53 protein-coding genes, 1 tRNA gene and 4 pseudogenes (1 of these 58 only partly in view) are annotated in these 56,310 nt (G+C 69.1%); 21 read left to right on the top strand and 37 right to left on the bottom strand.

Annotation, left to right across the window (positions count from 1 at the left end; translation table 11 throughout):
* Positions 1-182: 182 nt before the first annotated feature.
* On the bottom strand, positions 183-1,766 hold the full coding sequence (locus tag ABD269_RS33565; protein WP_344124168.1) for an ISL3 family transposase: 1,584 nt from the start codon (positions 1,764-1,766) through the stop codon (positions 183-185).
* A gap of 447 nt (positions 1,767-2,213) precedes the next feature.
* Between ABD269_RS33565 and ABD269_RS33570 the strand changes: the two genes are divergently transcribed.
* From ABD269_RS33570 to ABD269_RS33580, 3 genes are all read left to right on the top strand, one after another.
* A complete protein-coding gene (locus ABD269_RS33570) occupies positions 2,214-2,942 on the top strand; it encodes an aspartate/glutamate racemase family protein (protein ID WP_344124170.1) in 729 nt (242 codons plus the stop codon).
* An 841-nt stretch (positions 2,943-3,783) separates the two neighbouring features.
* Entirely contained in the window at positions 3,784-4,122 is a 339-nt protein-coding gene (locus ABD269_RS33575; protein ID WP_344124172.1) for a thioredoxin family protein, read from the top strand.
* A 162-nt stretch (positions 4,123-4,284) separates the two neighbouring features.
* Positions 4,285-4,587, top strand: coding sequence for a hypothetical protein (locus ABD269_RS33580; protein ID WP_344124174.1), 303 nt, complete (start codon positions 4,285-4,287; stop codon positions 4,585-4,587).
* A gap of 215 nt (positions 4,588-4,802) precedes the next feature.
* Here the strand turns inward: ABD269_RS33580 and ABD269_RS33585 are convergent, their stop codons facing one another.
* From ABD269_RS33585 to ABD269_RS33595, 3 genes are all read right to left on the bottom strand, one after another.
* Entirely contained in the window at positions 4,803-5,018 is a 216-nt protein-coding gene (locus ABD269_RS33585) for a DUF6243 family protein (protein WP_344124176.1), read from the bottom strand.
* A 73-nt stretch (positions 5,019-5,091) separates the two neighbouring features.
* A complete protein-coding gene (locus tag ABD269_RS33590; protein ID WP_344124178.1) occupies positions 5,092-5,463 on the bottom strand; it encodes a recombinase family protein in 372 nt (123 codons plus the stop codon).
* A gap of 349 nt (positions 5,464-5,812) precedes the next feature.
* Entirely contained in the window at positions 5,813-5,968 is a 156-nt protein-coding gene (locus ABD269_RS33595) for a ribosomal protein L7/L12 (protein ID WP_344124180.1), read from the bottom strand.
* Here ABD269_RS33595 and ABD269_RS33600 point away from each other — a divergent pair.
* The 4 genes and pseudogenes from ABD269_RS33600 to ABD269_RS35485 all read left to right on the top strand — a co-directional run.
* Positions 5,935-6,681, top strand: coding sequence for an IS630 family transposase (locus tag ABD269_RS33600; protein ID WP_344124182.1), 747 nt, complete (start codon positions 5,935-5,937; stop codon positions 6,679-6,681). The genes ABD269_RS33595 and ABD269_RS33600 overlap by 34 nt on opposite strands.
* Before the next feature lie 129 nt (positions 6,682-6,810).
* Positions 6,811-7,074 (top strand): annotated as a pseudogene (locus tag ABD269_RS33605) (PDDEXK family nuclease); the annotation flags it as partial.
* 4 nt (positions 7,075-7,078) lie between these two features.
* On the top strand, positions 7,079-7,267 hold the full coding sequence (locus ABD269_RS33610; RefSeq protein ID WP_344124451.1) for a hypothetical protein: 189 nt from the start codon (positions 7,079-7,081) through the stop codon (positions 7,265-7,267).
* 996 nt (positions 7,268-8,263) lie between these two features.
* Positions 8,264-8,413, top strand: a pseudogene (locus ABD269_RS35485) (helix-turn-helix domain-containing protein); the annotation flags it as partial.
* 40 nt (positions 8,414-8,453) lie between these two features.
* Here ABD269_RS35485 and ABD269_RS33615 read toward each other — a convergent pair.
* From ABD269_RS33615 to ABD269_RS33645, 7 genes are all read right to left on the bottom strand, one after another.
* On the bottom strand, positions 8,454-8,681 hold the full coding sequence (locus ABD269_RS33615; RefSeq protein ID WP_344124184.1) for a hypothetical protein: 228 nt from the start codon (positions 8,679-8,681) through the stop codon (positions 8,454-8,456).
* The gene (locus ABD269_RS33620) at positions 8,678-8,845 is read right to left on the bottom strand and encodes a hypothetical protein (protein WP_344124186.1); all 168 of its coding nucleotides are present in this window, start codon (positions 8,843-8,845) and stop codon (positions 8,678-8,680) included. The genes ABD269_RS33615 and ABD269_RS33620 overlap by 4 nt, the downstream gene beginning before the upstream one ends.
* Before the next feature lie 129 nt (positions 8,846-8,974).
* Complete coding sequence (locus ABD269_RS33625) at positions 8,975-9,385, bottom strand: hypothetical protein (RefSeq protein WP_344124188.1); 411 nt, start codon at positions 9,383-9,385, stop codon at positions 8,975-8,977.
* A 706-nt stretch (positions 9,386-10,091) separates the two neighbouring features.
* Entirely contained in the window at positions 10,092-10,760 is a 669-nt protein-coding gene (locus ABD269_RS33630) for a TMEM175 family protein (protein ID WP_344124191.1), read from the bottom strand.
* A 484-nt stretch (positions 10,761-11,244) separates the two neighbouring features.
* Positions 11,245-12,078: a PIG-L family deacetylase gene (locus ABD269_RS33635; protein ID WP_344124193.1), complete on the bottom strand. Its 834-nt coding sequence runs from the start codon at positions 12,076-12,078 to the stop codon at positions 11,245-11,247.
* 541 nt (positions 12,079-12,619) lie between these two features.
* Entirely contained in the window at positions 12,620-13,261 is a 642-nt protein-coding gene (locus ABD269_RS33640; RefSeq protein WP_344124195.1) for a hypothetical protein, read from the bottom strand.
* 351 nt (positions 13,262-13,612) lie between these two features.
* Entirely contained in the window at positions 13,613-14,224 is a 612-nt protein-coding gene (locus tag ABD269_RS33645; protein WP_344124197.1) for a pentapeptide repeat-containing protein, read from the bottom strand.
* A gap of 81 nt (positions 14,225-14,305) precedes the next feature.
* On the opposite strand from ABD269_RS33645, the gene ABD269_RS33650 reads away from it, so the two are divergent.
* Together ABD269_RS33650 and ABD269_RS33655 are read left to right on the top strand one after the other, a co-directional pair.
* A complete protein-coding gene (locus tag ABD269_RS33650) occupies positions 14,306-14,896 on the top strand; it encodes a TetR/AcrR family transcriptional regulator (RefSeq protein WP_344124199.1) in 591 nt (196 codons plus the stop codon).
* A 197-nt stretch (positions 14,897-15,093) separates the two neighbouring features.
* The gene (locus tag ABD269_RS33655; protein WP_344124201.1) at positions 15,094-15,858 is read left to right on the top strand and encodes a class I SAM-dependent methyltransferase; all 765 of its coding nucleotides are present in this window, start codon (positions 15,094-15,096) and stop codon (positions 15,856-15,858) included.
* Positions 15,859-15,998: 140 nt separating this feature from the next.
* Here the strand turns inward: ABD269_RS33655 and ABD269_RS33660 are convergent, their stop codons facing one another.
* Positions 15,999-16,880 (bottom strand): geranyl diphosphate 2-C-methyltransferase, encoded by an 882-nt coding sequence (locus ABD269_RS33660; protein ID WP_344124203.1) that lies wholly within the window; start codon positions 16,878-16,880, stop codon positions 15,999-16,001.
* Positions 16,881-16,895: 15 nt separating this feature from the next.
* Positions 16,896-18,176: a family 2 encapsulin nanocompartment cargo protein terpene cyclase gene (locus ABD269_RS33665; protein WP_344124205.1), complete on the bottom strand. Its 1,281-nt coding sequence runs from the start codon at positions 18,174-18,176 to the stop codon at positions 16,896-16,898.
* A 698-nt stretch (positions 18,177-18,874) separates the two neighbouring features.
* On the opposite strand from ABD269_RS33665, the gene ABD269_RS33670 reads away from it, so the two are divergent.
* The 6 genes and pseudogenes from ABD269_RS33670 (at position 18,875) to ABD269_RS33690 (ending at position 24,979) form a co-directional block, all read left to right on the top strand.
* Positions 18,875-19,819, top strand: a complete 945-nt coding sequence (locus ABD269_RS33670; protein ID WP_344124207.1) for an esterase/lipase family protein — start codon at positions 18,875-18,877, stop codon at positions 19,817-19,819.
* Between the two features lie 317 nt (positions 19,820-20,136).
* A pseudogene (locus ABD269_RS33675) lies at positions 20,137-20,460 on the top strand (Crp/Fnr family transcriptional regulator); the annotation flags it as partial.
* Positions 20,450-20,884 carry a hypothetical protein gene (locus ABD269_RS35490; protein WP_425573042.1) on the top strand — a complete coding sequence of 145 codons (435 nt, stop codon included), beginning with the start codon at positions 20,450-20,452 and terminating at the stop codon, positions 20,882-20,884. The pseudogene ABD269_RS33675 and the gene ABD269_RS35490, both read left to right, overlap by 11 nt.
* On the top strand, positions 20,769-22,043 hold the full coding sequence (locus ABD269_RS33680) for a terpene synthase family protein (RefSeq protein ID WP_344124210.1): 1,275 nt from the start codon (positions 20,769-20,771) through the stop codon (positions 22,041-22,043). The genes ABD269_RS35490 and ABD269_RS33680 overlap by 116 nt, the downstream gene beginning before the upstream one ends.
* Before the next feature lie 186 nt (positions 22,044-22,229).
* Positions 22,230-23,675 (top strand): amidase, encoded by a 1,446-nt coding sequence (locus ABD269_RS33685; protein ID WP_344124443.1) that lies wholly within the window; start codon positions 22,230-22,232, stop codon positions 23,673-23,675.
* A gap of 215 nt (positions 23,676-23,890) precedes the next feature.
* The gene (locus ABD269_RS33690) at positions 23,891-24,979 is read left to right on the top strand and encodes an amidohydrolase family protein (RefSeq protein WP_344124212.1); all 1,089 of its coding nucleotides are present in this window, start codon (positions 23,891-23,893) and stop codon (positions 24,977-24,979) included.
* 128 nt (positions 24,980-25,107) lie between these two features.
* On the opposite strand, the gene ABD269_RS33695 is transcribed toward ABD269_RS33690, so the two are convergent.
* The 8 genes from ABD269_RS33695 to ABD269_RS33730 form a co-directional block, all read right to left on the bottom strand.
* A tRNA-Met gene (locus ABD269_RS33695) sits at positions 25,108-25,181 on the bottom strand.
* A 66-nt stretch (positions 25,182-25,247) separates the two neighbouring features.
* Positions 25,248-25,823 (bottom strand): transcriptional regulator, encoded by a 576-nt coding sequence (locus tag ABD269_RS33700; protein WP_344124214.1) that lies wholly within the window; start codon positions 25,821-25,823, stop codon positions 25,248-25,250.
* Positions 25,823-27,346, bottom strand: a complete 1,524-nt coding sequence (locus tag ABD269_RS33705; protein WP_344124216.1) for a helix-turn-helix domain-containing protein — start codon at positions 27,344-27,346, stop codon at positions 25,823-25,825. The genes ABD269_RS33700 and ABD269_RS33705 overlap by 1 nt, the downstream gene beginning before the upstream one ends.
* Entirely contained in the window at positions 27,343-27,627 is a 285-nt protein-coding gene (locus ABD269_RS33710; RefSeq protein WP_344124217.1) for a helix-turn-helix domain-containing protein, read from the bottom strand. Before ABD269_RS33710 ends, ABD269_RS33705 begins: the two co-directional genes overlap by 4 nt.
* A 120-nt stretch (positions 27,628-27,747) precedes the next feature.
* A complete protein-coding gene (locus ABD269_RS33715) occupies positions 27,748-29,865 on the bottom strand; it encodes an FG-GAP repeat domain-containing protein (protein WP_344124219.1) in 2,118 nt (705 codons plus the stop codon).
* Positions 29,866-29,992: 127 nt separating this feature from the next.
* Positions 29,993-31,345 carry an FG-GAP repeat domain-containing protein gene (locus ABD269_RS33720; RefSeq protein WP_344124221.1) on the bottom strand — a complete coding sequence of 451 codons (1,353 nt, stop codon included), beginning with the start codon at positions 31,343-31,345 and terminating at the stop codon, positions 29,993-29,995.
* Positions 31,346-31,447: 102 nt separating this feature from the next.
* Positions 31,448-32,647: an FG-GAP-like repeat-containing protein gene (locus ABD269_RS33725; protein WP_344124223.1), complete on the bottom strand. Its 1,200-nt coding sequence runs from the start codon at positions 32,645-32,647 to the stop codon at positions 31,448-31,450.
* A 402-nt stretch (positions 32,648-33,049) separates the two neighbouring features.
* On the bottom strand, positions 33,050-33,463 hold the full coding sequence (locus ABD269_RS33730; RefSeq protein ID WP_344124226.1) for a hypothetical protein: 414 nt from the start codon (positions 33,461-33,463) through the stop codon (positions 33,050-33,052).
* Between the two features lie 183 nt (positions 33,464-33,646).
* Here ABD269_RS33730 and ABD269_RS33735 point away from each other — a divergent pair, with 183 nt between their 5' ends.
* The 3 genes and pseudogenes from ABD269_RS33735 (at position 33,647) to ABD269_RS33745 (ending at position 36,125) form a co-directional block, all read left to right on the top strand.
* Positions 33,647-34,645: a LuxR C-terminal-related transcriptional regulator gene (locus ABD269_RS33735; protein ID WP_344124228.1), complete on the top strand. Its 999-nt coding sequence runs from the start codon at positions 33,647-33,649 to the stop codon at positions 34,643-34,645.
* Positions 34,646-34,659: 14 nt separating this feature from the next.
* Positions 34,660-34,854: pseudogene (locus tag ABD269_RS33740) on the top strand (histidine phosphatase family protein); the annotation flags it as partial.
* A gap of 149 nt (positions 34,855-35,003) precedes the next feature.
* Positions 35,004-36,125 carry a serine hydrolase domain-containing protein gene (locus ABD269_RS33745; RefSeq protein ID WP_344124230.1) on the top strand — a complete coding sequence of 374 codons (1,122 nt, stop codon included), beginning with the start codon at positions 35,004-35,006 and terminating at the stop codon, positions 36,123-36,125.
* A 70-nt stretch (positions 36,126-36,195) separates the two neighbouring features.
* Here the strand turns inward: ABD269_RS33745 and ABD269_RS33750 are convergent, their stop codons facing one another.
* The 13 genes from ABD269_RS33750 to ABD269_RS33810 form a co-directional block, all read right to left on the bottom strand.
* On the bottom strand, positions 36,196-37,056 hold the full coding sequence (locus ABD269_RS33750) for a LuxR C-terminal-related transcriptional regulator (protein WP_344124232.1): 861 nt from the start codon (positions 37,054-37,056) through the stop codon (positions 36,196-36,198).
* Positions 37,057-37,291: 235 nt separating this feature from the next.
* A complete protein-coding gene (locus ABD269_RS33755; protein ID WP_344124234.1) occupies positions 37,292-38,572 on the bottom strand; it encodes an MFS transporter in 1,281 nt (426 codons plus the stop codon).
* The gene (locus tag ABD269_RS33760; RefSeq protein ID WP_344124236.1) at positions 38,569-40,392 is read right to left on the bottom strand and encodes a phenylacetate--CoA ligase family protein; all 1,824 of its coding nucleotides are present in this window, start codon (positions 40,390-40,392) and stop codon (positions 38,569-38,571) included. The genes ABD269_RS33755 and ABD269_RS33760 overlap by 4 nt, the downstream gene beginning before the upstream one ends.
* 74 nt (positions 40,393-40,466) lie before the next feature.
* Positions 40,467-41,624 (bottom strand): aminotransferase-like domain-containing protein, encoded by a 1,158-nt coding sequence (locus ABD269_RS33765; RefSeq protein ID WP_344124238.1) that lies wholly within the window; start codon positions 41,622-41,624, stop codon positions 40,467-40,469.
* Between the two features lie 96 nt (positions 41,625-41,720).
* The gene (locus ABD269_RS33770; RefSeq protein ID WP_344124240.1) at positions 41,721-42,218 is read right to left on the bottom strand and encodes a hypothetical protein; all 498 of its coding nucleotides are present in this window, start codon (positions 42,216-42,218) and stop codon (positions 41,721-41,723) included.
* Positions 42,215-43,342 carry a zinc-binding dehydrogenase gene (locus tag ABD269_RS33775; RefSeq protein WP_344124242.1) on the bottom strand — a complete coding sequence of 376 codons (1,128 nt, stop codon included), beginning with the start codon at positions 43,340-43,342 and terminating at the stop codon, positions 42,215-42,217. Before ABD269_RS33775 ends, ABD269_RS33770 begins: the two co-directional genes overlap by 4 nt.
* Positions 43,339-44,550, bottom strand: a complete 1,212-nt coding sequence (locus tag ABD269_RS33780) for an ATP-grasp domain-containing protein (protein ID WP_344124244.1) — start codon at positions 44,548-44,550, stop codon at positions 43,339-43,341. The genes ABD269_RS33775 and ABD269_RS33780 overlap by 4 nt, the downstream gene beginning before the upstream one ends.
* Positions 44,547-45,506: a 3-oxoacyl-ACP synthase III family protein gene (locus ABD269_RS33785; RefSeq protein ID WP_344124246.1), complete on the bottom strand. Its 960-nt coding sequence runs from the start codon at positions 45,504-45,506 to the stop codon at positions 44,547-44,549. The genes ABD269_RS33780 and ABD269_RS33785 overlap by 4 nt, the downstream gene beginning before the upstream one ends.
* Entirely contained in the window at positions 45,494-46,348 is an 855-nt protein-coding gene (locus ABD269_RS33790) for a TauD/TfdA dioxygenase family protein (protein ID WP_344124248.1), read from the bottom strand. The genes ABD269_RS33785 and ABD269_RS33790 overlap by 13 nt, the downstream gene beginning before the upstream one ends.
* Before the next feature lie 26 nt (positions 46,349-46,374).
* Entirely contained in the window at positions 46,375-47,589 is a 1,215-nt protein-coding gene (gene hemA / locus ABD269_RS33795; RefSeq protein WP_344124250.1) for a 5-aminolevulinate synthase, read from the bottom strand.
* A 54-nt stretch (positions 47,590-47,643) separates the two neighbouring features.
* On the bottom strand, positions 47,644-47,811 hold the full coding sequence (locus ABD269_RS33800) for a hypothetical protein (RefSeq protein WP_344124252.1): 168 nt from the start codon (positions 47,809-47,811) through the stop codon (positions 47,644-47,646).
* Positions 47,812-48,161: 350 nt separating this feature from the next.
* The gene (locus tag ABD269_RS33805) at positions 48,162-48,728 is read right to left on the bottom strand and encodes a hypothetical protein (RefSeq protein WP_344124254.1); all 567 of its coding nucleotides are present in this window, start codon (positions 48,726-48,728) and stop codon (positions 48,162-48,164) included.
* Complete coding sequence (locus ABD269_RS33810; protein ID WP_344124256.1) at positions 48,725-50,005, bottom strand: MFS transporter; 1,281 nt, start codon at positions 50,003-50,005, stop codon at positions 48,725-48,727. Before ABD269_RS33810 ends, ABD269_RS33805 begins: the two co-directional genes overlap by 4 nt.
* A gap of 188 nt (positions 50,006-50,193) precedes the next feature.
* On the opposite strand from ABD269_RS33810, the gene ABD269_RS33815 reads away from it, so the two are divergent.
* From ABD269_RS33815 to ABD269_RS33825, 3 genes are all read left to right on the top strand, one after another.
* Positions 50,194-51,234 (top strand): 3-oxoacyl-ACP synthase III family protein, encoded by a 1,041-nt coding sequence (locus tag ABD269_RS33815; protein ID WP_344124258.1) that lies wholly within the window; start codon positions 50,194-50,196, stop codon positions 51,232-51,234.
* Positions 51,235-51,344: 110 nt separating this feature from the next.
* On the top strand, positions 51,345-52,160 hold the full coding sequence (locus ABD269_RS33820; RefSeq protein ID WP_344124260.1) for an AfsA-related hotdog domain-containing protein: 816 nt from the start codon (positions 51,345-51,347) through the stop codon (positions 52,158-52,160).
* Positions 52,157-54,028, top strand: coding sequence for an acyl-CoA dehydrogenase family protein (locus tag ABD269_RS33825; RefSeq protein WP_344124262.1), 1,872 nt, complete (start codon positions 52,157-52,159; stop codon positions 54,026-54,028). The genes ABD269_RS33820 and ABD269_RS33825 overlap by 4 nt, the downstream gene beginning before the upstream one ends.
* Before the next feature lie 51 nt (positions 54,029-54,079).
* On the opposite strand, the gene ABD269_RS33830 is transcribed toward ABD269_RS33825, so the two are convergent.
* The 3 genes from ABD269_RS33830 to ABD269_RS33840 all read right to left on the bottom strand — a co-directional run.
* Positions 54,080-54,859, bottom strand: a complete 780-nt coding sequence (locus ABD269_RS33830) for a HalD/BesD family halogenase (RefSeq protein ID WP_344124264.1) — start codon at positions 54,857-54,859, stop codon at positions 54,080-54,082.
* 67 nt (positions 54,860-54,926) lie between these two features.
* Entirely contained in the window at positions 54,927-56,132 is a 1,206-nt protein-coding gene (locus ABD269_RS33835; protein ID WP_344124266.1) for an MFS transporter, read from the bottom strand.
* A gap of 43 nt (positions 56,133-56,175) precedes the next feature.
* Positions 56,176-56,310, bottom strand: partial view of an ATP-grasp domain-containing protein gene (locus ABD269_RS33840; RefSeq protein ID WP_344124268.1) — the end only. It continues 1,113 nt past the right edge of the window; only the last 135 of its 1,248 coding nucleotides appear in the window; its start codon lies beyond the right edge, outside the window; its stop codon occupies positions 56,176-56,178.

Below are 56,310 nucleotides of genomic sequence, written 5' to 3' on the forward strand. Positions count from 1 at the left end.
GGCCGCCCTCCTTCGCGGAGGGCGGCCGGAGCCTGCTGCAGAACGGGCCGGCACCAAAGGTTCTGGCGGGCGGGTGCTGTGCCGCATATGGCGGAGCCTCCGGCACAGCGGTGTCCGGCCAGTGGCAGCGGCCAAGATCATTGGCTCTGATCAACATCTCGGGATGACCGAGCGTGACCGGCTCAGGGCGTCAGCAGGATGCGGCGTCGGAGGAGGTCGAAGTTGGCGCGTCCATAGCCTTGGCGTTTGAGGTATTTGATCCGGTTCACGTGTCCCTCGACCATGCCGCTGGAGTAGGGCAGGGTGAGGCCGGCGGTTACGGCGTCGAAGTCCTTGCGGAGGTTGCGGGCGAAGCCGCACAGGGGTGGCAGCTCACTGCCTTCGACTGCCTTGATCCAGCGGGGCAGGAGGTGGCCGTGCAGGTTCTTCATCATCTCGGCGAAGCCTTTGATGTGCCTGCGGAGGTCGGCGAGTTCGGGGCAGTTCGTCACCACGCGCTTGAGACGAAGTTGCTGGCCGGAGGTGAGGTTGTCGGGGTGGCGGGTGAGCCAGCTGGTGACCTGCCGGACGGTGGGCGCCTCGGACCGCTTGGGCGTCGGGGACTCCGCCGTGCGCAGGGGTTCGAGCCAGCGCCTCACGCTGCGGCTGCTGCCGCGATAGCCGCGCTGCTGGATCTCGCGGAACAGCCGGCCGCTGTCGGTGCAGCCCTCACGCCAGCGCATGTTGAGGTATTCGGCCCACGACTGCAGTTTCGAGCGGCGTTGCCGTGACGGGGACATGAGCTCTTCGACGGTGGTCGCGTGGGCGTACTTGCGGACCATCTTACGGTCCATCCGCAGTGTCTCGGAGATCACTTGGATCGCGACGCCCTTGTCATACATCTCGTGCACCGCCGCGAAGTGACGCCGGATGTTCGCCGCCCTCTTGCCCTCGATCGCCGATGGTTCGGGCGAAGACTCCACCACCCCGGCCTGATCTTCCTCCCCAGGCGGGATGAGACAGCGGCGGTGGGCGACGACGCACTTCTCGACCGTCTTGCACAGGTTCAGCCATAAATGAAAGCGGTCCGCGATCTGGACCGCTTCCGGTGCCGCGGTGCGGACGGCTTCGGCGTAGGCGCTGGCCCGGTCACGGCAGACGATCTCGGTGCCAGGGTGCTGCTGGAGCCAGGCGGTGAAGGTCTCTGCGGTCCGGTCGGGGAGCACGTCGACGACGCTGCCGGTCTCGATGTCGGTGAGGACGGTCGCGTAGACGTGGCCGCGTTTGAGGGCGAAGTCGTCCACACCCAGGATGCGGGGACTCTTCTCCGGTGGCTCGGCCGGCAGGGCTCGGACGCGGTGGAGCAGGGTGTTCGGGCTGGCCGCGCAGTGCAGCATGCCCGCGAGCCGGACACCGGCCCGCCCGGCCAGGAAGCGGCCGATCGCCACCAGCATCACCTGCTGGAGCCAGCTTCGCCGCCCGTACCGGAAGGTCAGCCCCTCAACCTGCTCGACGAAGGTCCGGCGCGTGCAGGACGGTACCTCGCACCGGAACCTGCGGACTGTCAGACATATCGTCACCGGCCGCCCACCAGCCGGGACGTCGGCAAGCCGCCGACGGTAACGATCGTGTACACGGCGCGAGTTGGCCCCGCAGTCCGGGCATCGGGCGGCTTCGGCAGTCGCCGAGGCCACGATTTGCACCCTTGCACCCACGACTTGAATATCCTCTACCCCGACAGCCGCCAGGTGCGGCAGCAGCACATCAAGCAAGTGATCACGCAGCACACCTGCTCAACGACCTGACGTCGGTCACGCTCGGTCATCCCGAGATGTTGATCAGAGCCGATCCAACCGGCCGCCGACAGGCCAGCAGGTTCTCACCGGCCATGTCATCCGCCGACGCCACAACCAGGACTGATCCAGAGTTCCCACACCACGCCACCGGCGAGGACTCGTCATACTCCGTGTCAGATCCCCCGCTCCGGCGCCCGGCCCCAAAGCTGCGACCAGCATGTTCTCAGAACATGGCATCCGCCTGACAGCGAACCCGAGAACCTGAGCGCGAAGCCCAGGACAGCGGCGGCGACCGCAGTGAACGGCAGCCGCCAGGCGCGGAAACCCCACCACCCCCCCAAGCGTGACTTATACATTTGGGCCCGCCACGCGGAATTCCTTATACTGAGGCATCCGGTGGCGACGCGATGCCGCCCGGAGTCGATGAGAGGCGTGGCCATGAAGACGATCGGGCTGATCGGCGGGATGAGCTGGGAATCGACAGCGCAGTACTACCGGTTGCTGAACGAGTTCACACGTGACCGCCTCGGCGGACTCCACTCGGCGCGGTGCGTGCTCTACTCGGTGGACTTCGCGGAGATCGAGCAGTTGCAGGTCCAGGGCCGCTGGACGGAGGCCGGCGAGATCCTGGCCGCGGCCGCCAAGGCTCTCGAGGCGGCCGGCGCAGAGATGGTGCTGATCTGCACCAACACCATGCACAAGGTCGCCGACCGTGTCGAGGCGGCGGTCTCCATCCCCCTGCTGCACCTGGCCGACGCCACCGCACAGGCCGTACGGGCGTCGGGCCTGCACCGAGTCGGCCTGCTGGGCACCGCGTTCACCATGGAGCAGGACTTCTACCGAGGCCGTCTCGAAGCCGGCGGACTCGATGTGCGCATCCCGGACGCCGACGGGCGCACGACCGTCCACCACGTGATCTACGAAGAGCTCTGCCTGGGCATCGTGCGCGAGGAATCACGCACCGCCTACCAGAAGATCATCACCGACCTGGTCGCCGGCGGCGCGCAAGGCATCATCCTGGGCTGCACCGAAATCGAGCTCCTCATCCGTCCCGAGGACAGCCCCGTCCCACTCTTCCCCACCGCACGACTCCACGCCGCAGCCGCCGTCCACACAGCCCTGACCGGCACCCAGAACAACAGACCAACGACATCCACATCACGCTGAGGCTCCAGCTCCTGTCCGGGTGCGGTAGACGCGCTGTTGGCATGCTCGGGAACAGTATTGGCGGGGCCGTCCGGTGGCGGTTTGGGGGACGGGACGGCCGTACCACCGGGTTCTCACAAGGCAGGAGGAAGCAAGTGCGTACGCACCTCGTTCCACTGGCCAATGAGCGCTGTCCTGCTCACGGGCGGCATGCTCACCACAACAACATCCGCAACCGCGGACACCCCGAAAGCGCAGCCCAAGGTGGAGTCCTGCTACGGGAACGCGACGGAGTTCACGGCGTACACGAGGTGGCCGGATGACGGCTACGTCTACAAGACTTCAGCGTGCAACGACATCAACATCTGGTCCTATGGCAACGTGGGGGTCGAGGTCTGCTTCGAAAGGATCGGGCTCTGCAACGACTACCACTACCCTCCGCGTGCCCAGTGGTCAGTGATCGCCTCGGATGTCCGCGACGGAGCAGGCTTCTACCTGCACTTCTTGAATCCGGACCCCGTACTCGGCAAGGTGCTACTGACCACTCCCTGCCCTCAGCGCCTTACCCGGAGCGCGATTGACCGAGAGACGGTGTGCATCGACGGCGGGTCCGTGTCAGTAACGACTGCAGGTGCGCCACCAGATCGGCCCCGCTGCCGACTGCCCCCTTGTACGAGCGTCCTCCTCACGGGCCAGGGTCCGCGCATGCCTGCCTACCCGTTTGCCGATCACGCCGCCTCGCTGCGCTCCAGGACCCCGACTTTCCTCCGCGCTCCGCTCAGCCGGTCCCTGTGGACGCGTCTGCCACAGGTGTCGACGATGATGGTGCCCCGATACGTCGATCACGAGGTCAGGAGCTCCGATGCCAAGGCGCGTTCATCAACCACTGGAGGATGCGGAGGTCGACTTCGTCCTCAGGATGAGCCAAGGCCCGGTCCTCGCCTACTTCTCCGGGACGTGGCCGAAGGCGATCGAGGCATGCCGGGCAATGGACCTTGTCGTGGGTCGGATCGCCGAGGAGTACGCGGACCTCCTGACGGCCGTCAAGATCGACATCACCCGCTGCCCAGAGGCGACCAAGCGGTACGGCGTCACCGGAGCCCCGACCGTCGTCCTACTCAAAGAAGGGGAGGTGGCAGCACGCAGCGCAGGGCCGATGACCCACGCCGAGGTCCGGCACTTCCTGCTCGCCCACTTCTGACCCCCCGCCCGCTCCTCCCCAGCCGGAGAAGCGGATTCCCCGAGCCCAGGAAGCCGTCCAAGGCTGTCGTCGTCCACTCCCCCGTGTCCCCGGCCTGCTGGATCCCGCCTCAGCCCCAGACACCGTGCAGCGATAGTGGCCGGACGCCCAGCGACTGAGCGCGTGCACGGCCTGGGCCTGCCGGGCCACCGCCTGCGCGATGGCCGAGCCAATCCTGATACGGCGGCGCTGCCTCCGGGCGACAACGTTGCCGCCGGCAGCCAGAGCGGCCATGCCGCGCTCGGCCATCATCAAGGTGATCGCGGCGCCGAGTCCGAGCGGCTCGCGGCCGTCGCGTCGTACCATCGGTCCGGTCCGCCGCTTCGGCTTCTCCTGGCAGCGGCCGCCGTTCTTCTTCGCCGCCTCCCGGGCCACGACCAGGGCCTGCTGCGCGAGGTCGACCCCGCTCAACTCGGTGCTCAGTAGGGTCGGGGACTGGAAACGGAGCACCGCCACCGCACCAGCCCCCGACTCTACTGAGCCGGGCCGCCTGTTCATGGGTGCGTGCGAGGCCAGGCCAGCGGGCCGATCCTGACGGCCTCGACGCGGGACCGGCCGCGCCCGGTACGGCAGCAGGGCTCGGACCACGCGTCGCGGTCCGAACCCTGCCCCGTGCGGTGCCGCGCTGCGGCGGCGGTGCGTCAGCCCTGTGCGGTGTCGTCGCCCGCCTGCCCGGCGCCCTCAGCTGTTCCTGCCTTCTCGCGCATCTTGCGCACCAGCTCCGCCTTCCGATCGGCCGCACCCCGGCGGTCGAGGTTGCGGTGCGGACCGTTGTTCTGCCGTTCGGCGCGGGACTGCCTCTTGCGCTGGCCGCCGCCCATGCCCACAGGGTTGTTGATGTTCTTGCTCACAGTCATGGGTTCTCCCGGTGGTGAAGTGAAGTGATCTACGGATTCATCGGTGGGGGACGGGCGGCGACGTCGAAGGACGTCAGCAGGGACCCATCACGCGCTCACTCGTAAATCGGCGTCTGGAAGAACATGACAAAGACATTACCCGGTTCCGTCGGCCCCGCACACCAACCATTTCGCCGCCCCTGCGCTGGCCGGGACGCGGCACCCGCGGATAGGTGGTGATCACGGCGCCGTCCGGCTGGACGGTGCGCCGGGTGCGGTACCGGCCGTAGACGTAGGCTCCCGCGTAGGCGGGGTTGGTCAGGACGCCGAGCACGCGGCCGTGGGTGAGCTTGCCCCAGCGCAGCTGCCCGTCCCAGACTCCGCCGTACGCCCGCAGCGGGAAGGGACGGCCGCAGAGGGCGACGACACCATCGGCGGAGCCGGTGCGGGCGAACTCGGCGAACACATCCTCGACCGCGGCCCGCCGTGCGGCGCTGGGCGCGTCGGTCGGCCTGCCGGTCCTCGCAGCGCGGGCAGTCCCGGCCGGAGCCGAGCAGCACCCGGTCGTCGCACCGCACGTCGTCGCATTCCTGGCGCTGAGGCAGGCCCCGGGCGATCAGCCAGCCCACCTGGATCGGCCCGGCCGGCCGCATCCGGTCGGCCAGGCGCCGGCCCGTGTCAGCTCGGCGTGGGTCGCGGCCTCCACCAGCCAGCAGGGTGGCCGGACGCTCCAGGCGCGGTGCCGGCCGCCAGCCTGCGGCGAGCCCCCGGCTCTCCCGCACGGAAACCATGCCGTGTGTGCTGGCAAGTTGGCACTACTCTCGCGGGGCCAGCCGCTCGACCGCATCCTTGGCCTCCTTCAGACCGTCCCCGGTGAGCTCGCGGTAGGCCTTGATCGCCTTGATCTTCTGTCCGTTGTGCGCAAGCTCGGCAATCCGTGCCAGCTCGGGGTTCTCCTCGCGGATGCCCAACTGATCGAGGATCAGGTCGACCTTGTGCTCCAGCCGCGAGACCTTGCGGCCGACTCGATCGATCCGGCCCCGCGTTCGCGGACAAGGTCACCGATGTCGTCGGACTGTATCTGGACCTTCCCGGCGGCGCGGTGGTGCTCTCGGTGGACGAGAAGACGCAGATGCAGGCGCTGGACCGGACCCAGCCGCTGCTGCCGGTGACCTTCACTGCAGGCGAGAAGCGCGCATCCGATTACGTACGGCACGGCACCATGAACCTGTTCGCCGCCTTGAATGTCGCCACCGGCGAAGTGCTCGGCGAGTGCCGGCCGGACCGGAACACGGCGGGTTTCCTCGCCTTCCTCAAGAAGGCTGTGAAACCGCATGCGAACAAGGAGATCCACGTGGTTCTGGACAACCTGTCCACGCACACCACACCGGAGGGGAAGGCGTGGCTGGCGAAGAACCCGCATGTCCATTTCCACTTCACTCCCGTTGGTTCCTCATGGTTGAACCAGATCGAGATCTGGTTCGGCATCCTGACCCGGCAGGCGATCCGACGCGGCACGTTCTCCAGCGTCCGTGTCCTGGTCAGCCAGGTCCGCGACTACATCAGCTACTGGAACGAGACTGCGAAGCCCTTCACTTGGACAGCAACCGCCGATGAGATCCTCGCGAAGGTCCGCCTGACACAACGCAACGTCAGGAAGCTCGTCGCGAACAACTCGAAGTGACACAAGCTGGATCACGCGACATTAGGAAGGATACCCGCCGTGAACCCCAGGGGCCTCGAGCTGCTGGAGGAGGTATGCCGCGCCCTTCTCGACAGGTTCAAGACGGAACTGTCCGTCGACATCATCGTCATGCAGGCCTCACCCCCCGCCGTTCATCAGCTCAACCTGAGTAAAATCCGGAAACATTTCGACGGACACGTGCCAGCCGGGTACATCGACACCGGGAATGCCGACTTGGCCTCACCACTGACCGCGAAAGTACGCAACCCGGACCTCACCTATCTGCCCGAAGAGGCGATGCCGATAACGGGCAGCAGCGTCCCGGCAGAACTCGCCCTGATCGCCGTGGAAATCGTCTCACCGTCCAATCCGGAGAACGACTGGGTCGGGAAGCTCCGTGACTACCCGCAGATGGGAATCCCTCTCTACCTCGTCGTCCGACGCACGGCAGAAGACCGTCACGCTGTTCAGCGAACCCTCCAACGACCGTTACCGCATGCGAGAAGACGTCGATTTCGGAGAACTGGTCCACATCCCGGTCCCCTTCTCGTTCACCCTCGACACCAGCCTCCTCCACCCCTACTGAACCACCCGGCACATGGCCTTAAGGAGAGCGGAAGGAAGCAGAAGGTCCACGGGGGCCTCGGCCGTCCTGAACTTGCGATCAGCGTCCTGCCCGTCCCGTACGCCACATGCCCCGACCGCGGACTTTGGAGGCGGCGTACCGCAGCATCCACCCCCTCCTGCCGGTCCGGGCGCAGCACACGGCGTACGGAGCCGGCCCGCAACATCGGGACAGGAGTCATAGCCGCGGGCCCGGAGCCGGAAAGCATGAAGACTCCGGCTCACGACAAGAAGAGGCGGCTGGCGGGAATCGTCCTCCCGCACATCAACGGACGAGCGAGCCACCGCAGGGCAGACCCCCACGCAGCGGCTTCCGCGTACCGGGCCGCCTGCCCGTACCGGCTTTCTCTTCGCCGACGGCAGCAACCACTGCCGGATCACGGCACAGCCACGAACAGCCCCTTCAGTCCATTGCCACTGCGCCAGGCCACCGCAGATACGGCGTACCGTCACACGACGACGGCCGCGCCCTCCCCGGCCCTCCCTCAAAGGAGCACGGCTCACAGCCTCATACCTCACAGCCCGACCCCGTCTGCCTGCTGAAACAGCCTGCGAGCCTCACAACTCACAGACCAGCGACCCTCACGAAGCCGGGCAGATGCGCGAGCGTCCCGGGCCTGAGCAGGACGGGCCCCGCGGCGGCAGAAGCCCGGCGAGACCAGAGCACGCGGTGACAACGGACCGCCAGATCCAGGCAGACCAGATGACTGCCATGATGTCCAGGAGCACACCTTCCATGTCACGGGCCCTGCAGGGCGCAGCAGGTAATTCCCTGCACAGGCACAGTCGCGATGGCTGATGATTGGCGACCCAGGAAGTGTCACTTCCGGTCCGACGGTTCATTGAAACGCAGGCCTTCGAAATCGTTTCAACTGGCGTGAGTATTCGAGAAGCTTGTCGGATCGTCGGCACGGATACGGGAACGGCCAATATGCGGCTCAACTCCCGCCCACAAAACATGCGATACAAGCCATTTCCCTCGAATCAGCAAGGGAGGCACCTCAGCCTGCCCGAAAGAATCATCATCGCCGATATACTCATCACCGGCGCCACGATCCGTGGAATCACAGAGAAGCTAGGCCGCAGTCCTACGACGGTCAGTAAGGAGGTGCGCCAGAACCGCCATCAGGTGATGATGCGTTACCACCCTAATAATGCTGAATTCCCTGGCCGAGAAGAGGCGGTCGCGCCCGCGACCGGCCGCCTGGCGTCGTGTCAGAGGACTGCTTCTCGCGCAGGCTCATGCTATCGGCGGTCAGCACCGCCATGTCACGGATGTGGGCGCAGTACACGGCCGCGTACGCGTCGTCGATCGCTGGAAGGACCTTCTCCAGTGCCGCCGTCAGCCGCGTCAGGTCGCCCGCGGCGCTGTTCACTGAGCATTCCCTCTAAAGACGCCCAGGGCGTAGGCATAAACATTCGCGCCGAGCATCACCATGTCCTGGCCGACGATGTCCCGGCCACGGAAACCCGGCGGGAACGACATCACCATGTGCTCGGCCATCAACTGCGAGACCGCCTCGGCCTCCTCTTCGACCATGCAGGTGAGAGTTTATGCAGGGGAACCGGTGACCAGGCCGGTACTGCCAGCGATGCCCTTGATGACACCCTCGCACAAGACCACGGCCGCCACCAGCATGGCGCAGCCCGTACGGCGTGGACAAGGTCGTTAGTAAGGGAGGGTGCAAGCGCTGTCGCCCGGGTCCCCATCTGCCCATATGCAGGCTTGGACCTTTGCGCCGGGACCATCCCAGATCCAGTCAGTACGGGACCACTGTTTTCCCGGACCGAAGACGCGCACGCTGCCGATCTGCTCCCAGGTCTCGCTTCCGCTTCTCTGCCGGAGTAACTCACCACGACAGACTCCGCCGTACGTTGCCTGGTAAGCGGCACGGGCCACCCAATAGTTCTTGGTGTCGTTGTGCATACTGTCGATCAAGACTGTGCAGTGGCTTGTGTAGCCAGCAGCGACGCCACCTTGATACCGGCTGTACGAGTCGGCGAACGCCGGAGCGGCGGCCAGGCTGGTCGACGCTACGGCCGCTGCCACGGTGGCGAAGGCTTTGATGCTCTTGCGCATGGTCCCCCCGTTGGCGGATGTTGGCCCCGCGGCCGTGGATGGCGGCCGGCATGGGGCCGCGCTGAGTGGCTCCCCGCAAGGCTGGCACGCCCCCGCCGACTTGTCATCCCTCTGCGGTTCGGGACCTCCAGGATCAGGAGCTCAAGCGCGAGAGCCAGCCGCCGCCCTTCTGTTCGGCAGGGCCTGGCCCTGCTCCTGGCTCTCCTGGTCGGCCTGCTCATGGTATGCGGCGGCGACGGCGACGGCCCAGTGTTTGCGCAAGGCGCGAGTTGGAAGAAGAAACCGGGCTCGTCGCAGGCTGATCTGGGAGCCGACAAGTAGGTAGACCTTCCGCTTCCGGCGCGTACTGCACGCGGTATTGGCTCACGCCACCCCCGCCTCGGGATCCTGGGGCACGCAGCCGATGAAGTCACCGGCCCGCAGCCGGGCGGTGACCGCGTCGCCCTCCTCACCCGCGGGCGGACCAGAACGCGAGAACCAGTTGCAGCTGGTCCGCGGGAGTGGAGCCGATCTCGGCGTCGAAGGCCACGCGCTGGTCTTCCGGCAGCGCGAGGCACAGTGGCTCTCACCAGTCCGGCTCGCTTCCTGCCACTAGCAGCGCAGGAAGCAGGGCCACATTCACCGGCGCCCCGTCAGCCTTCCGAACTGCGTGGCGGCCCGGTGACCGATCCGGCCTGCCCTTTCCGGCATGATGCCGGACATGCACTCAGGCACGCGGCGCATCCCCGTCGTACGGGTCCGCGTGGCCTGCAGGGGAGGTGCGCAGGCGGGATATCAGCGCTCCGCCGTACGTGGCGGCCAGCGGGGCGACGAACCACAGGACGAAGGCGTACGAGAACAGCCAGGCGACGCCGATACTGAGAACGAACCAGAGACCGACTCCCCAGGAGTCGCCTGCGTGCCGACGGGTTTGTGCGGGGTCGCCGGTGACCAGGCCGGTGCTGCCGGCGATGTCCTTGATGGCGGCCTCGCAGAAGATCATGGCCGCCATCGTGCCGGCGAACAGGGTCTGCGCCAGCGGATTGCCGATCGATACGCCGATGACCGCCGTCGGGAACGGAAGGAACGCGACCAGCAGCAGGAACGGCGCATGCCAGGCCGTGAAGGCCCTCGACAGCTCGCCGATCCGGTCCATCAGCCTGTGGTGACGGCGCCACACCGACCACAGAAGGACAAACGCCAGCGCGAACGCCAGGTAAGAGCCCCGGTGGCCCACCAGGAAACTCCCCAGCGCACGAGCCGACGCCAGCTCCTTCTCCTCCGGGCGCGCCAGTTCGACAGCCAGCAGCGTCATCGCGATCGCAAAGACCGCGTCCGTGAAAAAGACCAGCCTCTCGGGCGAGAACCCCGGCTCCGGCCGAACAGGCCCGCTCATTCAAACTCCCGGACATCAGGACTGTGGATGCGGTCATAGGGAGCGCTCGTTGCGAGGGGGAGCCGGTCAAGGCCGACCCCGGTGTGTGAAAGATCAGCGACTGGTGGAGATGAAGCAGCCTTCCACAGCTCCCCGGAGCGGTGATCGGCTCATACACACGTGCTGCGCCAGCATCCCAGGCCGCACGGCCCGGCGGACAATCCAGACCATTCTTTCCGACGTTCCTGGCGACAACAACCCCGCCTCGGTGGCAGCCATCGCGCTTCAGCACACGGGCGTCGGAGACACCTGCAGTCTCACGGCGGACATCGGAGTCTCAGCTTCGTGTCGTTTCCCCGGCGGTCCGCCCTGACCGGAGCGGACCGCCGGGCTTGTGACCTGGGCTGTCGAAGCGGAACCCGCGCGGACAAGGCTCCGGGCATGTGACACGCCCGATCGCGCCGTGCGGCCGACGGGCTTCCCGGACCTCAGCCGGACGGGCGGATCAGCGCAGTCCGGCGAAGAGGTCGTTCTCGGGTACGGCCGCGCCGGTGGCGTGCCGGACACGTACGAAGGTCTCGATGCCCATCAACTCGCCGAACCTCTCCCTGCCCATCCTGAGGAAGAAGATGTTCTCGCCCTGACTGGCGTGCGCGGCCAGCGCATCGAACTTCTGACCACTGAAGGCGATGGTGTCCACCCACGTGGTGATCTCATCGTCAGGCAGGCCGATCTGGGCCATCGCGGCGGCCTCGGCAGGATCCGGCTCCGGCATGTCCTCATGAAACTCGCGCATGAGTTCACCGAACCGCCGCATCACCGAGCGGGGCATCGTCGTCCAGTACACCTTCGGTGCCAGCGCGGTCATCTCCAGCGCCGCCATCGTGACGCGGTGGGCCTGGATGTGGTCGGGGTGACCGTAGAAACCCTTCTCGTCGTACGTGACAACCACGTCGGGCCGGTAGTGCCGCATGAGCTGCGCGAGCCGGGCGGCGCCCTCCTCCACGGGGGTCTGCCAGAAGGACCCGGGGGCGTCGTTGCCCGGCCAGCCCGTCATCCCGGAGTCGGCATAGTCCAGCATCTCCAGATCACTGACCTTCAGGACATCACAGCTCGCCTTGAGTTCCTGACGGCGCATCAAGGCGACGGCCGCCGGATCGTGCCCCGGATCGCCCGGCTTGACACCCTCCGGCCCGTCACCGCAACCGCCGTCGGTACACGTCACGAGAACCGTGCGGATGCCTTCCGCCGCGTACCGCGCGAGAATCCCTCCGGTACCGGTGGCCTCGTCATCAGGGTGGGCATGCACTGCCATGAGCGTCAAAGGCCAGCCAGTCATGAATCACTCCTCCCGCAGAAATACATCTTGCCCCGAGCACGCAGCGGGCGTACCGCGAACCCCGGATCCTGCCAGGGCGAACAACCTTACGGTCACCGAGCCCCCCGCACGTGCGGCGCCGGTCCCCCGGTCAACACAACAGCGGCAGCCGGACCGGCTGTTCCCACCGCGGCCGCTCCACCTTCCAGGCGCCGGCGATTCCATCCGAACGAGCTACCGGTACGGCCTGCACAACTCCGCGCTACGCTGGATCCGACTTCCACCCAGCAGCAGCCGTGAGATCCCGACACGAAATACGAGACCTGCACACCCACACGCCCGCGCAGGATCCCGCCACTCCCAGCACAGGTGATACCCGCCAACCAGCACCTCATCCACAGCCACAGCCACAGGTCGATGGCACAGCCACCCAGCCTCACGAACATGGCATTTCCTCGCGGTCCCAGCCGACCTGTAACTGGGCATCAGAGACGGCCCGGTGGGCCTCAACTCACCCGTCGCGGGAGCGACGGCGGGATAGCTCGGGCGCCGACAGCAGATTTCACCCATGGCTTCGCGCAAGAACGCAACCCCGGAACGCATCGGTCTGCCGCTCCACCGGGCTGGGCCCCAGCTCGCTCAGCTCCTGCTCGCCCATGACCGCGGAGACGCGTTCCATCGCCTCTGTGCCTTTGCGCATGCGGTCTTCCTCCAGGGCGTCCGCGAACTCGGCAGGCGCTTCGCGGACGTCGTGGACGAGTACCAGGGCGACACGCTCTCCCACCTGGCCCAGGGTCTGCACCTTCCATCCCAGCTGTCGTGCCGCACGTCGCATCGCAGCCCGAATGAGGGGCACTCCGCCCAAAACCTCGGCATCCGCCGGGTGAAGGTTGGCCTGCAGGGACCCGCCGTATCCTCCGGCCCCCTCAGGAGACGTGACCCGAAGGACGGGTTTCAGTGCCTCGGACAGGGCGACGCACCTCGGGTCCTTGGACAGCGAAGGCCGCTTGGCCGTCGTGGCCGACGGGACCTCAGCGGTTTTCCGCGCCGGATCGGTGCGCACCGGGTTCGTTACGCCGGGAGCGCCAAGGGTCTGTCGCAGAACGCCGAGAGCCTGCTTCATGCCGTCGTGATCGAGCTTGGCCGGAAGGAGCCCGGCCTCGCTGCAGGCGATCACATGGGCCAAAGCCTTTTGGTAGGCCATGGGCTGTGCGGTGGCAAAGGCCCGGGCCAGGCGTGTGCGGTGAGTACGGCCGGAGGACATGCGATCCCATCGGGTCTGCCGCCAGCGGACACATCCCACCGCACGACGTCTCCGGCAGACCTCTGGACCGGGAAGCTGCTGCCGTCCGCCGGAGGGAAACCGCGCTACGGGCCGCCCGGTCGGGCGGGAGAGGTAACGGCAGGCCGTGTGCAGAGGCGCCCTGATCCACGACCAGGCGAAGGCCCGGGAGTGTCCCACGCACCGCACTCTTATCGGTCACTGCCCTGCGGACGTGAGGGGGGGCGCCGTGCCGACGACCGGATCCGGGGCCACGCTGTCGTACTGCCGGGCTCAGGCTACGTTGAGCCCCAGTGCGGCGACGAGGACGGCAGCCTGTTCCAGGCTGACCGTGGCTTTCCCGAGCTCGGCTGTGAGGGGGTCGAGCGAGGAGAGGTCACTGCCTCGCAGGTCGCAGCGGATGAAGTTCGCGCTGTGCAATTGCGCTCCCGACAGGTCGACGTCGGTGACGTCGGCGTCCTCCAGCCGCGCCCCCGTGAGATCGGCCTCCCGCATCCGTACGGACCGCAGGGAGGCCCGGCGCAGATCAGCACCCGGCAAACCGGCGAACGACCAGTCACCGCCGCTGACCTTGAAGAGACTGAACGTGCACTGCTGGAACAGGCTGCCCACAAATTTACAGTCGGTGAACTGGGCATCGAAGAAGACGCAGTGGCTGAAGGTGCAGTTGGTGAAGGCGGCACCGGAGTGCCGAGAGACGTTGAAGCGCACCCCCCTGAAGGTGCAGTGGTCGAAGACCGCGCCCTCGTTCGCCACCTCCGTCATGTCGACATCGATAAACGCGCAGCGGGTGTAGCGGCGGCCGGAGATGTCCTGGCCGTACCAGTCCTGCGACCGGATGACCTCAACGGGCGGCGGCAGTGGTGCGGGTATATTCGTCGGCATGTTTACATTGAACCACCGTTCAATGTAAACATCGGCCACTGCCGAGAAGCCGGACCGTACCGATGAGGAAGGACACCCCCGATGCCCCGCACCCCCGAGGCCTCCGCCGCCGTCCGGGATGCCACCCGGGCCCGTATCCGCCGGGCCGCCGTCCTGCTGATGGCCGAGCAGGGTTACCACGCCACCACGCTCCGCCAGGTCGCGGCCCGCGCGGGGGTGGCCGACGGACTGCCCTCTCACCACTTCGGCAGCAAGTCCGGCCTGCTGATCGACATCGCGGACCGCTGGCGGGAACGCACCCGCGCCGCACTCGCCGCCCACCAGGACGACGATCCGGGCATCACGCTGCGACTGCTCATCCGCTCGGCCCTCCTGGGACTGGACACCTCCCCCGAGGAAGCCGACGAAGGACGCGCCGTCTCCGCGCTGCTCGCCGACCCGCAGGCCAGGGACGTCCTGCGCGCAGCCGGAGCAGACACCGACTCCGCCGACCTCCTCCAAGCCCTGGAGGACGCCCTGACACGCATCGGCTCACCCGACCCCGAAGGCGACCGCCTGGTACTCATGGCAGGCATCCGCGGCGGACTCGTTCTCGCCGCCGAGGACCCCGGATTCCCTCTGCGGCAATTGGAAGACGCCCTACTGGAACGGGTCCGCCCGCTCACCACATGACAACCCACCACCCCACCCAGGCCCCCCACAACACCTGCGTGCCGACTGTGTCGTCCGCCGCGATGACAAGACCAGGGCGGTGACGGCGTCACGGAAGCCGACCGGGTCACGGCCGTAGGCCCGTACGGTGCGACCACGCCTCGCTGCCGCAGGAATAATTGCGCGCTTCAGAACACCTTGGACGTAACAATGCAGGTATGTCACGTTCTTTTGAAGACCTTGTTGCCGGGGCCGAGTCGGTGTCCGTGGACGGCTGGGATTTCTCCTGGCTGGAGGGCCGGGCCACCGAGGAACGCCCCTCGTGGGGTTACCAGCGGTCGATGAGCCGGCGACTGGCGACGGTGTCGGCGGCGCTGGACATTCAGACCGGTGGTGGTGAGGTCCTTGCTGGGGCGGAGAAGTTGCCGCCCACGATGGCTGCCACGGAGTCCTGGCCTCCCAACGTGGCCAAGGCAACCAGGCTGCTGCACCCGCGTGGGGTGGTGGTCGTCGCCGACCCGGACGAGCCGCCGCTGCCGTTCGCCGGCGAGGCCTTCGACCTGGTGACCAGCCGCCATCCCGCCACCGTGTGGTGGGAGGAGATCGCCCGGGTGCTGCGCCCGGGTGGGACGTACTTCGCTCAGCACGTCGGGCCCGCCAGTGTGTGGGAGCTGGTCGAGTACTTCCTGGGACCGCAGCCCAAGGCACACCGCAAGCGGCATCCCGATGACGAAAGTGCTGCGGCGACGGCTGCCGGCCTGGAGATCGTGGACGTGCGCACGGAACGGCTGCGGATGGAGTTCTTCGACGTCGGCGCCGTCATCTACTTCCTCCGCAAGGTGATCTGGACGGTGCCCGGCTTCACCGTCGACCAGTACCGCGACCGCCTGCGCGAGCTGCACGAGAAGATCGAGGCCGAAGGGTCGTTCATCGCCCACTCCTCCAGGACCCTCGTCGAAGCCCGCAAGCCCGACCGCAGCTGACCCCCGTCAGGCCACTCGCAGACCACGAACAGCGGCGGGTCCGTTGGACCCGCCGCCGAACTACCGGACACACCCTCGCCCCTGGCGCCGAAGCTCCGGGAGCCCGCCCCTCAGGATTCGCGAGGCAGCCGACCGACCGGTCAGACGCGGTCGGCTGCGATCAGGAGGTACTGGAAGGAGCCGTCCTTATAGGAGTTGATGAATGCCTCCTCGATACCGGTGACCAGGGAGGACGTGGCCCGCAGCTCCCAGTAGGGCAGGGTCGCGGGCGTCAGGTCGATCACGGCCTGCGGTACGAGACGGTTGTCGGCCATGGCACGCAGGTACTCCCGGCGGGAGTGGATGTTGCACTCGAAGTGCGCGTTGATCTGCGAGATCCACTTGGAGGGCTGGCCGTAACGCGGGTTCCAGCAGCCGGTGATGGTCACGTAGCGGCCGCCGACCGCGAGGATGCGGCAGTGCTCGGCGAAGAGGTCGTGCAGGTCGACGTACATGCTCGACTCGTTGTTCCACGAGGCCGCGGCCTGCCCGGTCTCGAAGGGCGTGCTGAGCATGTTGCAGACACGGGCGTGGACGTGGTCCTCGATGCCGAGTTCGCGGGCACGCCGGTTGGCGAAGTCGGCCTGCTTGGCCGACAAGGTGACGCCCTCGACGTGGCATCCGAAGCGCTGGTGGGCCATGACCGACGAGCCGCCACGGCCGCAGCCGGCGTCCACGAGCGTGTCCTCGCGCTGGACGGCACCGAGGTGGTCGAGAAGGAGTTCGGTCTGCGCCGACTCCAGGCGGTGGAGCTCGGCGATCAGCTTCTTCTCGTACTCGCTGTCCTCGGGGTCGCCGAGGGCGGCGTGATCGATGTCGCCGATGCCGTAGTGGTGGTGGTAGAGGCCGTCGACGTCGCCGAGACGCAGGTTCACGGGCCTGGCCTCGTGGTCCCAGTAACGGGCGATGTCCCCCTGGTAAGGGGTCGTCGGGGCGGGGACGAACACCGGGGCGGCAGGAGCGACGCGGTTGGAGCTGGACACGGATAGGTACCGTCCTTACCAGAAATCGGGCAGGCTGTAGCGGTAGGTGTTGGTCTGGTGCCAGTAGTGGTTGCCGTCGACCCACACGGCCACTCCCCTCAGGAAGCGCAGGACGCTCGGGGCGGGGCAGGCGGCGGCCACGGCGGCGGCCTCGGCTTCGAAGTCGTGCATGAGGTCGTTGTGGACCTCGACCGCCTTCAGGTATGCCTCCCGCTCGGAGACGCCCTCACGGTCGGCGATCACCACGGGCAGGTTCAAGTGCCGCCCTGGAGAGGCGAGTTCCTTGGTGTAGGAATACAGGTCGTTGACGAGGGTGGTGGCGTTCCCTGCGAGCGCGATGACCCGCTGCATGCCGGGCTGCGCATGGAGGTCCGCCGGCAGTTCGTAGCCGCCGACGGTGTCGGTGATGGTGGGGCAGGGGCGGAAGTTGTTGAACTGCCGCATCGCCAGGTACTCCCACACCTCCGGGACGTGATCCGTCTGCGCCCAGGCCGCCTCGGCGAGGTACCCCATGTGCAGACGGGCCATGTCGTGCCGGAACCGGTCGGCCTGGGACGGGCTGGCCTCTTGGAGCATGTACTCCATGGCGGACCGGTAGGCGCGCCGCGGCGCGTCCGCACCGAGCGACTGTGCCCACTGCGGCTGGTACTCCTTCGTCGTGTGGAGGGCGTCGAGAGCGGTGTGCGCCAGCAGAAGACGCCCGCCGAGGCCGATGGGCGAGCCGCCGTGGTCCTCGCAGTAGCAGTCGTCAACCGCGTTCTCGGCGACCATCAGCCGCGCGGCCAGCATCAGATGCTCGACGGTAGGAGCGTCAGGATGGCAGGCGACCATGTAGCGCCCCACGGAGAAGCCGTCGAACTGGTCCTCCCATTCCTCGGGGTACAGCTCGACCTCGTCCAGCGCCCATGCCTTGATCCTGCGGCTTACCTCCTCCACCCGTACGGGATCGGGCTCCGGGATCGGATGGTGGTAGAGACCCGGGATCGGACTGCCCGCCGCCGATGCCTCGGGCGCCGCAGGCTCCTCGCACTGGGCCGGGTGCAGGCCGACCGTGCCCAGGCCGCTGGGACCACGCAGGATCCGTTCCAGGACGGGGCCCGGTGGCCTCGCCGCAGCAGCGCATTCCCGCACGTCCTCGGCGACCGGATCGTCACCCGGCCCGCTGTCGGGTACGGCCACGGCCTCCGTACCAGGAACGGGGACGAAGGGCAGGGCAGACCAGGAAAGCAGAGCGGGCCGGGCGCCGTCGGCGGTCGGCAGGCTCGACTGCACAGGGGCAGGACTGGGGTCGGGCATCCGTAGCTCCTTGACTCCTTGGCGACGCGGGTGGACTGTCCCGGACCCCGGGTATGCTCGGCCGGCGCGGGCGGCGCCGGGCCTCCACGGCCGTCGCGCAGGTCCGCGAAGCCGATGAGCCCGGGCCGGACTGCCGAGGCGGCTCCAGTTGCCCTTCCGGACTGGCGCCAACGGTCATCGGGGATCTCTCCTTCGTAAGGGCGGTGACCGGCGTACGCACGCATCACCGGCGAAAGAGGAAATAGCAGGTCAATGCCCGGGAATCCATCGGATCCTGGCTGTGGAACAGTAACGGCCCTGAGCTCAGCCGCCCCTGAAAAACCATAAGTATTACCTCGATGCAGTGGACTTGCCCCGAGCGGCGTTTGCCCGGGCCACCGACGGCATCCGGACCTGGTCGAAAGCACGCTCTGCGGGTGAACCGGCGGCGGAGCGACGTCGCAGGGAGCCTGTCCAGCCGTCGCGCTGAGAGGGACCGGCAGGACAGCCTGAACCACGTTGCGTGAACCGGGTCGGCATCGAGGTCAACCTGCAGCAGGGTCCATCGCAGCTGCGCAACCCTACCGGGTGGTTTCGCGCACCCCGGAACTCCGGCCCCCGTTGGCCAGGGCGTGACCACCTTCCGCAGACTGCGGCGTACCACTGCCGCCGCCCTGTTCCTGAAGACCTCAGGCGTTGCCCTGGCTGCAGCAGTCTGCATGGCCACCGCCGTCCCGACCACGTCCGCTACAACCCCTACACCGGTGTACGCCGCCGCCGCTGCACCGGTCGCGCCGTCCGCCAACGCGTCCGGCGGCCTGGGGGCGGTCGGCTTCGGCGCGGCTCTGATCGCCTCCGTGCCCGACCCCGACCGCTCCCCCGCCGGCGCCAACGACTTCACCTGCGAGCCGACGGCCGCCCACCCCTACCCAGTGGTACTGGTCCACGGCACCTTCGAGAACGCCTTCGACAACTGGAGCGGGCTCGCCCCGGTACTGCGGGACGCCGGCTACTGCGTCTTCGCTCTCAACTACGGTGAGACCAAACCCCATGCCCTGATGAAGGCGGTCGGCCCGGTCCCCGTCTCGGCCGGAGAGCTGGCCGCCTATGTCGACAAGGTGCTGGCCGCCACGGGGGCGGCGAAGGTCGACCTCGTGGGCCACTCCCAGGGCGGCGGGCTGATGCCCCAGTGGTACCTGCGCTTCGACGGCGGCGCCGCGAAGGTACACCAGCTGGTGGGCATCAACCCCAGCAGTCACGGCACCACCGCAAGCGGCCTGATCCACCTCCTCGACGCGGTACTGGACGTTGCGGGGCGTGCCGGCAAGCCGCTCGGCCTCGACAGTCCCGCGGCCATGGACCAGACGATCGGCTCCCCGGTGCTCCAGCAGCTGTACGCCAACGGGGACACCGAACCCGGCGTCACGTACACCAATATCGTCACCAGAACCGACATCGTCGTGACCCCGTACACCAACCAGTTCCTCACCGCCGGGCCCGGTGCCACCGTGCACAACATCCTGCTGCAGGACGTGTGCCCGCTGGATCCCACCGGTCATCTGGGCAGCCCGTACGACCCCAACGTGAGCCAACTGGTACTGAACTCCCTCGACCCCGCGCACGCGGAGCCGGTGCGCTGCGTCCTCATGCCGATTCCGGTGTGACCCCGGTCGAACAGCCCGCACCGTCGTGCGCCGTGTGCCGGACGTCAGCATCCCCAGGTCGGCCAGGTTCGCCGCCACTTACTTGAGAGCTTGGCGTGCCCGGCGTGCGGCGTCCTCGTTCGTTCCAGCCGAGTGAGCGGCCCATCCGTGGCCCGGCCGCATCTTGTGCGATTACAGGTTCGACACGCAACTGGCCGGGTGGCATCTGCCGCGCACAGCGGGAGAGCCACTGGACTGTAGTCGGACACACCGGACCCGGGTGGCCGGGCCGGGTGTTCGTGCTGCCGTGACGATGCCAGTGATGCGAAGGAAGAGCCATGACGGTGCCAGCCGACTCCGCGACGAGGGAGGGCGCGGGGAACCAGGACGTGACGCAGAGTCTGTCCACGGCAGCCGCCCGGAACCTCGCGACGACCACCAAGTCCGCACCGCAGATGCAGGCCATCACCTCACGATGGCTGCTGTGCATGCTGCCCTGGGTCGATGTGGCGGGCGGCACCTACCGGGTCAACCGCCGCGCGGTCTGCACCGCCGGTGACGGCCGGGTCGGCTTCACCCAGACCGGCTCGCAGGTGCGGGTCGTGCCGGTGAAGCTGCGCGAACTGGCCGTCCTGCGGGACCTGGAGGACCTTGCCCTGCTGGAGCCGTCGTCGCCGTACCGACTTCCTGCTGGCCCGTCCGCGTGCGATCGCCGCATTCGGCCGCGAGTGCAGCAGCCGGGGCCTGTACCCGGACGGTGTCGGGCTGCAGGGCCGCACGGTGCCGTCCTGGCGGGGAGTGCCGATGCTGCCCTGCAACAAGATCCCTGTCAGCCCCCAGCCGAGATCGCCCGTTCCTACAGCTGACTCTGCTCCGCGGAGTCGCATGCACCGCCGGACCAGCGCCCGCGTGCCGCACGCTCTGACCGCACCCCCTCGCCTACGCTCGACGCGCCTTCCCGGAGGACCTGTTGCCGCAAGATCTGGACCTGGACATTCCCTTCCCGCCGAGGATCAGCCCCGACGTGGCCGGGGCGCGGCAGCGCAACATCGACCGTCTGGTCCGGGAGGGGCTGCTCACGCGTGAGGAGAACGTGGCACGTTACCTCAGCTGGGACGTGGCTCAGCTGGCGGGCCGCTTCCACCCCGAAGCCGTTGGGGAGGATCTCGATCTGGGTCTGTTGCAGCAGACCTTCTATTTCGTCTTCGACGACCTCTTCGACACCTGCCTGGGCGAAGAACCCGACCACGCCTACCGGCTGGCGCACCGGATGGTCTCTCTGGTCAGGCGGGACGGGACGGGTAGACCGCAGCGTCCCGCCTTCCCGTTGGGGGAGATGTTCGTGGAGGTGTGGAGCCGCAGCCGGAAGGGCATGTCGGACTCCTGGTGCCGCCGCGCGGCGCTGAACTGGGAGCAGTTCTTCCTCAGTTATGTGACCGAGGCCGTGACCCGGGCCTCCCGCACCGTCCTGGACATCGATACGTACATCAGGCAGCGGCAGATCGCGATCGGCTCGCGCGGGGTGCTGGACATGGTCGAGTGCCTGGCCCGCGTCGAGGCACCACCCGAGATGCACGAGAGCTCATGCTTCCTCCAGATGCGCGATATCACCGCCGAGGTCGTCACCCTCGCCAACGACGTGACCTCGCTGGAGAAGGACGAAGCCAACCGGGAAGTGAACAACGCCGTCCTGTTGCTGTGCCTGCAGCGCCGCATCTCCCGGCAGGAGGCCGTCGACACCGTGCGGGACATGATCCGCACGCGCCTGGCGCACTTCCAGGTCCTGAGTGCGGAGGCCCTGCGGCTGTGCGGTGTGCTGGGCCTGTCCTCCCGGGAGCGCGGGGCGGTGGAGCGGTTCGTCGACGGGAACCGGGCGGTCGTACGGGGCAACCACGACTGGACCCAGAGCAACGGCCGCTACAGCCGGCAGGGTGTGGAACAGGTCCAGAAATCCGCCTGCTTGGAGGACCGCATCACCGAGACGCCCTTGGGTCCCCACCCTCACCGCGCCGCCCTGACCACGGACCCGTTCGGCCCCGGCACCGCGGCCACGCGCCCCACGCTCGGGGCACTGCTGTCGGCGTCCGCCCTCGACCCGCGTCTCAGAGCACTCCTCACCAGGGCCGGGCGGGACGGCACACGGGTGAGGAGCACGCTGTTCTCCGCACCGGCCCCGGAGCCGGACCGCGTCCTCGCCGAGGCGGAAGCGAGGCCGGCCACATCCCGGAGCAGGCAGAGGGCATGACCGCGGAGAAGCGGCGATGGGCGACCGGATGAACCCGGTCCACCATCTCAAGGAGCACGAGAGCCTCGACACGGCAGCGTGATGAGCCGACTGTGCACCCTCATCGAGATGGATATTGGGCCTTCCATCCCGTTGCGCGAAGCGGCATTTCATGACCTGTTCGAGAGGCCGGTACGGTCCCGATTCATGGAGTGGAAATTTCAGACGGCCGAGGAACTCGCGGCTGCCTTGCGTGCCGGAGAAGTGACCTCGGCGGAACTGACCGACGAGGCGATCGCCCGTATCGAGCGGGACGACACAGCGATCAACGCGATCTGTGTGCCGGACTTCGACCGTGCGCGGGCCGCTGCGCACGGTGCCGACCAGGCGCGCGCCCGCGGTGAGGACCGGCCGCTGCTCGGTATTCCGGTGACGGTCAAGGAGTCCTACAACATCGCCGGGTTGCCGACGACTTGGGGCATGCCGCCGCACCGGGACTACATGCCGGCCGAGGACGCGCTACAGGTGTCGCGGCTCAAGGCCGCGGGCGCGGTGGTGCTCGGTAAGACCAATGTGCCCTCGGGGCTGCAGGATATCCAGAGCTTCAACGAGATCTACGGCACCACCAACAACCCGTGGGATCACGGCCGAACGTCGGGCGGATCCTCCGGCGGGTCGGCGGCGGCCCTGGCGTCCGGATTCGGCGCGCTGTCCATCGGCTCCGACCTCGCCGGTTCGCTGCGCACCCCCGCGCATTTCTGCGGCATCTACGCACACAAGCCGACACTCGGGCTGGCGGCAACCCGCGGTATGGTCCCGCCGCTCGCGCCGGCACTGCCGGCCGACCTCGACCTCGCCGTGGTCGGTCCGATGGCGCGCACTGCCCGCGACCTCACGCTCCTGCTCGACGTCATGGCCGGACCGGACCCGCTGACGCTCGGCAAGGCGCACGACTTGACGCTGCCGCCCGCGCGCCACGAGCGGCTCGGCGACTTCCGGGTCCTGATCCTCGACGAGCATCCACTCATTCCGACCGGGTCCGCTGTGCGGGCGGGCGTGAACCGGGTGGCCGACGCGCTTGTCGACGGCGGCGCCCGCGTCGAACGGCACACTCCGCTGCTGCCCGATCTGACCGAAGCCGCGGTGCTCTACACACAGTTGCTCGGCTCCGGTGCGCGTTTTCCCGTCGAGATGTACGAGCAGCTGCGGACCCGCGCCGCCGGACTGAGCGCAGACGACCGGAGTCTCGATGCGGTGCGGCTGCGCGGCCTGGTGTTCAGCCACCGCGACTGGATCGAGGCGAACAACCGTCGCGAGCTCCACCGCCACAGCTGGCGGCAGCTCTTCGCCGAGTTCGACGCCGTGGTGTGTCCGATCACGCCCACTCCCGCGTTCCCGCACGACCACAATCCCGATCCGGGGGAACGCCGGCTCGACATCGACGGCGTCGAGTACCCGTACTTCGACCAGCTCGTCTGGGCCGGTCTGGCCACCATGCCCGGCCTGCCCGCCACCGCCATACCGGCGGGCCGGTCCCCCGGGGGTCTGCCGGTGGGAGTGCAGCTCATCGGTCCGATGTACGAGGACCGCACCCCGCTGCGGCTGGCCGAACTGCTCGAGCAGAAGATCGGCGGCTTCCAGGCACCGAAGTAGGGGGCACAGGCTGCCCGGCCCCGGCGGGGTTTGGGCCATGCCGGGGGATCCGGGTGACCGGTCGAACAACTTCACTCCTCTGCTGGGCGTCTGTGGCAAGGATGCGGGGCCCGTTACGTGGGCACGCTGCTAAGGCCCGTGTGGCCGTATCCGAGTGGCCGCTGCGGTTCCCGGGTCGCGACGGACGACAGTGCCAACCGGAGGTCATCATCGGTATGTCAGGAATCAGCAGGCGCCTCGGCGTGGCCGGTGCGGCACTGACGGCGGTGGCCGTCGTCGCCTCCCCGGCGGGAGCGGGTTCGGCGGTGGCGGGGACGGGGTGCTTCGACCGGGCGAGAGAGCCCTACACCTCGCAGGTCGACAGCCATCTGCACTTCCGCCCGTTCGGCGGGCAGGCGATTCCGTTCGAGGAACTCACCGGGTATCTGCACAAGAGCGGTGTCCGGCACGCGAGCATGTACGGCATCGGGCAGATGCTGCCGGTGAACTCCAACTGCACGTACTACCTGAACTGTCCCGGCACTCCCGTGGTACCGAGCATGAAGAACGACTTCGCCAACGCCGAGAATTATGTGGGGACGAAGCCCAAGGACCCCGAACTCGCGGTCTCCATGACCTTTATGGACCTGAACCACCCGGAGACCATCCCGCCCGGAATCGCCCTCTACGACAAGGAGTTCCCGGGGGTGTTCCGGTGGGCGGGGGAGGTGAACCTCGTCAAGCAGGCGCTGTTCCCCAACCACCACACGCCTGCGACGAGCGAGAACATCAAGAACTGGGCGCCGTTCATGAAGGTGCTGCGGGACCGCGGGATTCCGATCACCATCCACTCGGATCTCGGGAGCGACGCGGAGCAGACGAAGTATCTCCATCTGATGGAGGAGACCCTTCGGCTGTATCCGCGGAACAAAATCGTGTGGGCGCACATGGGCCTGTCCAAGGAGCTCACCACCATGGACCCCGACCGGCACATCGGGATCATGAAAAGGCTCCTGGACGAGCATCCCGGTCTCACACTGGACCTCAGCTGGCGGGTGCTGGAGGACAGCTACTTCAGCAAGCCGGGAGTCAGGCAGAAGTACGCCGCGTTCCTCGACCGGTATCCGACCAGGGTCATTCCCGGGACCGACTTCGTGGCCTCGCGCGACAAGGACTACCACGTCTACGAGCAGGAACTCGAGGTCACCAGCCGGATCAACAAGGCATTGGACGACCGCGCCTTCCGTGACATTGCCCTCGGGGAGAACTACTACCGGCTGCTCGGTCTGAAGGAGAGCGCGCCGGAGGTATGCAGGGCGGGCTGACGTGGCGGGTCGACAACTGACCCCGATCCGCCGGGCGTTGAAGGGTAGCGGAAGGCTCGGAGTTCCCGGCAGGGACGGCCGGAATGCGGGAGGGCCCGGATCCGTCTGGATCCGGGCCCTCCTGGCAGTAGCGGGGACAGGATTTGAACCTGCGACCTCTGGGTTATGAGCCCAGCGAGCTACCGAGCTGCTCCACCCCGCGTCGGTAGTCCCCACCGTACGCCATCACAGCAGGTGCCAGATACCACTTCCTGCCTCGGCTGGTTTTCTAGGCCGCGAATCCGACGTTGGTGACGTACTCGTACTGGCCCCACTGCGAGCCCAGGTCCGGGAGCACATCGGTGGTCCACGCCTCGTCCAGGCCCTGGTGGTCGCCGGCTGCCCAGGAGTCCACGATCTTGTCCCAGCGGCGTACGTTCATCGTCCGGTACTCCACCACGCGCTGGAGCGGGCGCGGCACCTGTGACTGGTTGAGAGGGTGGATCTCCACCCGCGTCCCGCGTCCGTCGCGGTTCAGGCGCTTGAGGAGATGGCGGGCGACGTTGTGACGGCGCACCGCCCGGTACGCCGCGTCGATGCGCTCCAGATTGGCCTTCGACGGCGACCGTTTGCCCTCCAGCCATGCCTTCAAGGTGCGGTCGGTGACCGTCAGCCCCGCGTCCTGTGCGGCCTTGCGTGCGTGGGCCGATCTCGTCAGGTAGTGCAGGCGCGCCATCAGGCCGCGCCTGGCGGTCACGGGGGTCGCGATGCCGCCCGCGAGTTCGTCGAGCTTGCGGGCGACGGCGTCGCTGCCCTTGATGCCGCGGGCGCCGAACTTCCCGAAGTCGATGTTCCTCTCCGGCACTAATCCTCCCCTTCCGTCTCCGTGTGCTCGGTGGTGTACGTGTCCTTGACCTTGACTTCGGTAACGCCCCGGCCTTCGGGGAAGACACGCCGCCAGTCTCCGATCACGTGGAGTTCGTCGGTGCCCATCGCGCGGACGACGGCCAGCCCCTCGTCATGGGCCTTGAGGGCCTTCAGCCACAGGTTCGCGAACGCCTGCGAGCGGATGATGTGCATCCAGTCCGGACGGTAGAGCTCCCGGTTGTAGTTCGACTCCCCCATCGTCGAGACGAACTTGGAGTACATCGCCTTCACGTACTCCAGCGTCACCTCGTCACCGGCGGCGATCGCGGTGTCGCGGGCGTCCTTGAGAGCGATGCGGAACTTCTCCAGCAGGTTCTCCGTCGCCCCGGAGGTGTACGACTCATGGATCTCCGGCGGCGCACACAGCCCGTACTTCGGACCGGACACGCGCAGCAGGAGGCGGAGGGTCGGCTCGGTCACCCACAGGGGGCCCGGTTCGTCCCGGTTCCCGATCGGGTTGGGCAGTACCGCCTCGTGCTCCCACACGGGCGGGGTGATCAGGTGGACTCCAGCGCGGCGTCGGTCGTGGGCGAAGCCGGTGGAATGTTCCAGCTGGCCGAGCGGGAGGTGGGTCTTGAGGGCGGAGAGGTAGGCGCCGTTGACGTCCAGCGCGGTCACCTCGTGGCAGCCGGGCGGGAGCTCGTGGCGGGTCCACTTGGGGCGGGCCTCCCAGATCTGATCCGCGCCACGGGAGGTCTGCTTCTTGAGGATGTCGGGGATCCACGGGTGGGCGATCACGTCATAGCGGGCGCCCTTACGGGTCTCGTCCAGCAACCGCATCGCATCCGGGATCGCCCGCTTCAGCAACGCGGCCGTCGCCGCTTCGACGTCACCCTGGTGCTCGGCGAGCACGGCCTTGACCGCCTGGCCGATCAGATCCCCGGGCCCGGACGGTTCCTGGAACGCGCGCCGGGCCGGACCCACGGGGCGCTCGGACGGGCGCGCCGTCCGTGACGAGGGCCTGGGGGCCTGAGCGTTCGCGGGCCGCGCGGCGGGCTCCGCGGGTGGCGCGGCGACAGTGGTTGTGGTCCGGCAGTCGGCCAGGTCCAGGTGCTGGCCAAAACCTGCCACCTGGGTTCCGGCCGGGTGACCGCACAGCACGCAGGGCTCCGGCACGGCGAGGGTCTCCACCTCGTCGCCCTCAGCGGGCTCCGGCGAGAAGCTGTCAGCCGGCGGAGCGGCCGGTTCGGCCGTGGGGGCTGTCTCCGGTTCGGTGTCGGCGGCGAACTTGGCGGCCAGCCCGTCCAGGAGATACGCGTACTTGGTCCGGATCTCGCCGACGGGATCCCGACCACCCTCCCACCCGGCGACCGTGCTCGGGCTCACCCCGAGCGCCCTCGCCACCTGTGCCTTCGACAACCGGGCCTGCTCCCGCAGCTCCCTCCGCTTCTGAGGCGCCGGGAGCTCGGCTTCCGGCCCGACGGCCGCGAGCAGCGAATCGATCGCGTCGAAGTCACTCACCGGGCCACTCCCTTCTCAGCGTTGGCACCGCGGCGCCGCGCCGAGGGCAGCGCCTCGCACGCCCGGGTCGGACCCGCCAGCAGATCCAGCCCCGCCACACCGTAGTACTCGGCCAGGACATCGACGTCACGCAGACTCCACGACGTCGCCCCGGACTGCCGCCGCGAGACCTGCGTCTGCGTCAGCCCGAGCACCGAAGCGACCGCCCGCTGCGAGTCGCCCGTCGCCTGCATCAACGCAGCTACCGTCAACCGCAACGACTCCTCCAAACCCAGACCCATGCCCCCACCCTACTCAACAGCGATGCAACATATGCATCAAACCACCTTCCAGGGCATCGAAAATGCACACACCAACTCGCCTCGGGGCGCAGGATCCAGGGCCCATGGCCGAGGCAGCGGCTACCATCCCGTGCCCGTCTGGGTGCGGCTGCCCAGGGTCGTGTTACCTGTGCCCGGGTAGAAGTACAGGGTTCCGGTGGAGCCGGCGGGGGCCTGGACGGCTTCGAGGTCGCCCTTGCCGTCGTTGTCGAAGTCGGCGCCGACCAGCTGGCGCATGGTGTCCCAGCCGGTGCCGATCCGGACGCGGTTGCCGAGGGTGTCGCTCGCCTTGAGGGAGCCGGTGCCCGGATACGCCCAGAGGGCACCGGAGCGGTCCACCGCGACGAGGTCGGCCTTGCCGTCGGCGTTCAGGTCACCGGGGCTGGTGAGTTCGGTCATGGTGTCCCAGCCGGTACCGATCCGGACGCGGTTGCCGAGGGTGTTGTCGCCTGCGAGGGACCCGCTGCCGGGGTACGCCCAGAGCGCACCGTCGGTGTCGATGGCCAGGAGGTCGGCCCTGCCGTCGCTGTTGACGTCGATGGCCGTCAGCTCGCGCATGCTGCTCCAGCCGGTGCCGATCCGGGTCCGGGCACCGAGGGTGTTCATGCCGTTCGCGGTGCCGGTGCCCGCATACACGTACAGGTCGCCGGTGGCCGAGTCCACGGCGAGGAGGTCGGCCTTGCCGTCGCCGGTGTAGTCGGCGGCGGCGAGCTTGCTCATGGCGTTCCAGCCGGACCCGATCTGGACACGGTCACCGAAAGTACCGTCACCCTTGCCCGGGTAGAGCCACAGCTTCCCCGTGGCCGATTCGACACCGACCAGATCCTTCCTGCCGTCACCGGTGAAGTCCGCCGCCGTCAGGTGGACCATGCCGGCGGGGGCGGGGTTCTTGGGCCAGGGTGTGTTGACGACGACGCGTTCGCCGGTGGACTCGTTGACCGTCCAGAGCTGATCGGTGCCGGGCCAGTAGGAGAGGTTCTCCGGGTTGACGGGGGTCCGGGTCACCAGACGTACGGGCTCGCCCGGCCGGGCGTGATAAAGGCAGCCCGGGAAATTCCGGATGTGCTCCTGGTCCGGCTGGTGCTCGGCGGGCACGAACTCCGGGCAGGGGCCCGAGATGACGAACCGGCCGTTGTTCATGGCGATGCCCTGCGTACCGCCCATCGGGGACGCGAAGGCCTCATGGGCCCGCACGCGCCCGGCGGAGTCGGCCTTGAGGACGCCGGTGACCGGGTCGATGGGCCAGCGGACGACGGGGGCAGTGGCCTTGCCGAACTGCCCCTCGACCTTGCCCGGGTCGCCCTCGGCGGTGACCAGGGCGGGCTGGGAACCGCTGAGGTCGAGCGAGGCCGCGGTGATGCAGGGGCGCTGCGGGACACCGGCGTACGAGCCGCAGCCCGTGCCCCGGCCCGTGGAGGTGTAGGTGCCGACGCGTGGCAGGACGTAGCCGTGGCCCGCGCCGTGGGCCTTGCCCTTCGCGTCCATACCGAACGAGGTGTCGGTGGTGACGTCCATCTTCCAGATGTCGTTCATGTCGAAGACGTCGATGCGGCTGCCGGTGCTCGCCACGTACAGCTTGCTGCCGGCCCACACCACCGCGTGGGCATGTCCACCGGTGATCGGGACGAAATTGTCGCCCGCGTCGTCGAGGGCGGCCAACTGGACGTGCCGGTAGGTGACATGAGCCTGGTCCGTCACATCGGCGAAGGTGACCCGCTCGCTCCCGGACGCGCCGTACCAACTGGTGATGAGCACCTTGCGGCCGTTGACCAGGGCCTGTGACCGGGGGGATTCGCCGGAGCCGGTGAGCCCCTGCGGGATCCAGGAGCCGGTGTTGTCGTCCGCGGCGGACCAGCAGAAGCCCTGGGCACCCGCGATGTTGGTGGGGTGGCAGAGGCCGCGGCCCGCGCCGGCGCCGGAGGTGTCGGCGAGGACATCGGCCGTCTTGATCCGTCCCAGTGCGGGGTGGGCGGATTCGAAGGCGGAGACCCGGCGCGCCTCACGGCCGTTGTCCGATTGCAGGCCCATTCCGTCGGCGCTTGTCCGGGTGATGCTGTTGTAGGTGGCGGTGGTCCCGTCGGGAGCGGTCCCGGCGACGGCGTGGCCGCCGGTGGCCAGGATGGCGAGCGTCATCATGCCCGCCACTGCGGCACCGCGCCCTCGGGTGCGGGTCCTGCGGAGGAGGTGTCGGCGGGCCATGACGGCACTGGTCCTTTCGTCGGCCGGGGCGGTTCCCGGAGAGTGGCGGGGAGCAGGCGGGGCCGCCACCGCGGTGTGGATGCGGTGGCGGCCCTTCGGAGAACGGCGGTTGGGGGCCTTGGCGGGATTACCAGCCGGTGCCGATCTGGACGCGGTCGCCCAGGGTGTTGGTGCCGTTGATGGCGCCGGTGCCCGGGTAGCTGTAGAAGGTGCCGGTCTCGCCGACCTTGGCCTGGACGGCATCCACGTCGCCAATGCCGTCGCCGTTGAAGTCGCCGCTGACCAGGTTGGTCATCGAGTCCCAGCCGGAGCCGATCTTGGTACGGGAGCCGAGGGTGTTGGTGCCGTTGAAGGAGCCGGTGCCCGGGTAGACGTACAGGTTGCCGGTGGAGACCTCACGGGCCACGATGTCGGCGTTGCCGTCCTTGTTCATGTCGCCGGGGCTGACGATCTGGTCCATGCCGTTCCAGCCGGAGCCGATCTGGACGCGGTTGCCGAAGGTGCCGTTGCCGTTGCCCGGGTAGGCGTAGAGCTTGCCGGTGGAGGACTCGACGGCCACCAGGTCGCTCTTGCCGTCCTTGTTGAGGTCGGCGCCCGCCAGGTCGTGCATGCTGTCCCAGCCGGTGCCCGCCTTGATGCGGTTGCCGAAGGTGCCGTTGCCGTTGCCCGGGTAGATCCACAGCACTCCGTCGTTGTCGACGGCCGCGAGGTCCAGCTTGCCCGAGCCGGTGAAGTAGCCGGAGGTCAGCCCGCTCATCGTGTTCCAGCCGGTGCCGGCCTGGACGCGGTCGCCGAGCCGGCCGCCGCCGGTGCCCGGGTAGTAGAACAGCTTGCCGCTGGACGCCTCGACCGCGACCACGTCGGCCTTGCCGTCACCACCGAAGTCGCCGCCGGTGAGGTTGGTCATGCCGACGTCCTTCGGAGTCGGCTTGGACTCCACGATCTTGGTGTAGCGGTAGGGGCGGAAGCCGTGGCTGTTGATGTAACTGCGGGTGTAATAGGACGAGTTGACGCGGGCGTTGGTGCCCGGGTGGGCCTCTTCCCAGACCTTCGCCGTGGTGCGGCCCGCGTCGGCCCAGCCGCCGAAGAGCACGACGTGGGAGTCGATGTTGTCGAGCATGTCGCCGGGCTGCAGCTCGTCCAGGCTGGACAGCCGGGTGGCGACCTTCGGCAGCGTCCAGGTGGTGAGGCTGGTGTTCAGGTGCCAGGCCATCGAGACGAACCCGGAGCAGTCCTGGCGGTAATCGCGGCCCTGCGGGTCCGGGTCGTAGTCCGACTGGCTGTACGGAACGCCGCGGTCGACCCAGTACTGGGCGCGGGACATGACCTCCGCGGTGGTGATCTCGCCCCCGACAGTGGAGGTGCCGGCCGCATGGGCCGGGGCGGCGGCCGGTCCGGTGATACCCAGGCCGGTGACCGCGGCTGCGGCGACCAGGGTGGCGGCGGTGGTCTTCTTCAACTTGGCTGTGAGCGTGGACATGGCGGATCTCCTGAAATCTGAAAGCGTGAAAGTCCGGAAGCGGGCGCGGCGGACTGCCGCGCGAGCGGTGAAGGTGCAGCGAAGTCGGGTTGGGTGGCGTGGCTACCAGCCGGTGCCGATCCGGGCGCGGTCGGCGAGGCCGCCGCCGCCGTTGCCGGGGTAGAAGTAGAGGCCGCCGGTGGAACCGGCCTGTGCCTGGACGGCGTCGAGATCACCCTTGCCGTCGTTGTTGAAGTCGGCGCCGACCAGCTGGTGCATGCTGTTCCAGCCGGAACCGATCTGGTTGCGGGCCCCGAGAGTGTTGCTGCCGTTGAGGGCGCCGGTGCCGGGGTACTTCCACAGCGCGCCGGCCGGGTCGACGGCTACGAGGTCGTCCTTGCCGTCCGAGTCGAGGTCGCCGGGGCTCGCCAGCTCGGCCATGCTGCCCCAGCCGGAACCGATCTGGACGCGGCCGCCCAGGGTCCTGCTGCCCGCGAGGGATCCGGTACCCGGGTAGGCCCACAGGGCGCCGTTGGTGTCGACGGCGACCAGATCCGGCTTGCCGTCCTTGTTCACGTCGATCGCGGTGAGGTCCCGCATGCCGCCCCAGCCGGAGCCGACCTGGGCCCGGTCCCCCAGGGTGTTCATGCCGACCGCGCTGCCGGTGCCCGGGTAGAGGAAGAGGTTCCCGGTGGAGTTCTCGACGGCGAGGAGGTCGGCCTTGCCGTCGCCGGTGTAGTCGGCGGCGGCGAGCTTGCTCATGGCGTTCCAGCCGGACCCGATCTGGACACGGTCGCCGAAAGTACCGTCACCCTTGCCCGGGTAGAGCCACAGCTTCCCCGTGGCCGATTCGACGCCGACCAGATCCTTCCTGCCGTCACCAGTGAAGTCCGCCGCCGTCAGGTGGACCATGCCGACCGGCGCGGGCGGGGTGGTGGGGTAGGGGTCGGCGTGGTCACCGCCGAGGCCGGCGCCCGCCCCGCAGCTTCCCCAGGCACCCGCGCCCTGCCCGGCGAGGATCTTCTCGGCTATCAGGATCTGCTGCTGCTTGGTGGCCTGGTGCGGGTAAGTGGCGTACTCACGGCCGCCGTAGGCGTTCCACGTCGGCAGGTAGATCTGCACACCGCCGTAGAAGCCGTTGCCGGTGTTGATCTGCCAGTTCCCGCTGGACTCGCACTGGGCAACCTTGTCCCACGTGCTGAGGGAGGCGGCGGTCGCGGGGGCGGCGGAGACGAGGGAGAGCGCGAGACCGGCGAGGGTCAGGGCGGCCGTGGCGGCGGACTTCCGGGCCGTACGGGACGTGGCGCGGGGTGTTTCGGGCATGGCGGAACCTCAATAGTGGCGGTGCGGGATGCAGTGGGGGCGGCACGGGCAGGCAGCTGCCGGGCGTACCCGGTGCGGCTCGGTACTGCGGGTGTTGCGAAGCATGTGCGGCCGGGACCGGCCGGGACACCGGGCTGCTGCAGCTGCCCTGCGGGAGCGGCTGGGAGCGGTCCGGGGCAATGGGGCCGAAGCCGGGGGCTACGACCAGCCCATGGTCTGCCCCGGGGCGGCGGTCGCGGCCGAGGCGGCGATGGTGGCGACCGCGGCGGCCGTGGCGAGACGGAGACAAAGCATGGGAGAAGCCCTCTTCTGACGTTGGGTCGGTGTCCTCGACCGGTTCACATCCCGCGGTGATGCTGTCCGGTCCGTTGCCCGCCGGGCGGTGTTCCCTGCTGGCAAGAACTACTTTCGCTGCTGGTCAGAGGGGGTGGAAGGGTTTTCGGCTGGACCAAAATGGCCTTGGACGCATCCGTCCACCGCCGGATCGGCGGTTCCCGGGCCGGCGGTTCCCGGATCGGACAGCAGCGACTCGTAGAAGGGCACGACCATCGGAGCCTCGACGGCCGGCAGCGACCAGCCGTCGAACCCGGCGCAGCCCAGCAGCAGCCGGCAGAGCCGGGCCACCCGGGTTTCCGCGGCGGCCAGGCTGTCGGCACGTACGTAGAGACCGACCACCGGGTGGGGCAGAGCATGCGGGTGGACGGTGACATGCTCGACGCCGTCGCCGTCGCGGATCTGGGAACGGACCAAGGACCGCGTCTCGAGCGGGAGGGAAGCGCCGGGCGGCCCCTGCAGGCGGGCGTGGACGAGATACATGACACCGACTGTCCCAAACCGGCAACTCGCCTGCCAGGAGCGGAATGTGGACGCTTCCGTCCATGGACACTTCGGTCCAGCACGTCACTATTTCCTTATGCCGGACATACAGCTATCAGCCCCGTATGGCATGATCCACACGTATCCAGGGGTGGAGTTGCACATGCTTGAGGGGGATATGCGTTGCTGACCGCATTGGGACTCGACGCAGTCGCGGAATCCGTCTACCGCGCGATGCTGGCCGATCCGCCGGGCGGGGTCGCCGAGCTCGTCGCCAGGGTGGGCAAGCCCGAGGACGAGGTGCGCGATGCTCTCGACCTGCTCAGCGAGCTGGCCCTGGTGCGGCCGTCGAGCGAGCAGCCGGGCAGGCCGAGGGCGGTCTCGCCGGACATCGGCATGGAGATCCTGATGGCCCGCCAGCAGGCGGACCTGGCCGCGCAACAGCAGCGCCTGGAGGCCTCGCGCGCCGTCGCCGCCCAGCTGATCGCCGAATACGCGGATCTGCGACCGGCCGCCTCCGGCCCCGGCGTCGAACAGCTCATCGGCGTCGAACAGATCCGGGACCGCCTCGCCGGGCTCACCCGCGATGTGACCACCGAGGTCATGTCGTTCGCCCCGGGCGGCGCCCAGCCCGCGGCCCAGATGAAGGCATCACGCCCGCTGGACGAGCAGTTGCTGGGCCGGGGGGTGCGGATGCGCACCGTCTACCTCAGCAGCGTCCGCAACGACCAGCCCACCGTCGACTACGCCAACTGGCTCACGGACCTGGGCGGTCAGATCCGCACCACCCCGGACCTGCCCACCCGGATGATCATCACCGACGGCTCCACCGCGGTCATCCCCGTCAGCAGCGACGACACCGCCACCGGCGCCGTCGTCCTCACCGGCCAGGGCACTCTCACCGCACTGTGCGCCCTCTTCGAGGCCGTCTGGTCCGGCGCGCAGCCGCTCGGCGAGGCCGCCCCCAAGGACTCCCGCGGGCTGAGCCCGCAGGAGTCCACCACCATCGCCCTGCTGGCACAGGGCCACACGGACGAGGCCATCGCCAAACGTCTGGGGGTCTCCCAGCGCACGGCGCGACGCATCGCGACCGACCTGATGGAACGTCTCGGCGCCCGCAGCCGGTTCGCGGCGGGCGCGCGAGCCGTGCAGCACGGCTGGCTGCCGTCGCAGCCCACCTGAGAGCTGTGATTCCGCTCATCGGCTGGCTCATCCGGGCCGCCCACGACGCTCCGCGATGGCGCTGGACGGGCCTCAACCACTGCAACGCGGCCCTGACCGTCATCCGATACGCACCCGGCCGTCCCTCCGCGATGCTCTTCTACAACGACATGCGGCATTTGCCCGCAGAACTGCGCTGGACCGGATTTCCTCCTGAATTCCGCATCTGAAGGCCGCACTCACCACAGCACGTCGCCCGGCGCGGAGGCGCGCCAGCCACCACGCAGCATCACAGGCCTCGGGGTGCGGATCCGCGAACTCGCCATCCGACCTGACCGCCCGACAGCGACACGCACTGAGACCTGAGACCCTGTCCGACATGGAAATTCACGGCAGTTGCAGCGACCGGTTCGGCGCCGTACGGGAGGCGTTCGCCGACTTCCTGCGCAGCGGGGCGGACGTCGGTGCCTCGGTGGCGATTTATCTCGACGGCGAACCCGTCGTCGACCTGTGGGGAGGGCACGCCGACCAGGCACGTACCCGGCCATGGGAGCGCGACACCATCACCAACGTGTGGTCCATCACCAAGACGATGACCGCGCTGTGTGCTCTCGTCCTCGCCGACCGCGGCGAACTCGGCCTGTCCACACCGGTCGCGCGCTACTGGCCCGAGTTCGGTACCGCGGGGAAAGACCGCATAGAGGTCCGGCACCTGCTCGGCCACACCGCCGGCCTCCCCGACTGGGACCGGACCATGACACTCGACGACCTGTGCGACTGGGAGAAGGCCACCGCCTTGCTGGCCCGCCAGTCGCCCCGTTGGGAACCCGGCACGGCATCCGGCTACCACCGGTTCACCCACGGCTTCCTGATCGGCGAGGTCGTCCGCCGCATCTGCCGGCAGTCCATCGGCACGTTCTTCGCCGACCAGATCGCCGGTCCACTGGACGCCGACTTCCACATCGGCCTCGCAGCCGAACACGATCACCGCGTCTCCGAAGTCATCCCCGCGGCCGGCCCCGTACCCGCACCCAACGCACGGGTGACCATCCCGGTCGGCGCCTATGTCACCGCCCAGGACACCTGGAGCACCCAGTGGCGCCGCGCCGAGATCCCCGCCGCGGCGGGCTACGGAAACGCGCGGTCCGTCGCCGCCGTCCAATCCGTACTCGCCACCGGAGGGCGCGCCTCGTCGACGCGCCTTCTCTCCGAAGCCACCTGCCGCGCGGTGCTCGACGAACTGTCCCACGGCACCGATCTCGTGCTCGGCATCCCCCTGCGCTTCGGCGCGGGCTACGCCCTCAACGACGGCCACGCACCCGTCAGTACACCCAACCCTCATACCTGCTACTGGGGCGGAAGGGGTGGATCACTGATCGTCAACGACCTCGACGCCCGCATGACCATCGCCTACGTCATGAACCAGATGACCCACCTCGGCCTCACCGACCCGCGCGGCCAGAAAATCGTCCAGGCCGCCTACACAGCACTGACGCTCTGACCCGAAAGCTCCCTTTGTCGAATGGGCGCCGACCCTCAGCCACACATTTGTTGCCGAGCCCGCCCCGGTCCTATCCCAGCTGCATGGGGTCGGGGAGATCCTCGTCGAGGATGCCGGTCTTCGCGATGAGGTAGGCGAGTTGCGCCCGGCTGCGGCTGCCGAGGAGTTCCGAGGCCTTGCGGACGTGGGTCGCGACGGTCCGTGTGCTCATGCCGAGGCGGCCGGCGATGGTCTCGTCGGTGTAGCCGTTCACCATGAGCTGGAGGATCGCCCTGCGGTTCTCGTCGGTGAGCAGGGGCGGGCGGTGCTCGGCGGGGTTGTGCCGGAGGGGGGTGGCGCGTTCCCAGGAGTACTCGAAGAGGCCGACGAGGTAGCGGATCAGGCCGGGGTGCTCGATGGCCAGCGCGACCTGGCGGCGCTCCTCCCCCGGGTCCGGCACGAAGGCGATCTTGCGGTCGCAGACAATGAGCCTGTCGAACACCTCGTCCAGCGTGCTCACTTCCGCGCCGGCCGCGCAGACCTGTTCCACGTAGGAGAGCGTGGGGCCATGGGAGCGGACGGTGTGCTGATAGATCGTGCGCTGGCGCACGCCGCGCCCGAGGGCCTCCAGGTCGCTGGCGAGGGCCTTCTCCAGGAGCTCCTGTGGGCGGCCGCCGCCCGGCTGGGCCGTCAGCAGCTCTTCCTGGCAGGAGAGGACGGCCGAGGAGAGGGTGGAGCTGATGACGTCCATCCCACTGATGACGCGGACGGCGGCATCACCGTTGCTCTTGTGGCCGGCGCGGTAGATCTCTTCCACTTTCTGGAGGGAGACGCGAGCCGCGGCGACCGCGCGCTGCTTCTCCTCCAGGGCTCTTTCGAGCGGACGCATCAGCGCGTTCGCGGCCAGACCCGGGGGGATCGCGACCGGGCGTCCGTCGTCGGCGTACTGCACGACCCCCAGATCGAGGAGGCATGCGGGGCACCTCTCGGTCGAGGAGGCCGCCCCGAGGAGGTCCGCGTAAAAATTCAGCCCGTTCTCGCAGATCCCTGGCGCCGGATCAGCATCCCCTGTATCAGGCTTTCTGCACATCGTTCACCCTTTACCCCCCTGTCGGTGCTCATGGTCCACGAATTCCCTGTCGCAGACCATGGACGGCGGAGGTGATCAGCGTCACGGCCGGGGAAGGTCAGCCGGACCCGGCCGGTACGGCCGACCGGACCTCGTCCTCGGTCGTCCCGGCCCCGGCCGCCGCCCCGGTGGACCGGAGCGCATAGGTCCGCGCCACCCATGTGCCGATCAGCGCGAACGTCGCCATGGCGATCGCGAGGCTGCCGAATCCGATATCCAGCGAGACTTCGGCGGAGCGTCCCACCACCGGCAGCAGCACGGCCGTGCCCAGGCCGATGGCGAGCAGCCGCAGCGAGGCCATCTTGCCCTTGTCGCCTTCGTCGGCGCGCTGTTGGAGCGACGTCAACAGCCAGGTGAGGCTGTTGAGGTTGGCGAAGCCCGAGAGGAAGAAGGCGACGAAGTGCACCGGACTCGACGTGCCCAGTGCCAGGAGTCCGGCGCCGGCGGCCTGGCAGAGCAGCCACAGGGGCAGCAGGCGCTGGGAGACCAGCCGGCCGGTGAAGAAGGACGCGCTGATCATGCCGATGGCGAAGGTGGCTTCCAGGGCGGCGATGTACCAGCCCTGACCGCCCGCGGACACTCCGGCCAGCGGGACGACCAGGGTGCTGAGCCCATTGGCGAAGACGAAGTCCCCGGCGCACAGGGCGATCATGACGAAGACCACCTTGTCGTCCCTGTACCGGGCCAGCATGCGCCGCCACTCGCCGACCGTCGCCGCGACCGCCGTGCACACCATGCGGGCGGAGAAGGCCGGGTTGTTCTCGGCGGTGGTGAGCCGCATCCGGCTCACCACGAGGGCGCAGCACAGCGACATCGCGACATCGACCAGCAGTGCCTGCCCGGGGCTGCCCCACGTCAGGATCAGGCCGAGCAGGGCCATTCCGCTGAGTGCCCCGGCCTGGAACGCGACGCCGATCATGCTGTTGAACCGGGCGATGTGCGCCTCGTTCACGTGATGGGCGGTCAGCTTGAACAGGGCCGATCTCTCGGCGTTGTCGAAGACGGCCAGCAGTACGGCCGCCGCCATGATGGCGGGCACGGCGCCCCGGCCGGGCGTGGCCGCGATCGCGACGATCCCCAGGACGGTGACGGCCCGCCCCAGGCCGCACAGCGCGTACACCCACTTGGAGTTGAGGGCGTCCACCAGCGGACCGCACACCGGCAGTACGCAGAAGGCGGCGATTCCCTGCAGGGTGAGGACGAGGGCGAAGGCCGCGGGGGAACCCGTCCGGCTGTACAGCAGCTGCCCCATCGCCAGGGTGTGGATGCCGACGCCGACGCTGGAGACGGCGATGGCACCCAGCATGGTGCGTGCGACGCGGTCACCGCGGAGCTTCACGCCGACACCTCCAGCCGGCGGTCGATGACCGTCTTGACCTTGCCGCTGACCTGGTTGCGGGGCAGCTCGCCCTCCGCGAAGGACTCGACCCTGAGCTCGAACACGTCGAGTGCGGAGTCGAAGTCCTGGTAGTCGCCCAGGACGTCGAACTTCGAGACCAGCAGCTCACGCACGCGGCCGGGGTCCGGCGGGGTGGGCGCCTCCGTGCGGATGACCAGGATCTCCTTGCTGCCCTCGGTGAAGACCTCGATCTGGAGCTGGGAGACCCGGAAGTCGGTGAGGACGTCGAAGACGTCTCCGTAGAGGACCGTCTCGCCCTTGAAGCGGATCAGTCCGTCGGAGCGCCCCAGGTACTCCAGCACCCTGCCGGACAGCCCGCACGGGCAGGTGTGCTCGAAGATCCGGCCCATGTCGCCGATGCGGTAGCGGATCAGTGCGCCCTCGAACTTCTGCATGCTGGTGATGAGCAGCTCGCCGGTGGTGCCCTCGGGGACCGGGGTGCCGTTCTCGTCCACCACTTCGATGAGGGTGTAGTCGTCGTTGACGTGGTGCAGAGTGCCGCCGAGGGCGTGGCACTGGTAGCCGAGCTGGGCGCCGTCGTTGGCGGCGAGGACGCTGGAGACCACCCGCGCTCCCAGTTCGTCCCGCAGCCACTGCTTGTCGTTCTCCGTCATGGGGGTGCCGCCGTAGAGGATTTTCTCGATGCGCAGTTCGGGGAAGCGCTTCTTGGCGTCGCGCAGCAGCGGCAGGATCAGGGCGGGCATGCCGAGGATCACATTGGCGCGGAAGCTCTTCGTGAGCATCAGCAGGTCGTCGACGGTCACGAACTGGCCGGTCGAGTAGCACTCCACGGGCATCCGGGAGAACTCGCTGAAGGTCGTCGTCAGACCGCCGTACATGCCGCCGCCGAACAGCGTGTTGACGATGCGGTCACCCGGGGCGACGCCGAGGGCGTACAGCATGGGCACGGCCTCGCGGACCATGTTCTCCCAGTCGGTGCGCGAGTAGACGATGTAGCGTGGATCGCCGCTGGTCGCGCCGGAGCGCAGGACCTCGCCGCTGGGTGCGGCGCCGCTGCACAGGTTGCGGCTGGCCGGCAGTGAGTTCGCTTCCAGCGCCGGCTTCTCCAGGATGGGCAGGCCGGTGAGGCCGGCCGCCTCCGTGACCCGGGGGAGGTCCGCGTAGTAGGGCGCGCGCCGGGCGCGGGCGACGAGATAGCGGAGCCTGGCGGTCAGCCGGCTGTCCCGCTCCAGGGTGTCGTCGCTGCGTACGCGGGCGAGCGACCTGCCCGGCAGATGACGGCGGTCCAGCAGCCGGTGGACCCAGGGCGCCTGGCAGTCCAGTGCCACCGCCGCGTCGGCGGGCAGCTCGGGGACGTCCACCCGTACGCCGGTCACATCGGTCCCGGGTGCGACGACGTGGCCGTCCGGAAGCGGGACTGCGGCGTCGCGCAGCGCTTCCATGACCGCGGTCCACAGCTGCGGCCGGGTCGAGCGTACGGTCACGGGGTTGCCCAGGGCCCAGGCGAGCAGCAGTCCGCGCAGGGTCGCCTCGGCGTGCTCGTCGTCGAGGAGGACGGCGCCCACCGGCCGTGTCTCCAGAACGTCGTCGGTGTCGGTCAGGGGCTGCCACGGGTACTGGCTGACGCCGCCCAGGAGGCGGTCCAGGCCCTCGAAGAGCTGCTCGCTGTCGAAGCGTCGCAGGGGCTCCGTCACTCCTTCCCGCGTCAGCGCGTCGCGCAGCGGGGCGAGTTCACCGTTCCTCAGGGAGTGCTCGACGTGCTCGACCGCCAGCAGCAGGTCGGTGGGGTAGGTCCTCATCAGCGTGTCCTCCGCTGTCGGTTCGGTGCGATGTGGTTCGGCCGGGTGCGCTTCGGCGCTCTTCGCTGCTCGGTTCACGGCTGTTCTCCGAGTACGGAGGCCAGGCGGCGTATTCCCTCGTCGACATCGGCCGGCGAGGGGTAGGAGAAGGAGAGCCGGGCATGGCGGGCGCCCCGGCCGTCCGCGTGGAAGGCGGTGCCGGGCACGAAGGCGACCCCGGCGGCCAGGGCCCGGGGCAGCAGTTCCCGTGAGTCGGTGCCGTCCGGGAGCGTCACCCAGATGAAGAAGCCGCCGTCGGGGATGGTCCACGAGGTTCCCGCGGGCATGTACGCGGTCAGCGCGCGCAGCATGGCGTCGCGCCGGTCCCGGTAGCGTGTGCGGAACGTGCCGAGTCGCTCCTGCCACGGCTCCGTGCGCAGATAGCGGTCCACCGTCAGCTGGGTGAGGGCGGAGTGGGAGAGCATGGCGGATTCGGCGGCGAGCACCAGCTTCCGGGTCAGCTCGGTGGGCGCGTGGACCCAGCCGACCCGGAGTCCGGGGGCGAGCGTCTTGGAGAAGGAGCCCAGGTACACGACCCGGTCGGGGGCGTCGGCGCACAGGGCGCGGGAGGGTGTCCCGTCGTAGTGGAGCAGGCCGTAGGGGTTGTCCTCCACGACGAGCACATCGGCCGCCCGGCAGACGTCGAGGATCTGCTGCCGCCGGCCCGCCGCGAGCCGGATGCCCGTCGGGTTCTGGAAGGTGGGGACGGTGTAGAAGAGCTTCGCCGGGCGGCCCTCCGCCGCCAGCCGGGCGAATTCCGCGGCCAGTTCTTCCGGGACGGTCCCGGCCCGGTCCATGCCGATCTGGACGACTCTGGCGCGGGCCGCGGCGAAGGTGCCGAGTGCGGTGACGTAGGTCGGGCCTTCGGCGACCACGGTGTCCCCCGGATCGAGGAGGACGCGCGCCACGAGGTCCAGCGCCTGCTGGGAGCCCACGGTGACCATGACGTCGTCCGGCCGGGCGGTGATGCCCTCGAGTGCCATGACCTCGCAGATCCGTCGCCGCAGTCCGGGGTCGCCCTGTGCCGTTCCGTACTGGAGGGCTGTCGTTCCGTTCTCGCGCACCACGTCGGCCAGGATCGAGGCCATCGTGTCCATCGGGAGGGCGCCGACGTCCGGCATGCCGCCGGCCAGTGACACGATTCCGGGGCTGGCGGCGGCGCTGAACAGGGAGCGGACCTCGGAGGGCACCATGCACCGTGCGCTGTCGGAAAAGCGCGCGTCCCACGGACTCGGTCCGGGCTGCGGCTGAAGCTCTTGCAGCTCCGCAGGGAAGCGCATCGGGGTCTCCTAAGGTGTATGGGGCGAGGGTTTTTCGGTCTCGGGCTTCGTGGCGAGTGCCGCTGTGCGCAGGAGGCCTGCCGTGTAGTCGCGCAGGACCTTCTCCTGCCGTGCGTGCACCACTTGCGAGCGGCGGAGCCGGCCGTCGGGGCCCCGGGTGGCCAGCACCGCGGCCTGCTTGTGCAGCACGTACCCGTCGGCGGCCGCGGCCCGGAAGGCGGCCGGGTCCTCGCGGAACAGCCGGTCCCAGTCCCCGTGGCTCGCGCCGAGTGCGGTACGGGACAACTCCTGCAGCTCGGGGCTGCAGAGCCCGGGGCGCTGTGAGGCGATCCGGATGCCGTCGGCGGTGGTGATGAGGTCCGTGCAGGCGGGTCGTTCACCGATGGCGTGCTCGTCCAGTGCGGCCAGTGCCATTTCCACCGCCCAGTCCTGCTCCGCTCCCCGGCGGGGCAGGAGCAGAGCGCCGGGGAACTCGCACGGCCGCTGCGGGTCGACGGGTCCGCTCACCCGCCAGATGGCGCAGACACGGCGGGAGGCACCGAGTCCGACGCAGCTGATGTGGAGTCCTGCGTGCATGGGCGGCATGGCGCTTCTCCTGCTTCCTCGGCGGCGTCCCCCCGGTCGGCCGGGCTCAGCCGCACGACCGACTTCCCCGTGTTCTCGCCGCGCAGCATCCCCAGGAACGCGTCGACGGTCCGCTCGAAGCCTTCGGACACACTGAGCCGGTCGGTGATCCGTCCGGCGCGCAGGTGCGGTACGGCGAAGGCCTCCCACTCCTCCTGGGCGTCGCGGTGGTTGGCGACGAGGAAGCCTTCCAGGCGGACGCTCTTCTCCACCAGGTCGAACAGGTTGCCCGGCGCCGCGGGTGCGGAGCCCGTGTTGTACTGGGCGATCGCGCCGCACCAGGCGATGCGCCCGAACTCGCGCATCGCGCCGATCGCCGCCTCCAGGTGCGCGCCGCCGACGTTGTCCAGACAGACGTCGATGCCGTCCGGTGCGGCAGCCGCGAGCCGGGCGCCGATGGAGGGGTCCGCGTGGTAGTCGAAGGCGGTGTCGAAGCCGAGCTCTTCCGTGAGCCGCCGGGCTTTCTCCGGTGATCCGGTGCTGCCGATGACGCGTCCGGCCCCCAGCAGCCGGGCCAGTTGTCCGGCGGCCGTGCCCACTCCCCCGGCGGCCGCGGAGATGAAGACCGTCTCGCCCTCGCGCAGCCGGGCGACGCGGGTCAGGGCGACGTACGCCGTCAGGCCCGTACCGCCGAGCAGGCCGAGGAACGACTCGGTCGCGATGCCCTCGTACCGCGGCAGCACCCTGGCGTCGGCGGCGGTCAGGACGGTGTGCGTGCGCCAGCCGTCCCGGTGGAACACCAGGGTGCCGACCGGCAGTTCGGCGCTGCGGGAGTCGATGACGCGGCCGATGGAGCGCCCCTCGAGCGGGGTGTTCAGCTCCCACTCGGTGTCCATGCACTCGCGCATGTAGGGGTCGACCGACAGCCACAGGTTCTCGACCAGTGCGTCGCCCGCCTCCAGCGGCGGCAGGGTCAGCTCGACCTCGGCGAAGTCCCGGGGCACCGGCATGCCCTGGGGGCGCCGTGTCTGCTGGATGGCCCGGGCCGTACGGATCCCGCCGCTCACGCCGCCTCCTCGGCGTCCGTGCCGGCCGCGCGCTGTGTCGTCACGGACACCGCCCGGGCGCAGGTCTCCAGGAAGTGGCGCAGCGCCTTCGCGTCGGTGTGGGATGCCTCGACGAAGACCGGCACCTCCCATTCCTGGTAGGTGATGTGCCGGGGTGTCTCCTGGTCCGGTGCGAGGACGTGGAGGCGGTCGACGCAGGGGTGCGTGCCCACCCATGCGGGCAGGTCGGTCCGCCGCACGCCGCCGGGCGACAGGTGGTGGCCGGGAAAGGCGAGCCAGCCGTGGTAGCGCCCGCTGGGCGGCTGTACCGGGGGGCGTTCCAGGCCCAGGCGGACGGCGATCTCGTGCGAGGGCAGGTGCACCCCGGTGTGCTGCTCGTGCATCGGGACGACGCCCGCGCCGCCAACCCGGTTGGCCACCTCCAGGAAGACGAGCTCGCCCTCGGCTGTCTCGAAGAACTCCAGGTGGATGCTGCCCTCGGTGATGCCGAGCACCTCCACCACCCGCTCGGCGAGGGTTTGTTGGGCCGGGGTGACGGGCTCCTGGTGTGACCCGAGCGGGAGCCCGTTCGCGTACTCGACCGGCTTGTTGACGTACCGGCTGACCGCGAGATCGACGATCCGTCCGGCTGCGACGAGCCCGTCGGCGTGCAGGATGTCGCCGTCGATGTGTTCTTCCAGTTGGTAGTCCGAGGCGTCCGCGAGGTTGTGGTAGGCGGTCAGCGCGTCGTCGGCCGTCTCGTGGATGGTGACGTCCTCGCTGGACGCGCCCTGGCGCGGTTTGAGGACCGTGCGGCCCTGCCACGGGAGCGGCCGGCCCGCCACCGGCTCGGGGACGAACCTCGGGTGGCGCAGCCCGGATCCGCTCAGGGCCTCCTTCATCCGCACCTTGTCCCGTACCCGCTCGACCTGAGCGAGCCCGGGGCCGTCGATGCCGAGGTGGCGGCGCACGTGGCAGGCCTCCACGATCCCGAACTCGGAGAGTGCGAGCACCTTCTCGTAGCCGTCGTCCGGCGATGTGCGGGCGCGGACGCCGGCGACCAGGTCCTCTTCGGCGTCGAGGACGATCCGCTCGCACCGCAGGCCGGGAGGGAGGTCGGCCATCCGGTGCGGGTGGCCGATGTACGTCACCTGGTGCCGCTCGTGGTCGATGCCCCGGTCGTAGGCGATCTTCCGGTACGGCACCTGGTGAATGACGAGGATCTTCATCCGAGGTACTCCAAGGTCGTGATGCCCCAGCTGAAGCCCATGGCGCTGGTGGCGAGCATGATCAGGTCACCGCGGCGCAGCCGGTCGGCGCGTTCCAGGTCACCGAGTGCGATGAGGGTGTCCGCACCGCCCATGTGGGCCAGCCGGTCGTAGTTGAAGACGCTGCGTTCGACGGGGATGCCCAGCGTGTCGAGCAGCCGGTGGTGCATGTCCCGGTCGCCGTGGTTGATCAGGAAGTGGTCGATCTCGTGGCGCTCGCGGCCCAGGGCCTCCAGCGTCTCGTCGACCAGCGAGGTGAAGTGACGTACGTAGGCGTCCGCGAGGCCCTTGCGGTGTGCCGCGCGCCGGATGAGGACCCGCCCGTCCGTCCGCTCGCCCGCGTAGTAGTCGGACCAGCCGCCGTCGGTGCGCATGGCCGAGCGGAGGATCCGGAAGCGGCCGTCACCGCCTGCCAGCAGTACCGCCGCAGCAGCATCGCCGAAGTTGAACAGGGCCTTGGAATCCGGGTCACCGTAGTCCACCATCCGGCTCAGCCGGTCCCCGACGAGAACCAGTGCGTACGCGTCGTCCTCCAGCGCTCCGGCCGCGGACAGCAGCCGGAGGGCGGTCATGCCGGCGTTGCAGAAGTTCGTCACCTCGAAGCAGTGGGCCCCTGAGATGCCGAGTCCGTCCGCCACCTTCGCGGCGGGGGACCAGAAGGGGCGGTCCCATTCGCCGGAGCCGGCGTAGACGACCTGCCGGATGCGGGAGGTCTCCACGCCCGTCCTGCCAAGGACCGACCGGGCCGCGCCGAGCGCCAGCTCCCAGGCCTGCTCCCCCTCGGCCAGCACCGGAAAGCTCTCGCAGTGCGTGATTCTGGCCAGTTCCGCGACGGCCACACCCGAGGCCCTGTGCATGGCCCGGATGTCGGCCGTCGCGGAGGGGTAGCTGATGTCGAAGTCGACTATGCCGGCCACTGGCCGTCCTCTTCGATGCTCACCCGGTGCACGGTCCGCGTGGCGCCCGGCTCGATCGCCGTCGCGGCGTGGTAGGTCGTGGCGGTCTTCCACACCACCAGGTCGTCGGTCGTCCAGCGGTGGGTGTAGACGCGGTCCGGGTCCTGGATCAGGCGGTCGATCAGCGCGAAGAACTCGGCGTTCTCGTTGGCGTCGAAGCCCACCACCGAGTCCATGTACTCCGGTGCACCGTAGAGATAAGGTCGGCCGCTGGTCGGGTCCTGCCGCACCAGCGGGTGCTCGGTCATCGGGTACTCGAGCTCGACCAGGGCCTTGAGTTCGGCGATGGACAGGCCGACGTGCTCGGGCGAGATGCGCTGGCGCTTGCTGACGGTGTGCAGGGCCGTCCGGCCGGCGATTTTTTCCTTCCACTCCTGCGGCAGCCGGTCGTACACGTCGAGGGCGCTGGCGTAGAGGGTGTGGCCGCTGGTGCTCGGCACATCGACCCCGTGCAGCATCGTGTACGGTGCCGGGTCCTTCATGTACGAGGAGTCCTGGTGCCAGAAGTTGCCGACGCGGGCGACTCCGACCGGGCGGTTCGCCTTCATGGCGTTGGAGGAGATCATGATCTCCTCGTGCTCGGGGTGGCGGTACTTCGCCATCAGGAAGGGCACGGGTCTGCCGAGCCGGGAGGCCAGTTCGATCTGCTGTTTCGGGGTGATGTCCAGGCCCCGGACCACGGCCAGCTCGCGCCGGTGCACCAGCTCGGCCAGTTGCCGGAAGACCTCGGGGCGCTGGAGGTCCTCGTAGTCGACCCCGGTCATCTCGGCGCCGATGAACGGAGTGATGTCCTTGATCTGCACGAAACTGTCTCCTTGAAGTGATGGGTTCAGGCGTTGTCGAGGCACGCACGCAGGGCGCGGACGAAAGCGTCGATCTGCTCCTGGGTGCGGAACGGCGCGACAGTCACGCGGAACCGCTCGCCGCCCTTGGCCACGGACGGGTAGTTGACGGGCTGTACGTAGATGTCGAACTCGTCGAGCAGGCGCCGCGAGACGCGCTTGACCCGCTCGCCTCCGGGCACCAGCACGGGGACGAGGTGACTCTCGGCGTCGATGAAGTCGATGCCGGCGGTGCGCAGGGCCGCGCGCATGCGCAGCGCGTTCTCCCGCAGCTTCCGGCGGAGCTCGCCGCCCGCCCCGCTCTGGACGATGTCGAGGCTTCGCCGGGTGGCGTCCAGGCTCGACCGCGGGATCGTCGTCGTGAAGATGAACCCGGGGGCGTGCGAGCGCACGTAGTCGAGGGCTTCGTCGGGGCCCGCGACGTATCCGCCGGTCGTACCCACCGCTTTTCCGAAGACACCTTGCACAAAGGTTGGCCGCTCTTCGCCGAGCTGCTCGCATATTCCCGCGCCGGTGGGTCCGTTCACCCCGATCGCGTGCGTCTCGTCCAGGTACGTCATGGCGTTGTACCGGTCCGCCAGGTCGCAGATCGCGCCGATCGGCGCTATGTCTCCGTCCATCGAGTAGACGGACTCGAAGACAATGAGCTTGGGCCGCTCGGTCTCGTACTGGGACAGCAATTCCTCCAGCGCTGCCACATCGCTGTGCGGGAATATATGCTTCCGGTTTTTGGTCGCCCGGATGCCCTCGATCAGCGAACGGTGGTTGAGCGCGTCGGAGAAGACCACCATGTCGGGAACGGCCTGGAGCAGCGTGGTCAGCGTCTCGAAGTTGGCGACATATCCACTGGTGAAGACCAAGGCACGGGACTTGCGGTGCCAGGCGGCCAACCGGGCCTCCAGCGCCACGTGCGCCTCGCTGGTGCCCGCGATGTTGCGGGACCCTCCGTTACCCGTGCCGTGCCGCAGCGTGGAGGCGATCTGCGCCTCCATGACCTGCGCGTTCTGGCTCATCCCGAGGTAGTCGTTGGTGCACCACACCTGGATGCGCCGCCCTTGGTGAAGCGCCGTCCCGGGCTCCTCGGCCAGGTACGAGCACGGGGTGAATTCCCGGTACAGCCCCGACTCTTTGAGCTCGGTCAGCTTCGACCGCATCCCGCCGAAGACGGACAGCGGAGCGGGGGAAAGCGGTAGCACGGACATGCGTCTCCTGTTGCTGGAACGGAATTCATAGGGCATTGATCGACCGGAATGCGATCATCCCCATTGCGAGTCGCCGGGTGCGGAGGGGACGCGGGCGGTGGTTGCCGCGTCAACCTTTCCCTGCGGCGACTGGGATCCGCTGCTCACGGAAACGGCGAGAACCGCCAGTACCGTCGCGGCAAGCGCGCCGAAAATTTTGCGGAATGCGGTCTTCTTCTTCATGTTCGTGTCCCCCCGTTTGATGTCCGGCCGACTTGCAGTGGCCCGTGACAGAAATCTTGCTCTCTGAATTTCCACCGAGAAAGGCAGAACCGGCAGCATGATCACGCAAAACAGAGACCTGAAGGATGGACAAAGATCGCCGAATGGGGACAAACGCTTACGATCGCGAGCCCGGGCCGACGGCACAGGTCAGCCAGATGGTGGGCTTGCCTGCGTGCGCAGAGCCGCCGGGAGCAGGGTCCCGGAGCACGGCCGTCGGCCCGGGTCCCGGGAGGCCGAGCCCAGCAGGATCAGGACCGACTCACCGGCACACTCCACACCCTCACCAACCCGAAGCAGCAGGGCTGACGTCATGAGGCCGGAGTGATGACCAGGGTGCCGGCGACACTGATGGACTTCAGTCCGGTGGGGCTGTTGCAGTCGGTGAGGTTGATCTTGGATCGGATCGGGTCGATGGCCATGGTCCAGGTGGCGCCCTTGTACCGGCCCTCGGTGATCCCGCCGTTGAGGGGGCTCTGGGCGCTGAGCAGGTCTCCGATGGGGCTCATGTTCCAGGTGTAGGTGCTGGTGGGCTGGTTGTCCTGGGCGTTCCAGGTGACGCTCTGCGGCGCGCCGGGTGTGTTCGTGTAGCTGCCGACGGTGCAGGTCACGTTGTTGCCGGTGCCCTCGGCCACGAAGTCGCCCATGGTCATGGCGGCATCACCGGTGCACTTGCGCAGCGCGCCGGTCGGGTCGCCGACCTTGGCCGTCACGCCGTTCTGCGGTGTGACGGTCAGGGCCGGGGCGAAGTTCATCGTCCAGGTGTTGTCGCAGGTGATGACCGTGGGTGCGCCCGCGGACGAGACGTCGTAGAGGGCGAGTGCCGTGAAGAGGGCGCCGGCCGCGACGACGACCGGGAGTCGCCAGGGACGTTTCATGTGTCTGCTCCTTCGGGGGCGTGGCGGGTGATCAGCAGTGCCCCGCCGCTGACCAGGAGCGCGGCGAGGGCATAGGCGGGGACAGCGGCCGAGGTGTGGAACCAGCCGGCTGCCCGGGTGGTCAGGAAGGCGGCGAGCGTGCTTCCCAGGAGACCGGCCAGTTGGTATCCGGTCGTGGTGCCGCTGAGCCTCAGGTGGCTCGGGAAGAGCCCGGCGACGATGGCCGCCTGAGGTGCGTACATCGCCGCGAAGGCCACCAGCGCGAGCAGGTACGCGACCACCAGGACCGGCAGCGAGGCGGCGCGGACCAGGGGAAGGAACCCGGCGGCCCACACCGCTGTGGCCACCGTGCCGGCCAGGCAGACGCGCCGTCGGCCGCAGCGGTCGGACAGGAGGCCGAAGAGCGGGATCAGCGCGATCAGAGCCAGTGGGCTGAGGACCGTGAGGGCCAACAGGGCGGTGAAGGGCACTCCCGCGACGTTGAGGAAGGTGAGGACGTAGCCGAACGAGAATGTGAACAGCGCGACGTCCGCGCCCACCGCCACGGCCGCGGCGGTCAGCAGCCTGCCCCGGTGGTCCTTCACCAGCTCGACGACCGGCCGCTCGCGGCGGGCGCCGGCCGAGGACAGCGCCCGGAAGACGGGGGTCTCCCCGATGCGCATGCGGGCCCACAGCCCCACCGCCACCAGCACCGCCGAGAACAGGAACGGCAGCCGCCAGCCCCAGGTCACGAACTGTTCGGACGTCATCGACGCCGATACGGCCGTCATCATCCCGAAGGCCAGCAGATTCCCCGCCGGTGCCCCGGTCTGGGCCCAACTGGAGATGCGCCCCCGGCGCTCCGGTGGGACGCATTCCAGGGAGACGACGGCCGCGGCTCCCCATGCGCCTCCGAGGCCGAGCCCCTGGAGCATCCGCAGCGCCACCAGCAGCAGCGGGGCGGCGAGCCCGATCCGGTCGTACGTGGGCAGTACGCCGATCAGGCCGGTGGAGGCGCCGGTGAGCACCAGGGTGGCCACCAGGGCCGGGCGTCTGCCGTGGCGGTCGCCGAGGTGGCCGCAGAGCACACCGCCGACCGGACGGGCCACGAGGCCGACCCCGTAGAGCCCCACGGACATGAGCGTGCCGGCGAAAGGCGTCAGGTAGGGGAAGAACCGGTGGTTGAAGACCAGCACGGAGGCGCTGACGTACAGGAAGAAGTCGTACCAGACCAATGTGGTGCCGATCAGGCTGACGATGACGGAGCGGTGGACATCGCCAGAGGCGTCGGAGCTCACATCGACCTCTCAGCATGCACGTTTCTTTATCGACAATTAGCCATGCTGTGTTCGGCCGCACACGTTCGCAACGCGAGAGCTCTGAAGGAGTGCCCGCCCCGGATGGCCGCATCCGGCAGGAGCCGGGTGGCGAGCACGGCGTGCTGCTGATCGACTCTTCGTGGCAGGCTGCCGAAGGGGAGTCAGACATGGAACACCGCATCGGAATTCTGGGGACGGGCGCGTTCCTTCCACCGGCGGTCCGCACGAACGCCGAGGTGGGAGCGAGCACCGGGATCAGCCCGGAGTGGATTGCCGAACGTACCGGCGTGCGGCGGCGGCACGTCGCGGGGCCGGGCCAGGCGACGTCGGACCTCGCCGCCGAAGCGGTCCGTGAGGCGCTCGACTGTGCCGGAATCGTCGCCGAGCAGCTGGACCTGCTGGTCCTGGCCACCTCCACGCCCGACGAACTGGGTCCCTCCACGGCGTGCCGGGTGCAGGCGACGCTGGGCGCGCGGAACGCCGTGGCCTTCGACGTCTCCGCGGCCTGCTCGGGCTGGCTCTTCGCCACGCGCGTCGCCCGCGACTGGCTCCTGGGCGACCCGGGCGCACGGTACGCCGCGGTCGTGGGCTGCGAGGTCTACTCGCCGTTCATCGACGCCACGGACCGCCCCACGGCCGTGCTGTTCGCCGATGGGGCGGCGGCCACCGTCATGGGTCCCGTATCCGCCGACGAGGGGTTCGGGGACATCACTCTCGGCTCCGACGGCCGCCGGGCCGGTGACGTCCTCATCCCGGCCGGCGGCAGCCGGCGGCCGGCCTCGGCCGCCACGCTCGCCGACGGGGGGCACCACATCGCCATGGACGGGCGCGCCGTCCGCGACTTCATCGTGGACATCGTTCCCAGGGCCGTGGTGACCGCCCTCGAACAGGCGGACCTGGCGCTGGGAGAGGTGGATGTGGTGGTCATGCACCAGCCGAACCCGGTCCTGCTGCGCGGCGTGGGAGAGTCCTTGGGTATCGATCCCGACCGACTGGTCGTGATCGGGGACCGGGTCGGGAACATCGGCGCGGGATCGCTGCCGTTCGGTCTCGCCCACGCCGCGGCCGAGGGCCGGATCAAGGCGGGTGACCGGGTGCTGCTGGTCGGGTTCGGTGCCGGACTCACCTGGGGCAGCACGGTCCTGACGTGGAGCGGCACCGCCCGGCCCGCACGCAGCCCGCTCCTCGCGGCCGCGTACGGCCCCTGACCCGCCCCGGCGGTGCGGATGCGCTCGGCGCGCAAGGGCCACCGTTCGCCTTCCCCTTTTCCGTACGCGAGCCACTGCCGTGGGCCTCGCGCCTGCTTCAGGAGAACACCATGGCCACACCTCGGATCCTGTGGGTGGTAGGGGAATCCTTCGCCCGCGCCGCCGTCCACCCCCAGGTCGTCACCGCACGGGAACTGCGCGACCGGCTCGCGCGGCACACTCCGGAGCCCGGCGCCCGGCCCACCGTGGTGCCGGGCCTGGGCATCGACGAGAACACCTGGGCCGACCTGTGCGAGAGCCTGGCCGAGGCCGACGCCCGTCCCGCGGACACCCACCGTCCCCCGAGACCCGTCCCGCGCCATCGCGTGCTCAAACACGCCCAGGACAACGTCCTCATCGGGGACGCCCGGGCCGCCGACGGCCGTTTCGGCGCCCGCCTGACCGTTCCCAACGAAACCGAGATGATCCGTGACCACACCGCCGATCAGCAGCACGTCCCCGGCATGCTGCTGATCGAGGCATGTACACAGCTCATCACCTGGGCCGTCGCGGAACTCGTCACGCCCCCTGTCGGCCATGGTGACCGCTATGCCGTGATGCACGCTCTGGAGACGGACTTCGAGAGGTTCGTCTTCCCGCTGCCCGCCGAACTCGACGGCACCTTGCGGGTCACCGGACCTCCGGAGGACCATCGCGTCCCGCTGGCAGCCGAGGTGACGATCCGTCAGAGCGGTCGTGTCTGCGTCAGCTGCCGAGTGCGCCTGCACGCTTTCGACCCCGCGCACATCTTCGCGATCGAACACGCCCAGGCCCTGCGCACCCTGGAGCGCTCGGCGCACCCGGCCGAGGAGGCCGGGACCGCCGATCCCGTCCCGCCCGGGCCGCCGATTCTCGTCTCCCCGGGGGCTCAGGAAGCCGCTCCGTGACGGACCCCGCCCCGGAGCCGGCCGGACCGGCCTCGATGCGGCACCTGCTGCACGGCGACCGGCTGCGTCATCTGACCCGTCTCGACCGGCTGCTCGACCTGCCCTGCTTCGACCGCGGCCCCCTGACCGGCCCGGCCGAGGCCCGGCACGAGCAGACGTACAGCAGGCTGCGTGCGCTCGGGCTCGACGCAGGCGGAAGCCTCGCGCTGCACCGCGACCGGTCCCGGCTGCTCACCGCTCTCGAATGGGCCGCGACGGTCGATCCCGGACTCTTCCTCACGGCGCTGGTCCACTTCTCCGTCGTCACCTGCACCCTGGCCGAGCTCGGACGGCCCGGCGAGGGCCTCGCGCCCCTCGTCGAGGACCTCGACGCCATGGACGCCGTCGGCGGCATCCTCATCACCGAGCTCGGCAACGGCAGCAGCCACCTCGGTCCGGCGACCGAGGCCCGCTACCACCACGCCGGCCGTACCTTCACCCTCCACACCCCAGACCCCGAGGCGGCCAAGTTCATGGCGCCGGGCGGCTCGCCCGGGCGGTCCAGGATCGCCGTGGTCTACGCCAAACTGCTCGTCGACGACCGCGAGCACGGCGTCTTCCCGTTCGCGGTCCGCCTGCGGCACGGCGCCACCACGGCTCCCGGTGTCCGCATCACACCGCTTCCGCCCACTTCGCTCGTCCCGCTCGACTACGCCGTCATCAGCTTCGACGGCACCCCGGTCCCGTACGACGGCTGGCTGCGCGACAGTGCGGACATCACCGATGACGGACGCTTCGAGGACCCTCTCGACGGCAGCGGCCACCGGTTGGTCCGCTCCCTGCTGGCCTCCGCCCACGCCTCGGTCGGCGCGGCCACCGGCCAGGCCGCGGCCGCCCGGGCCGCCGTCGCCATCGCACTGCGCTACTCCGGCGGGCGCACCACCATGGGACGGCTCGCGCCCAGGCTGCCGGTCCTGGAATACCGCACCCAGCAGGAGGACCTCTACAGCGCCCTCGCCCGTGCCTACGCCGCGACCTTCCTGGTCAACGAGGAGCGCGAGCGCTTTGTGCGAGGGGTGCACAGCAGGCCGCCGGCCGCCGGCGGCACCCCGCCCACCTGGGCACCCTGGAGCGCGGCCCACCGCGATCTCGCCCTGGCGAAGGCATGGACCTCCCGCACTCTGGAACAGGTCGCCGCCGTGTGCCGGCAACGCTGCGGCGCGCAGGGCGTGTTGTCGATGAACCGCATCACCGACTACGAGGACCTCGCGCGGATCTTCCACGCGGCCGCGGGCGACACCCTGCTGATCCATCTCGACGCCGGCAAATCACTGCTGGCCGAACCCCCGCCGCCGACAGCGGAGCTGCCGGCCGGTCCCCTCGACGTGGCCGACCCGCACACCGCCATCCGCCTCGCCCGCCTTCGCGAAAGCCGGCTCCACACGGATCTGGCACGGCGGCTCGACGAGGCCACGGGCGCCGGCAGCGGCCTTCGCCATCAGGAGCCGGACGAGTTCGCCGTGTGGAACCCCCTGCTCCCCGGCCTGGTCGACCTTGCCGTCGCCCATACCAAGCGGGTGGTTCTCGAACGGTTCCAACGCCAGGCCGACGCCCTGACGGGCTCCCCGGACCGGCCCGCCCTGGCCACCCTGCACCACCTCCTGAGCCTGGACAGCATCGAGGAGGATCTCGGCTGGCACCTCGAGCACGCCGACCTGACTCCCGAGGAGGGGCGACTCGTCCACAGCGCCCGTCCCCGCGCGCTCGCCGGTGTCCACACCCATCTGCCGGCCCTGCTCAACACTCTCGCGCTGCCGCCCGCACGCCTCGGCGCTCCGATCGGACAGCCGGACTGGCTCGGGGCCGTCCTGGACTCAGCCCAGCACTGACCCTGTCCCCCAGGCTTCATCGACCCGGACGCGGGCGGCGCACCACCGCGGTCAGGCCCGGTCCAGCGACCGCGCCGCGTCGACCTCGGGGTTGTCCCACCAGCGGTCGTCCCCGATCAGTTCCTTGCCCAGGTCGCGCTCGCCCGCCCAGGTCACCACCAGCATGGTGCGCACGGCGCCGTCCTCCGTCAGCGGGACCGTCCGGTGCATCGAGGTGTCGCTGCGCAGCAGATAGAGGTCGCCCGTGGTCAGGCCGTGGGTGTCGATCTGCCGCTCGCACAGGGTCTCGTTGATGCGGGGGTCGCTCTTGTTCCAGTGTGTGTGCGGCACCGTCTGGACCATGCCGCCGCACGCGACGGGTGGCATGCGCAGGGCCCAGTTCAGCGCGAAGCTGTAGTCGTCCCAGTGCCACCCGTGGGTGTCCGACGCGAATTCCTGATGGGTTATCAGATACCGTTCGTCGTCGGACACATCCGTCATGATCGGCTCGCGGGTGATGCCCTCCAGGAACGTACGCAGGACCCGGGAGCCGGCGACGGCGCGGATGAGCTCGCTGCGTCCCACTTCCTCGCTCCTGACCACGCTCAGGTTGCGCGGCGTGCTCCCGGTCGTGCCGAGCACCAGGTCCCGGCGTTCCCGGTGCTCCTGCAGCAGCCGGTCGGCCTCCACGCGCACCGCGGTCACCAGTGCGTCCGGTACGAGTCGCATGTGCTCGTCGAACTTCACGAATCCTGTGCGGTGGAACTGGTCCGCGAGTTGCTCGACCCGCTCCGGTGTGTAGTTCTCGGCCAGGAATCGGCCCAGCACCTCGTCGATCGTGAGAACGTCCATGGCGAATCCTTCTCCTTGGCTGAAGTTGACCGAATGGGATAAAGGGCGCGGCCACCGCGACCGACAGTCACCGCGACCGGGCGCTCCACCCGGTCACCGCGGCCAGGACGGCCACCGCCGGCACCACCGCGAGCGCGGTACCGCTCCCCCTCGCGACCGCGAGGTGGGCGAAGAGCGCGGCGCCCACCGCGCCGCCGGCCTGGTTGAGGCTGCTCAGCCAGGCCATGGTCTCGGTGACCCTCCCCCGGGGCGCGAGATCTCCCGCGACCGTGTAGAGGGCGGCGAAGGTGGACCCGACCACCACCCCCGCCACCGGGCAGAGCAGGAGCACCACCAGCGGCGAGAACCCGGTGGCCAGGGCCAGTACGCCCACCCCCGCCGCGAACACACACAGCAGCGCCGAGATCCTGGGCCCGCGCGGCAGCAGGGAGGGGGCCGCGCCCAGGGCGAGACTGCCCAGGATGCTGCCCACCGACATGACCCCCAGATACAGACCCGCGTACGCGGCGGCGTGCTGGGCCTGCGCGTAGACCGGCAGCACCACGTCCACACCCGTGATCGCGACGACGAACAGGCCGTGCGCGGCCAGCAGTCGTCGCAGCGGTGCCGACGCCAGCGGCCCGAGCCAGTGCCCGGAGACGGCCGTGCGCGGTGCGACGGGAAAGACGATCAGCAGGCTCACCGCGCCGGTCGTCAGCGCCGCGATGACCACGCACGGCGCGGCGGGCCAGACCGCCACACTGAGCCAGCTCGCGAGTACGGGGCCGGTGATCAGGGCTATGTTGGTCATGGCGGTGTCCAGGGCCATCGCCGTGGGCAGCGCCCGGGCGTCGACGGCGGTGAACCACACCGAGCGCATCATGATGCCGACCGGAGGGGACGAGGCCCCCAGCGCCGCCGCGAGCACCAGGATCACGACGACCGGCCCCCGGCCGGACACCTCCACGACGAGGAGGACGAAGGCTGCCAGATACCCGGCCAGGCAGCCCGGCAGCACCTTGCGGGGGGAATACCGGTCGACGAGCCGGCCACGGAAGGGGGCGGTGGCCCCCTCGCCGATTGCCAGGGCGCTCAGGGCCAACCCCGCTGTGCCGTACGAGAAATGATGGCCGATCAGGAATAGCAGGCTCAACGGCACCATGCTGGCCGGAAGCTTCGCCGCCATGCCGACCGCCGCGATCCGCCAGAAGCCGGGCACGGCGATCAGTTCGCGGTAGCGGGCGAACATTCCGCTCGGCGCGGCGTCGGTTGCCACAGCGGGCTCGGCAGACATGCTCTCGCTTCCTGGTCGGGGTGACGGTGCGGGCAGGGTCGGGTCAGTGCTGCGGGTCCGGTGTGATCTCCAGCGTGACCGCCGCCCTGATCTCGGCGAGCGCGCGTACGACGCCCTGCTGGTCGGGGGCGGAGACCCAGGCGCCGACCGGGATGGTCTTCGTCTCGTGGGTGACCGG

It is taken from the genome of Streptomyces blastmyceticus (assembly GCF_039521185.1).
Lineage (GTDB): Bacteria > Actinomycetota > Actinomycetes > Streptomycetales > Streptomycetaceae > Streptomyces > Streptomyces blastmyceticus.

Excerpts from the sequence above, each read along its gene's own strand:
- ABD269_RS33570 (WP_344124170.1), top strand. The coding sequence starts at position 2,214 with ATGAAGACGATCGGGCTGATCGGCGGGATGAGCTGGGAATCGACAGCG.
- ABD269_RS33575 (WP_344124172.1), top strand. The coding sequence starts at position 3,784 with ATGCCAAGGCGCGTTCATCAACCACTGGAGGATGCGGAGGTCGACTTC.
- ABD269_RS33585 (WP_344124176.1), bottom strand. The coding sequence starts at position 5,018 with ATGACTGTGAGCAAGAACATCAACAACCCTGTGGGCATGGGCGGCGGC.
- ABD269_RS33620 (WP_344124186.1), bottom strand. The coding sequence starts at position 8,845 with ATGGTCGAAGAGGAGGCCGAGGCGGTCTCGCAGTTGATGGCCGAGCAC.
- ABD269_RS33625 (WP_344124188.1), bottom strand. The coding sequence starts at position 9,385 with ATGCGCAAGAGCATCAAAGCCTTCGCCACCGTGGCAGCGGCCGTAGCG.
- ABD269_RS33630 (WP_344124191.1), bottom strand. The coding sequence starts at position 10,760 with ATGAGCGGGCCTGTTCGGCCGGAGCCGGGGTTCTCGCCCGAGAGGCTG.
- ABD269_RS33635 (WP_344124193.1), bottom strand. The coding sequence starts at position 12,078 with ATGACTGGCTGGCCTTTGACGCTCATGGCAGTGCATGCCCACCCTGAT.
- ABD269_RS33640 (WP_344124195.1), bottom strand. The coding sequence starts at position 13,261 with ATGGCCTACCAAAAGGCTTTGGCCCATGTGATCGCCTGCAGCGAGGCC.
- ABD269_RS33645 (WP_344124197.1), bottom strand. The coding sequence starts at position 14,224 with ATGCCGACGAATATACCCGCACCACTGCCGCCGCCCGTTGAGGTCATC.
- ABD269_RS33650 (WP_344124199.1), top strand. The coding sequence starts at position 14,306 with ATGCCCCGCACCCCCGAGGCCTCCGCCGCCGTCCGGGATGCCACCCGG.
- ABD269_RS33655 (WP_344124201.1), top strand. The coding sequence starts at position 15,094 with ATGTCACGTTCTTTTGAAGACCTTGTTGCCGGGGCCGAGTCGGTGTCC.
- ABD269_RS33665 (WP_344124205.1), bottom strand. The coding sequence starts at position 18,176 with ATGCCCGACCCCAGTCCTGCCCCTGTGCAGTCGAGCCTGCCGACCGCC.
- ABD269_RS33670 (WP_344124207.1), top strand. The coding sequence starts at position 18,875 with ATGGCCACCGCCGTCCCGACCACGTCCGCTACAACCCCTACACCGGTG.
- ABD269_RS33685 (WP_344124443.1), top strand. The coding sequence starts at position 22,230 with ATGGAGTGGAAATTTCAGACGGCCGAGGAACTCGCGGCTGCCTTGCGT.
- ABD269_RS33690 (WP_344124212.1), top strand. The coding sequence starts at position 23,891 with ATGTCAGGAATCAGCAGGCGCCTCGGCGTGGCCGGTGCGGCACTGACG.
- ABD269_RS33710 (WP_344124217.1), bottom strand. The coding sequence starts at position 27,627 with ATGGGTCTGGGTTTGGAGGAGTCGTTGCGGTTGACGGTAGCTGCGTTG.
- ABD269_RS33715 (WP_344124219.1), bottom strand. The coding sequence starts at position 29,865 with ATGGCCCGCCGACACCTCCTCCGCAGGACCCGCACCCGAGGGCGCGGT.
- ABD269_RS33720 (WP_344124221.1), bottom strand. The coding sequence starts at position 31,345 with ATGTCCACGCTCACAGCCAAGTTGAAGAAGACCACCGCCGCCACCCTG.
- ABD269_RS33725 (WP_344124223.1), bottom strand. The coding sequence starts at position 32,647 with ATGCCCGAAACACCCCGCGCCACGTCCCGTACGGCCCGGAAGTCCGCC.
- ABD269_RS33730 (WP_344124226.1), bottom strand. The coding sequence starts at position 33,463 with ATGTATCTCGTCCACGCCCGCCTGCAGGGGCCGCCCGGCGCTTCCCTC.
- ABD269_RS33745 (WP_344124230.1), top strand. The coding sequence starts at position 35,004 with ATGGAAATTCACGGCAGTTGCAGCGACCGGTTCGGCGCCGTACGGGAG.
- ABD269_RS33760 (WP_344124236.1), bottom strand. The coding sequence starts at position 40,392 with ATGAGGACCTACCCCACCGACCTGCTGCTGGCGGTCGAGCACGTCGAG.
- ABD269_RS33765 (WP_344124238.1), bottom strand. The coding sequence starts at position 41,624 with ATGGTGCCCTCCGAGGTCCGCTCCCTGTTCAGCGCCGCCGCCAGCCCC.
- ABD269_RS33780 (WP_344124244.1), bottom strand. The coding sequence starts at position 44,550 with ATGAAGATCCTCGTCATTCACCAGGTGCCGTACCGGAAGATCGCCTAC.
- hemA (WP_344124250.1), bottom strand. The coding sequence starts at position 47,589 with ATGTCCGTGCTACCGCTTTCCCCCGCTCCGCTGTCCGTCTTCGGCGGG.
- ABD269_RS33800 (WP_344124252.1), bottom strand. The coding sequence starts at position 47,811 with ATGAAGAAGAAGACCGCATTCCGCAAAATTTTCGGCGCGCTTGCCGCG.
- ABD269_RS33805 (WP_344124254.1), bottom strand. The coding sequence starts at position 48,728 with ATGAAACGTCCCTGGCGACTCCCGGTCGTCGTCGCGGCCGGCGCCCTC.
- ABD269_RS33815 (WP_344124258.1), top strand. The coding sequence starts at position 50,194 with ATGGAACACCGCATCGGAATTCTGGGGACGGGCGCGTTCCTTCCACCG.
- ABD269_RS33820 (WP_344124260.1), top strand. The coding sequence starts at position 51,345 with ATGGCCACACCTCGGATCCTGTGGGTGGTAGGGGAATCCTTCGCCCGC.
- ABD269_RS33830 (WP_344124264.1), bottom strand. The coding sequence starts at position 54,859 with ATGGACGTTCTCACGATCGACGAGGTGCTGGGCCGATTCCTGGCCGAG.
- ABD269_RS33835 (WP_344124266.1), bottom strand. The coding sequence starts at position 56,132 with ATGTCTGCCGAGCCCGCTGTGGCAACCGACGCCGCGCCGAGCGGAATG.